Below are 57,671 nucleotides of genomic sequence, written 5' to 3' on the forward strand. Positions count from 1 at the left end.
CAGGTGGCTGGACTTGTTCAGCCTGAACTCAAAATTGAAATTAAGTGCATTGCTCATCTTTAGAACGGGCATCTAACTATATTTACAGTATTTACAGAGACAGCCAATGTAACTTCCATCGACAGCGTAGCTGATCTCTTTGTCGGCAACGCCGATGCTTTTGATTTACCCTCGACTCAAAGCTCGCCAATTATTAGGTGAATTTAGTAGGGCAATTTGCAGGGATGCAAATTGAGTTCGCCATTGCTGGGAGCAAGTGCGAACGACCTACTAAATTTGCCTAATAATTGGATGAAGAGCATTGCCCTCGAGCGGCATTTTTTGCTTACTTTTTGCTGCTGTTGGCAAAAAGTAAGTCGAGCGAAAGGGATTTCGTTTGAAAAAAGGCAAGGATGCCGTGTGCGAAGCACATAAGTGAACGAAGTGAATCATAAAAACAAAAAAGGTGAGCCAAAACTCACCTTCCCAAATTCAATTTAAATACAAACTAACCAATCTTCTCCAACCCACCCATATAGGATTGTAAAACTGTAGGCACAGTCACAGAGCCATCCGCCTGCTGGTTATTCTCCAAAATCGCCACCAAAGTTCGCCCTACCGCCAAACCAGACCCATTAAGCGTATGTAATAACTCAGGCTTATTACCTTGCGCACTTCGATAACGCGCCTGCATTCTACGGGATTGGAAGTCCAACATGTTTGAACATGATGAAATCTCGCGGTAGGTATTCTGCGCTGGTAACCACACTTCAAGATCGTAGGTTTTACATGCACCAAATCCCATATCACCGGTGCATAACAACATTTTTCGATAAGGTAATTCTAATAGCTGTAATACTTTTTCAGCATGGCCAGTTAACTCTTCTAGGGCGTCAAAAGAGGTTGCAGGTTCAACAATCTGCACCATTTCCACTTTTTCAAATTGGTGCTGACGAATGAGGCCACGGGTATCACGGCCATAAGAGCCTGCTTCACTTCTAAAGCACGGAGTAAAAGCGGTCATTTTTATAGGTAAGTCTTTTACGCTATAGATTTCGTCTCTGGCGATATTAGCCAGTGGCACTTCTGAAGTGGGAATAAGTGACAACCCCTGCCCTTCTTCGGTGGCAGGTTTAGTGTGAAACGCATCGCCCATAAACTTAGGAAATTGCCCTGTGCCTGTCATGCTTTCTGCATTAACCAGTAGCGGCACGTTGGTTTCTTCGTAGCCGTGCTCTTGGGTGTGTAAGTCCAACATAAATTGAGCAATAGCACGGTTAAGACGGGCGACTTGGCCGCGCATGACCACAAATCGTGATCCTGCGAGTTTGACACCTGCATCAAAATCCACGCCTTTGCTGAGGCTTTCGCCTAGATCAACGTGATCTTTCACTTCGAAATCGAATTCGCGGGGTGTACCCCAGCGGCTGATTTCAATGTTGCCGTCTTCGTCTTCACCTTGTGGTACTGAGTCGTCGGGTAAATTGGGAATAGATTGGGATTGGATGGTTATTTCGTCAAGTAAAACGCCTAACTCTGTTTTTGCTGCGTCTAATTCTTCACCTAACTTGCCGACCTCTGCCAATAGCGGTTGGATGTCTTCACCCGAGGCTTTGGCTTTACCAATAGATTTAGAGCGCACATTACGCTCGTTTTGTAATTCTTGTGTTTTAATTTGTAATGATTTGCGTTTTTCTTCAAGTGCGACAAAGGCATTTACGTCTAAATCAAACCCTCTTCTTTTTAGTTTTTCTGCGGTTTGCTGAATATCACCACGTAAATATTTTGGATCTAACATTTTGTTTTATCTAACCTTTTACTAGTTGAGTGCCTAACCATGCTGCAAATAAACAGCACACTATATTTAACATCACGTTAAGCGCGGCTTTTAGCCACATGCCTTGTTGAAAAAGCATTAACGTATCGACTGAGAATGTGGAAAATGTGGTGAGTGCACCAAGAAAACCAATTCCGATTGTTGTTCGCCATAAGGTTGCTTCTAATTGACCGTGCTCCAATAACGAGTACAAAAAGCCGAGAAAAAATGAACCAACTACATTGACCAGAAGTGTACCAAAAGGAAAGCCTTTGCCAAACCATTGAAGCATCAGTTGCGAAAGAAAATAGCGTAAACAGGCTCCCGATGCACCGCCAATGGCAATAAAAAGATAAAGAGTGGCGGTGTGCATATTATTTATATCTCTGCTTTGGACTTTGTTTATCCAAACTTTGTAAATAGTGCAGCTTTTCTTGTAGTTTCTTTTCTAGTCCGCGATTGCTTGGTTGATAATATTGCGTATCACGCAACTCTTCTGGAAAATAGTTTTCACCAGCGGCATAGGCGTTATTTTCGTCGTGGGCATAGCGGTATTCTGTGCCATAGCCTAAGTCTTTCATCAGGCTTGTTGGTGCGTTTCTTAAATGTTCTGGTACCGCGCTTTCGGGCGTATCTTTGGCGTGTTTTATTGCGGTCTTAAAGGCAACATACACGGCATTACTTTTCGCGGCGCTAGCACAATACAAAGTAGCTTGAGCTATGGCTCTTTCGCCTTCTGCAGGTCCGACTCGATGAAATATATCCCAAGCGTTTAAGCATATCTGCATGGCCCTTGGGTCGGCATTGCCTATATCTTCGGTCGATATAGCCAATAAGCGCCTAGCCACATAGAGTGGATCGCATCCGGCTACTAACATGCGCGCATACCAATATAACGCCGCATCAGGCGCAGAGCCTCGTACTGATTTATGAAAAGCCGAAATCAAGTCGTAAAACTGATCGCGGTTTTTATCGTATTGGGCGACTTTTTCTCCCACAGCCAGTTTTACCATCTCAACTGTTAGGGTTGGCTGTTGTGATCCTGATGGTAAAAAGTCGGCACTAAGCTCTAGATAATTAAGTAAACGCCTAGCATCACCAGCCGCCATATCAATTAACATCGACTCGGCATTGTCTTCTAATACAATCTGAGATAGCCCTAAACCACGCTCTTGGTCGGTCAGTGCCTGGGTTAGCACTTCACTTAAATCGTTCTCGCTTAGACTTTTAAGTACATAGACTCTAGCACGAGATAACAGAGCATTATTAAGCTCGAAAGAGGGATTTTCAGTAGTGGCTCCAATAAAGGTCACAGTGCCATCTTCAATATAGGGTAAAAACGCATCTTGCTGGCTTTTGTTAAAACGGTGAACCTCATCCACAAATAAAATGGTGCGCTGTTTATGCTGATTTGCATAATGTTTGGCGTTGTCTATGGCTAAGCGAATATCCTTTACGCCACTGCTGACCGCCGATAACCGTTCGATATGGGCATCACAATGTCTAGCAACTAGTTCGGCCAAGGTTGTTTTACCTGTGCCTGGAGGCCCCCATAAAATCATTGAGTGACATTGTCCACGTAATAATGCTGCGCGCAATGGTTTGTCTGGGCCTATGATGTGTTGCTGACCAAAATATTGGTCAATCACTTGAGGGCGCATACGCGCCGCTAAAGGAGCAAACTCGGCAACTGTATGGGGTGAGTCTTGGGTGTCTGCAAAGTCAAATTCTGCGGTCATGGCTATCTTTGGTCGTCCAACTCATAACCTTCAGGCATCTCAAAGACAAAAGTGCCCGCTGCGATAGGATTATTTTGCTGTATTTCAGAGAAGGTCAACAGGCTCTTCTGTTGTTGCCCGTCTTGGCTTTCAAGCTCAACTAAGCGGTCACCTTTAAACGTTAGCCGCAATGACTCTATGCCGCCGTTTGGCGCAATGGCGCTAATAAAAAATTGCTGTTTAGAATGGCTCACTTTAAATTCATCCCACTTTTCGCTATTGGGATCGGTTAACAAAATCAAAGGATTGTTTTTAAGGGTGGTGTCGGCTTTATAGGCAACGACTTGCTCTAAAAAAGGGTCGATACTCCAAATACTCTGACCATCGGCCAACAGTACACTTTCGTTAGGTGCAAATAGCTCCCAATACAGTTTATTGGGTTGTTGCATTACAATACGGCCAGTGGCTTGTTGTAATACGCTATTTTCAATATCCACTACTGTTTGGCTAAAATTGGCTTGGTAAGACACCAACAATGCCAGCTTGGCTTGCAACTGTTGTTTCGCATCCAGCTCTGTGGCTAATGATAATGTACTGCTAATCATTAATATGATAAATAAAAATAGTGGTTTTAAATAAGCTAATTTTTGCATCTAATACAACTTCTTGTGGGGTTAATCTCTAGGGGCGGCGGCAGCTAATACTTCGCGATTGCCATTATGCCCAGGTGAAGTTACGACGCCGCTTTGTTCCATTTGTTCCACTAATCTTGCGGCGCGATTGTAACCAATTCTGAATTTGCGCTGCACACTGGATACCGAGGCGCGTCTGGTTTCGGTAACAAAAGCTACGGCTTCATCGTAAAACACATCAAATTCTTGATCCGCGCCTTCGGGTTGTTCGCCTGGCAATAAAATTTCGGCACTGGCATCGCCGTTAAGAATTTCGTCAATATATTGCGGCGCACCGCGTTTTTTCCAATCGGCAACCACGGCGTGCACTTCGTGATCGTCAACAAAAGCCCCGTGAATTCGGGTAGGTACACCTGTACCTGGTGGTAAATACAACATGTCCCCTGCCCCTAATAATGCTTCTGCGCCGCCTTGATCGAGAATAGTACGAGAGTCAATTTTTGAGGACACTTGAAATGCAATACGAGTAGGAATGTTAGCTTTAATCAAACCGGTAATCACATCAACAGAAGGTCTTTGAGTCGCCAACACTAAATGGATGCCAGCAGCACGAGCTTTTTGTGCAATACGCGCAATTAACTCTTCTACTTTTTTGCCAACTATCATCATCATGTCAGCAAATTCATCGACAACCACCACTATGTTAGGCAGTTTTTCTAGGAAAGGGGCTTCGGTTTCCATGCTTTCTTCCGACTTCCACAATGGGTCGCGAATAGGCTCACCGGCTTCAATCGCTTTGAGCACTTTAGTGTTATAACCTTTAAGGTTTCTGACCCCAAGTGCCGACATCAATTTATAGCGTCGCTCCATCTCCCCTACGCACCAACGCAATGCATTGGCGGCTTCTTTCATATCCGTAACCACTTCAGATAACAAGTGAGGAATACCTTCATATACGGATAATTCCAACATTTTTGGATCGATCATGATCATCCGTACATCTTCAGGCGTGGATTTGTACAACAAACTTAAAATCATCACATTGACGCCCACTGACTTACCCGAGCCAGTAGTACCTGCCACTAATAAGTGGGGCATTTTTGCTAAATCCACCACCACTGGCTTACCCGAAATATCCGCGCCTAACACCATAGTCAAAGGAGAATCTGAGGATTGAAATACATCATTGCTGATCACTTCACTTAAACGCACCATCTCACGATTTTTATTAGGTAACTCTAGGCCAATCACTGACTTGCCTGGAATCACTTCTACTACTCGCACGGAAATAGCCGACATAGAGCGGGCTAAATCTTTAGATAAAGTAGTAATTTTGCTGACTTTAACCCCTGGTGCTAAGTCCATTTCAAAGCGGGTGATCACTGGCCCCGGATACACCCCCACCACTTTGGCCTCGATATTAAAATCGGCAAGCTTGGCTTCAAGCAAACGAGAAACCATGTCTAATTCTTCTGGGGTAATAGGATTTTTGATTTTATCTGCACGCTCAAGCAAATCAAAAGACGGCATGGGCCCCTGTTCAGTGTCTATGCTCAGGTCAGCATTATTATCATTGGCTGGCTCTGGGGCTGAGATTACAGGTTCAACCTTCTTAGCTCCTCTGGAAATACTGATTTTTTTCTTTAATTCACTAAGTGAAACTGGACTTTTCTCCACTGGCTCAGGATCATCTAAAATACTCTGCGGTACTATTGGTTCTACTGGAGATTCGGGGGCAAGATGTGATCCACCCTCATCATATTCTCTGCCCCAAAAAGCATTGTCGGCTGCTGGTATTGCAGCAGGCTCTTGCTCTGCCTTTTTTAAGGCTAATAGTTTAGTTGACGCGCCCTTAATTTTAGCGGGTGAATGGTATATTAGCCGGCTGATGCCTATTGCTAACTCACCAATTTTATCCACAATGGCCACCCAAGAAATACCGCTTAACAGAGTAAAACCTGTACAGAAAAAACATAGCAGTAATAATGTGGTGCCTATCAAACTAAAATACGGAATAAGAGATGAGCTCAATACGTCACCCACCATACCGCCAGAAGTGTAATTATGGATATCTTCCATATTTAAACTTAGTAATCCTGTGGCACCTAGTACAAATAAAATGCCGCCAATGAGCCTAAGACCAATGGTGAGGTAGTCTATTTCTAATAAGGTTTTGGTTTGTTGAAATAAAAACCAACCTAAAAATGCACAACAAAATGGCAAGCTATAAGCAAAAGAACCGAGGATAAAAAATAGGATATCAGCAAACCAAGCCCCAATTGGCCCTACCCAGTTGTTTACGTCGTTTTGTAATCCAGCTTGACTCCAACCGGGATCCGCAGGATGAAAAGACGCCATGGCCAATAATAGGAAGAAGGCAAAGACACAACTGATAATCATGCCTACTTCCATAATTCTTTGAATGCCTGTGAGTCGCGCCATAGTGTTTATTTTCGTTATGAGTAATTAGGATCTAGGTCCTATTAAAATTTAGATGTATAAGATACCAGTGCTGCAAAAGAAATCCTAGTTAGCATAGGGCTTTCGCTCGGTTATTAAACAATACCCGTAAACTAATTTTATTTAAGACTAATTTTAACTTGTGTTGATTCTTTTACCTCTTCCATTACCACGTAGGTTCGAGATTCACTTACTCCAGGCAAGCGTAATAAGGTATCACCTAGCAACTTACGGTAACTGGACATATCGGCAACCCGCGCTTTGAGTAAAAAATCAAAATTGCCAGAAACAAGATGGCACTCTTGGATATCTTCATGCTTACGTACAGCCGCAGAAAATTCTTCAAATATATCTACCGATGTTTTTGTAAGGGTGATTTCCACAAACACCAACATCGCCGCTCCTAACATACTGGGATCAACTCTAGCATGATAACCTGTAATATAGCCTTGTCCTTCTAGCCTTTTAACTCTTTCTAAACAAGGGCTTGCGCTAAGCCCTACTTTATTGGCAAGTTCAGAATTTGTAATTTTTCCATTTTTTTGCAACTCTATAAGAATATTTCTATCGATCCTATCAAGGTGCTTAGGCGTCTTTATTAGCATATTTTATTTTGCATTTTTAAAATTTTACAAAATATTATACTTTTGAAGCACAAATTACCAAATAACTTACTTTAAATATTCACTTATACTTCCGCCGATAAAATCCCCTTATTATTGGAGCGAGTTATGTTAATCGGTGTACCAAAAGAAATTAAAAATCATGAATACAGAGTGGGCCTAACCCCAGCTGCCGTTAAAGAGTTTGTACATCATTCACATCAAGTGTGGGTAGAAACCCTAGCAGGTCACTCCATTGGCTTTACTGATGAGCAATATATTGCCGCAGGTGCTGAAATTATTGCTACCCCTGAAGCCATTTTTGCGAAAGCCGATATGATCGTGAAAGTGAAAGAGCCGCAACCCAATGAATGCAAAATGTTGCGACCTGGGCAAACTCTTTATACTTACTTGCATTTGGCGCCCGATCCTACTCAAACTCAATTGTTGGTGGAATCTGGGGCAACATGTATTGCTTATGAAACTGTTACAGACAACAGAAATACCTTGCCACTGCTTGCGCCCATGAGTGAAGTAGCGGGCAGAATGTCGGTTCAAGCCGGCGCTCATTATTTAGAGAAAGCGCAGGGTGGAAGCGGCACATTATTAGGCGGCGTACCTGGCGTAGCACCCGGTAGAGTATTAGTCATTGGTGGTGGAGTGGTTGGTTTGAATGCGGCCAAAATGGCCCGTGGTTTAGGTGCAGATGTTGCCATACTCGATCGCTCATTAAATCGATTACGTGAACTAGATGATATCTTTGAAGGCAGATTAGCCACAGTATTCTCAACTAACGAAGCCATTGAGTACTATTCGTCAAGAGCTGATCTGGTTATTGGTGCAGTATTAGTGCCGGGAGCGGCAGCGCCTAAATTACTGAACCGAGAACACATCAAAAACATGAAACCTGGTTCAGTATTAGTGGATGTGGCGATTGATCAGGGGGGATGTTTTGAAACGTCTAAGGCTACCACCCATCAAGATCCCGTTTATGTGATTGATGATGTAGTGCATTATTGTGTGGCTAATATGCCAGGTGGCGTTGCTCGTACGGCCACTATGGCACTGAATAACGCAACCTTGCCATTTGGGCTTGCTCTAGCGAACAAAGGTCCTAAACAAGCTATGTTAGAGGATGCTCATTTACTGAATGGTTTAAATGTACATAAAGGTAAGGTCACCTATAAAGCTGTTGTCGATGCCTTAGGCCAAGAGCTTGACCTAGAGTATCTAGATGCTAAAACGGCTCTAGAGACCTTGTGAGACAATTGAGTTATTAATCTCCATCAAAGCGCTAAGTGGGTCGGCTGATTGAGTAATCGGTCGACCAATAACCAAATAATCAGAGCCAGCTTGAATGGCTTGTTTGGGTGTCATAATTCTTAGCTGATCCCCTTGAGCAGCCCCTTCTGGACGAATTCCTGGTGTCACGAGTTGAAAATCTGTAGCAACCTCAGCTTTAAGCAATGAAGATTCTTGGGCAGAGCACACTACCCCGTCTAAACCGCAACTGTGAGTCAATTTAGCCAACTTTAATACTTGTTGTGCGGGCGTGGAGTCAATACCAATTGCGGCTAATTGTTGCTGATCCATACTGGTTAATACAGTTACAGCAATCAAAAATGGCCTGTTGGCTCCATAACTTTCTAAGCTCTCCATTGCATGGGCCATCATTTTTGGACCGCCTGAGGCATGCACATTTACCATCCACACCCCTAAATCAGCCGCTGCTTGGCAAGCTTTGGCGACTGTGTTTGGAATATCGTGAAATTTTAAATCGAGAAAAACATCGAAATTTCTATCCACCAGAGTTTTTACAAAGCTAGGACCAAAGTGGGTAAACATTTCTTTGCCCACTTTTAACTTACACAAAGCAGGATCGAGCTTATCAGCAAAGGATTGGGCGTTATGTACTCGGTCAAAATCTAGGGCCACGACTACTTTTGGATCTGCGTTACTACTTACCACACCACTATTAATCAAACTACTCTCCGTCTAAACCTTTAATTGGCCGCACCACACCCCATTTTTTACAAGATGGACATAACCAATGAATTTTACTACCAGCAAAGCCACAGCTATGACATTTATATTTAGGCCTTTGTTTTATTTGTTCTTCAACTAGTTCTTTCAACAGCAGCAAACTATTAGTCGATTGCTCGTGATCTTGTAAATCAACATATAAACCCATTAAGGTTTTAAACCCCTTCATAGTGGGATGTTTTTTCAATTGCTCTAGTAATACTTCTGCGGCATTGGCTATTTCACCATCTTTTGCCATCAACTTCACTTTGGCTAAATAGGCAGTCGCACACTGCTGCCAGTATTCATCTAATACTTTGTTAAGCTTGGTATGGTCTTGTAGCTGCTCTGCACACTCTTCTATTAACGGCACAGCCTCGCTTAACCAACTGACGTCTCGACTGGGGATCTCCATCAAACAATCAATTGCATGGTTATATTTTTGTTGTCGCATAGCTATTTCGCCGGACAATAACCACGGGCGTACCGCCTTTTCATCGGCAACTATGGCTTTTTGTAGATTCGCTTCAGCCTCGATAAAATGGTTGTCTTTTATTTCAATACTGGCTTGTTCACAGTAAAAGTGGGCGACGCGTAAACATAATTCATCACTGTCACCACCCGCACCTATCATTTGTTCGGCTAATTCAATGGCTCTTGGCCATTCTTTAGTGGTTTGGTAAATATTAAATAACTGTACTTGGGCATTCAGGAAGTGATTCTTGCTATTGAGCAATTGCAAAAAAGCATTTTCAGCACGCTCTAAAAAGCCCGCTAGAATGTAGTCGCGGCCGAGTTCGTATAAAGCAGATTCTCGTTGCAAGGCAGAGATCTGCTCTTTGCTAACTAAATTTTGATGGACCCGAATGGCGCGATCAAGTTCGCCTCTGTGACGAAAGAATTTCCCCATGGCGATGTGAGTCTCGACAGTATCACTATCTAAGTCGATCATTTTAATCAGAGTATCGACCGCTTTATCAGGCTCATCAGATAACAGAAAATTTAAACCGCGGTAATAGTGCTTAGCTAATATACTGGAGTGCTTTTGTTGCGCTTGTCTGGCGCTGTTGCGCCCCATCACCCAGCCATATCCAGCGGCAACTGGTAATAGTAGAAAAAGGAGTTCTAACATTATGGTTTAAGAGTAGGTGCTGAGAGTTTTTTATTTTTTCTCTCTAAACTGCCAATCCGCCATTTTAATCCCAAGATATAACTTATCAGCAATAATAGTGAGAAAACAACGCCTAAAGAAAATGTCACAGCCAATAAGAGTGACATCCGCATTTCAGTTTCGGCTAATATATAGTTAATTAGTACGAGGTGACTATTTTGCGAGCCAATAAAACCCGCCACAATTAGCACTAACAACACCATCAATAATAACAAAAATCCTTTAACTTTCATTTATCCCCCTTTGGGATGCCTAATTTAAAATGGTATTGATAACTAAGGTGATCTTGATTATAGCTTTGATGATCCAATGTGGTCTACAAAATGAAGTGAAACAATATTAAAACAACTCTAACAAAAACGGCACCCTAATTGGAGTGCCGTTTTTAAAAATTTTACTAAAAAATCAACTAACTAGGGTCTCGTTAACCCTTTCTCGTAATTCTTTACCTGGTTTAAAATGTGGAACGTACTTGCCGTCAAGTTTCACAGTTTCACCGGTTTTAGGATTACGACCAACACGTGGAGCGCGATAATGTAATGAGAAACTACCAAAACCTCTGATTTCTATACGCTCACCTTTTTGTAAGGTTTGCGCCATTTGTTCTAGCATTTCTTTTATTGACGTTTCCACTTCCTTGGCAGGAACCTGACGCATTTTATCGGCTAGTCTTTCTATTAATTCTGACTTGGTCATTGTTTAAACTCTCTGTCATTCAAAAAACTGTTATTACCGATAATAAGCGCGTTAAGATATTTGTCAAAATTATTCATCTTAAAAAATATAGTTAACACGCTTACCTAAAACGTCAATTAGTCGTTTTTAGCTGCTTTAAATGCATCAGCAAATGCGTTAGAGAAGCTTACTTCTTCTTGCTGATTCACTTTATCTAGCGCGTCTTTCTCGTCTGCATGGTCTTTCGCCTTAACTGATAAGTTAACAGTGCGGTTCTTACGATCTACACCCATAAACTTCGCTTCGATTTCAGTATCAACACTAACAACAGTAGAAGCGTCTTCGATACGGTCACGTGATAAATCAGCAACACGTACATAACCTTCAACTTCTTCTGCAAGCTTAACAGTTACGCCTTTAGCATCAACAGCCGTTACCATACCAGTTACGATAGCGCCTTTCTTAGTATCAGTGATGTACTGATTGAAAGGGTCTTCTTCGATTTGTTTAACACCAAGAGAGATACGTTCACGCTCTGGATCAACTTGAAGAACAACAGCAGAGATTTCGTCGCCTTTCTTATATTCACGAACCGCTTCTTCGCCAGTTTTGTTCCAAGAGATGTCAGACAAGTGAACTAGACCATCTATGCCGCCATCAAGACCGATGAAGATACCGAAATCAGTGATAGATTTGATCTTACCACTAACTTTGTCGCCTTTGCTCTGTGCTTTAGCGAACTCTTCCCAAGGGTTAGGGATACATTGCTTAAGACCAAGAGAAATACGACGACGCTCTTCGTCAATTTCAAGTACCATAACTTCACATACGTCACCAAGGTTAACTACCTTAGATGGGTGAATGTTTTTGTTAGTCCAATCCATTTCTGAAACGTGAACTAGACCTTCAACACCGTCTTCGATTTCTACGAAACAACCGTAGTCAGTTAGGTTAGTTACTGCACCGCTTAATTTAGCGCCTTCAGGGTAACGGTTAGCAATTTCTTGCCAAGGATCGTTGCCCATTTGCTTCATACCAAGAGAAACACGAGACTTCTCTTTGTCGAATTTCAATACTTTAACGTTAATTTCGTCACCAACGTTTACGATTTCACTTGGGTGCTTAACACGTTTCCAAGCCATATCTGTGATGTGTAGAAGACCATCTACGCCACCTAAGTCAACAAACGCACCGTAATCGGTAAGGTTTTTAACTATACCTTTCACTTCATGACCTTCTTCAAGGTTAGCAAGAAGTGTATCGCGCTCTGCACTGCTTTCTGCTTCGATAACAGCACGACGAGAAACTACTACGTTGTTACGCTTAGCGTCTAATTTGATAACTTTAAATTCTAACTCTTTACCTTCAAGGTGAGTCGTATCGCGTACTGGGCGAACGTCTACTAATGAACCAGGTAAGAATGCACGCACTGTGTTCACTTCAACCGTAAAGCCACCTTTAACTTTACCGTTAATCACACCTATGATGGTTTCTTTTTCAGTGTAAGCTTTTTCTAATTCAACCCACGCTTCGTGACGTTTCGCTTTTTCACGAGATAAAATCGTTTCACCGAATCCATCTTCAATGGCATCTAGAGCAACGTCAATTTGATCACCAACAGCAACATCTAGTCCGCCTTCGGCGTTTCTAAATTGTTCTGCAGGGATAGCGCTTTCAGATTTAAGACCGGCGTCAACAAGTACTATATCTTTATCAATTGATACGATAGTACCTTTAACGATAGAACCAGGGCGGGTTTCAATTACTTTTAAACTTTCTTCGAATAGATCAGCAAAATTTTCAATCATAGTGTTTTAATATATTTCATTTAGACATCCACGTTACAATCCAGTGAGCGCGGGGTTGTTATTCATAACCAATTCATCCGTAATTTGGCAAGTTTTACTTCTTAATCATTTACTGAAGTAGATTGTCTAGTTAATTTCTCTTCAACAAATAATTCAATTTTTTCAAGTACTTGTTCAATATTCAACGCTGTTGAATCAAGTACTAATGCATCTTCGGCTGGCACTAAAGGAGCCACGGTTCGATTCGCATCTCGCTCATCACGGGCCCTTATGTCATCCAAAAGGCGCGGTATGCTAACATCATGGCCCTTATCTTTCAACTGCTTATAGCGTCTATCGGCACGTTCTTCTGCGCTTGCGGTTAGAAATATTTTGACCTGAGCCTCCGGGAAAACCACAGTGCCCATATCTCGGCCATCTGCCACTAAACCTGGGGCTTGTTTAAACCCTCTTTGGCGTCTAAGCAAGGCTTCTCGAATTGTCGGTAATGAAGCAATTTTTGATGCAGTCGCGCCCACTTCTTCAGTGCGAATAGTATCGCTAACATCCTCACCTTCTAAGATCACTCTAACGCCATTGGAACCGGCTTCAAAGTTAACATCTAAACCTGATGCAAGAGGTAATAGGCCGGTTTCGTCATCAGCAGGAATTTGGTGATGCAATGATGCTACAGCTAAAACTCGATAAATGGCGCCACTGTCTAAAAAGTGCCACCCTAATTTTTTTGCCAGTAAAGTACTAGCCGTTCCTTTACCTGCGCCGCTTGGACCGTCTATGGTGATGACAGGTTCTAAATACATGCGCTCTCCTAAGCGTATTAAAATCGGGCGCAATTATACGGATAGATATTAGATAAGCAATGACACTTTGGTTACAATTTATTAACCTCAAAAGCAACTTGGCTTAAGTCATATGATCCAAAGTGTCGGGATGCATTATTGGTGACAAATGGTTGCAAACCGTTCGAAATAATCAGGAAAGGTTTTCGCAGTGCAACGTGGATCGTTAATAGTGACCGCGGTATCGCTTAAGGCCACCAATGAAAAACACATTGCGACTCGATGATCGTTGTACGTATCAATTGCTGCATGCTGCAACTGTTGTGGCGGGGTGATACGAATAAAGTCATGCCCTTCTTCTACTGTTGCCCCCACTTTACGCAGCTCACAACTCATAGCGGCGAGTCGGTCTGTTTCTTTTACGCGCCAATTATAGATATTTCTGATTGACGTAGTGCCTGATGCAAAAAGTGCCGTGGTGGCAATAGTCATGGCGGCGTCGGGTATGTGATTCATATCTAAATCGACGGCCTTTAACGGGGCACTAGTGACTTCAATAAAGTCATCTTGCCAATTTACTTTGGCCCCCATCTTTTCTAACACTTCAGCAAAACGAATATCCCCTTGAATACTATTTTTACCTATGCCAGTGACTTTAACGGTACCGCCTTTTATGGCCCCTGCCGCCAAGAAATAGGAGGCCGACGAGGCATCACCTTCTACCATAAAGTGTCCAGGAGACTGATATTGCTGCGTCCCTTTAACAATAAATTGCTGATAGTTTTGATTGTCAACCTCAATACCAAACTGCGCCATAGTGTGCAGGGTAATATCGATATAAGGTTTAGATACTAGCTCGCCACTAATAACAATAGTGGTATCTTGTTCAAATAACGGCGCACTCATCAGCAATGCGGTAAGAAATTGGCTCGAGACACTACCATCAACAGTTACAGTGCCACCTTGTAAGGCATCCCCTTTAATTGACAAAGGCGGATAATCGGCATTTTTTAGATAAGCAATTGAGGCTCCAGCTTGGTGCAAAGAGTCCACTAAAGCCCCAATAGGACGCTCTTCCATGCGAGGTTCACCCGTTAGTTCAAACTCCCCTTTACTACAAGCTAAAGCGGCACATAACGGGCGCATGGCTGTACCAGCATTGCCTAAAAATAAACTCACAGGCTCAGTGACATTAAATACCCCAGCATTACCTGTTACCCAGCACTGGGTTTTACAGTCAGACAAGCGATAATGCACATTCAACTTAGTGAGTGCATTTAACATATGATGAATATCTTCACTGTCTAGCAAGTTTGTTAAATGGGTTTCCCCCTTCGCTAGTGCCGCCAGTAATAATGCGCGGTTAGACAAACTTTTTGAACCTGGGACATTGACGGTGCCATTAACCTGACGAATGGGCGTAAGATGCAATTGATCCATTATTTGTGTCTCCTCGCGAAATCTCGCATAAATTGGGTAAGTGCCAGCACCCCTTCAATGGGCATAGCATTATAAATGCTGGCTCGCATGCCACCGACATTTCGATGACCTTGCAGTGCGGCTAAGCCTGCACGCTCTGATCCAGCAAGAAAACTAGCGTCTAATTCTGTATTAGGAAGTTGAAAGGTGATGTTCATTTTTGAACGAAAATCTGGGTGTACATTATTTACATAAAAGCCACTTTGATCGATGCATTCATATAAAAGTGTCGCTTTTTCACTATTTTGTTGTGCAATACTTTCAACCCCGCCTTGAGATTTTAACCATTTAAACACTAACCCAGCTAAGTACCATGAGTAAGTGGGCGGTGTATTATACATAGAGCCATGCTTAGCCATGGTTTTGTAGTGCATAAAAGTTGGGGTTTCAGGCATAGCAAAATCTAAAAGATCGTCACGTACTATCACTACCGATAAACCAGAAGGTCCGATGTTTTTTTGGGCTCCCGCATAAATCGCCCCAAACTTGGATACATCTATTGGCTTAGATAAAATATTAGACGACATATCTACCACTATAGGCACATCACCACTTTGTGGAATGTGGTTGATTTCAATTCCATCCACGGTTTCATTGGCGCAGTAATGAAAATAGGCACTGTTTGGCGATATTTGTGCTGCGGTGATGGGCGGCACTGTGCTTAATCCGTCTTGTATCGTCACATCTGCAACAACATTGGTTTTTAAATATTTATTAGCTTCAGCAATGGCACTTTTAGACCAAGAGCCGGTCAGTAAGAAGTCCGCTGAATCGCCTCTTTTTTGAAGATTCATGGGAACGGCTGAAAACTGACCACGACCACCGCCATGGGCAAACAACACTTTGTAGTTATCAGGAACGGCCAATAATTCTCGAAGATCTTGCTCAGCGCTTTCGGCCATCGCAATATACTCTTTGCTGCGATGGCTGATCTCCATCACAGAGCGGCCCATGCCTTGCCAATTTAAAAACTCCTCTTTGGCCTTTACCATCACTTCTTTAGGTAACATGGCGGGACCTGCACAGAAATTAAAAATATTTGTCATTTTTTTTACCAAAAAAAACGAGCGGCATTAGCCACTCGTTATTGTTTCTAATTTATACCTTTCATCCTTGAAACTGCACCTTTGTTGACTGCATTCATTGGCCCCAATCACTTAGTTAACTAAGCTCATGGGGTCTCATTCATTTGCCGCCGCCGTGCAATTCTAATGATTTTGGGTAAACAAGGGGTCGCTGCCCAAATATTAACACCCATAAATCAGTGAGATCCCATATCTTTCAATATAAAAATTTGAACTCTCTTATTCGTCTTGGTTTTCTTCAGCATCATCTGCGGTGTTTTCAGTAACGTCCACTGTGGTTACTTCAGACGTTTCAGCTTCGACCTGTTGCACTTCAAGCTCTTCTATTTCGTCGATACGTTGTAAACCTACAACGTGTTCGCCTTCAATAGTTCGAATTAGGCGCACACCCTGAGTATTACGGCCCACAGTTGAGACTTCTTCAACTCGGGTTCTCACTAAGGTGCCTTGGTCGCTGATAAGCATAATTTCATCGCTATCATTAACCTGTACAGCGCCTACTACTTTACCATTGCGTTCAGACACTTTGATAGACACCACACCTTGAGTAGCACGACTCTTAGCAGGATAATCTACAACAGGCGTTCGTTTTCCAAAGCCGTTCTCGGTAGCGGTTAGGATCGCACCTTCACCTTTAGGCACAATCAAAGACACCACTTTCTGCCCTTCTTGTAAACGTATACCACGTACACCTGTGGCCGTTCTACCCATAGGTCGTAAGGCTAACAACTCTTCACCGGTTTCAGGATCCAGTTTCACATTGCCTGTTTCTGCGTCTCGTTGTTTTTCGTTAAAACGTACCACTTTGCCTGCGTCAGAGAACAACATAATATCATCATCACCGTGAGTGATGTCTACACCTATCAACTCATCGCCTTCATTTAAGTTAACCGCAATAATGCCGTTCGCTCTTGGACGCGAATAAGAGGTAAGTGCCGTTTTCTTCACCGTGCCGTTTGCAGTGGCCATTAATACATATTTACCTTCTTCAAATTCTTGAATTGGTAATATAGCCGTAATTCGTTCACCATCTTCAAGAGGAAGAATATTCACTATAGGTCGGCCACGGGCGTTTCTGCTGGCAAGGGGCAATTGATACACTTTGAGCCAGTACAAACGACCTCGTGTCGAGAAGCACAAAATATGATCATGGGTATTGGCCACCAGTAACTTTTCAATGAAATCTTCGTTCTTCATCTTAGTGGCTGACTTACCACGACCACCACGACGCTGGGATTCATAATCATTGAGTTTTTGATATTTCACGTAGCCTTCACGAGACAAGGTCACTACTACTTCTTCGCGCTCAATCAAGTCTTCAATATCAATATCATGGGAGGCGGCAGTGATCACAGTACGGCGTTCATCACCGTATTCCTCACGAATTTTTTCTAGCTCTTCGCGGATCACTTCCATTAAACGCTCTGGGCTACCTAAGATATGCAATAGTTCCGCAATAACATCTAGTAACTCTTTGTATTCGGCTAAAATTTTGTCGTGCTCTAAACCTGTTAGTTTGTTTAAACGCAGGTCAAGAATAGCTTGAGATTGTTGTTCGGTTAGATAATACAAGCCGTCACGAATACCATACTGCGGCTCTAACCAATCTGGTCGTGCGGCATCGTTACCGGCACGCTCTAACATCTCAGCTACATCACCTAATGCCCAACCTTGAGCGGTTAAGGTCACTTTCGCTTCAGCGGGACTCTTAGACGCCTTGATCATCGCAATGATAGGGTCGATATTAGCCAGCGCGATAGCTAATCCTTCAAGAATATGGGCTCGCTCACGGGCTTTTTTCAGTTCAAACACCGTGCGTCGTGTCACTACTTCGCGGCGATGCAACACAAATGCTTTTAAGATATCCAGTAAATTAAATATCTTAGGCTGGGTTTTATCTAGGGCCACCATATTAATACCAAACACAGTTTGCATTTGGGTTTGGGCGTACAACTGGTTTAACAATACTTCTGCAGATTCGTTGCGTTTTACTTCAACCACAATACGCATGCCGTCCTTATCAGACTCGTCACGTAGTGCAGAAATTCCTTCAATTTTTTTCTCTTTAACCAATTCGGCAATTTTTTCAATCAATCGCGCCTTGTTCACTTGATAAGGTATTTCGTGAACAATAATGGTTTCTTTACCGCTATCTTCGGTTTCTATTTCGGCACGAGCACGCATATAAATTTTGCCACGACCAGTGCGATAAGCTTCTTCGATGCCTTTTCTGCCACTTATAAAGGCGGCAGTTGGGAAATCTGGTCCAGGAATGTGTTCAATCAGCTCTTCAATGGTTAAGTCAGGATTATCCACCAAAGCAATACAACCATTGACTACTTCTGTAAGGTTATGAGGCGGTATATTGGTTGCCATACCTACTGCAATACCTGAAGAGCCATTAACTAACAAATGTGGCACTCGAGTAGGCAATACGTTGGGAATATATTCTGACTCGTCGTAGTTTGGTACAAAATCGACGGTTTCTTTTTCTAAATCAGATAATAATTCGTGGGCAATTTTTGCCATACGAATTTCGGTATAACGCATAGCGGCCGCTGAGTCACCGTCAACCGAACCAAAGTTACCTTGGCCATCAACTAGCATGTACCTAAGTGAAAAAGGTTGGGCCATACGTACTATAGTATAGTATACAGCGGAGTCACCGTGGGGGTGATATTTACCTATTACGTCACCTACTACACGGGCAGATTTCTTATAAGGTTTATTAAAATCATTTTTTAATTCGTTCATGGCAAATAAAACCCGGCGATGCACCGGTTTTAAGCCATCTCGTACATCAGGCAGCGCCCTGCCAACAATAACGCTCATCGCATAGTCGAGATAAGAGTTTTTAAGTTCTTCTTCTATATTAATTGGAAGAATTTCATGGGCGTGATCAGTCATATACAGCCTTGTCCCTAGTCGTTATTATTGGAGTATCAATGTAGTAAAATGCGTATTTCAACAATAGGCTAATACCTATAATTGAGTTCACCTTTTCACCGATATTTATCTTTATTTTGAACCCTGCGATTCTAGCATCTACTAATTCAAATAAATAGCCACTAGTCGCTCATATAGTGTGCAAATGGACCTCAAAACCTCATATAGACGATTTTATTTGTTTAGATACTGGTATAAGCTAACGCCATAATAACAATCACAAACGCCTTACATGACCCAAACCATGACTAAATCCGTGAATCAATCGCAAAATGTTGACCATAATGAAATCCAAAAGTTTTCAGAATTAGCCTCAAGGTGGTGGGATCTTTCTGGAGAATTCAAGCCTTTACATCAGATTAACCCTTTACGAACCGACTTTATTCAGCAACACAGTGGTGGACTTGAAGGTAAAAATGTTCTTGATGTTGGATGTGGCGGCGGCATTCTAGCTGAGAGTATGGCCCGACATGGTGCCCAAGTCACCGGAATAGATATGGGAGAAGCTCCCCTAGAAATAGCCAAGTTACATGGCTTAGAGTCAGGTGTTAGAGTAGATTATCAGCAAACTACAGCAGAGCAATTTGCCGATGCTCATTCAGCCCAGTTTGATGTCGTAACCTGTATGGAGATGTTAGAGCATGTGCCTAACCCAAGTTCAGTGGTTGACGCCTGTTATCGCTTAGTTAAGCCAGGTGGTCATGTGTTTTTTTCTACTTTAAATAGAAATATTAAGTCTTATTTAATGGCCATAGTCGGTGCTGAATATGTACTAGGTTTAGTCCCTAAAGGTACCCATCAACACGATAAATTTATCAAACCTTCTGAATTGATATCTTGGATTGACAATACCCAGTTGTTAGTGAAAAGAATGACAGGCTTACATATGAATCCCATCAGCCAAGAATATTACTTATCGACACAAAATGTTGACGTTAACTATATTATTCATTGTGTTAACAGTGATAGCCCAAATGGCAGTGTGTAGATGTTAACAAATCCTGATGCAATATTGTTTGATCTCGATGGCACTTTATTAGATACCGCCAAAGACTTAGGTAACGCCCTTAACCATATTCTCAGTTCCCTGCAGCGTCCTACTGTGGCTTACGATACCTATCGCAATATAGCCTCTGATGGGGCGAAAGGGTTACTCGAATTAGGTTTTGGGGAAGATCTCGAATCCTTTGATTTTGCAATGTTGCGTCAGCAGTTCTTGGATTATTACGAAAACAATATCTGTGTGGATACTGAATATTTTACTGGGATTGAAACTGTGTTATTAACGCTCAATCAACAAAATATTCCTTGGGGCATAGTGACCAACAAACCTGAATTTTTGACCTTACAACTGCTAGAGTCGTTTCCCCTATTAAAAAATTGCTCGGTGATCGTCAGTGGCGATTCATTAAACAAACGTAAACCTCATCCTTTACCTTTATTACATGCCGAACAAGCACTTGGCCTGTCATCACCAACGACTTGGTATATAGGTGATGCTCAAAGAGATATTCAAGCAGCTAATGCGGCCAATATGGTCAGTGTTATTGCCGAATATGGATACATCTCAGAAAGTCAACAAACGGACATATGGCATGCCGACCTGAGCATTGCTAAGCCTGACGATTTATTAGCCTATCTTTAGTTCAACATATCCACAGTGATTTTAAATAACCACGACATATAGTATCTATTGTCTATTTTTACCCCTATATATCGATAAATGATAACCAAGTTTTTTTTACATTAAAAAAGTTTAATAGAAAAAATAAACTGATTTTCTGCTTGCATTCCCTTTAAACGAAACTCAAAAGGCGATTTTAGGTGAGTCACTACTAACCTATAAAAAACTCTATGCTAAACGCCCACAAAACCACCATATATTGGGTTGCATTACTTCAAAAACCTCACTATCTTGTGTTCCGTTGATTGTGACAACACTATTTATACTAAAATAAAAAAAAACGAAAAGTGTGTTGCATTTAGCAAACTAATTGGGGCTTAGGGGAAAGCAGCGCTAACGATGCATTTCACGCTAAATAAACGTCATCTATACGACTTAAAATAATAAAATTACGGCAAAAAATATGAATAATAATTTATACGTCACTAAACGTACTGGCGAGCGTGAGAATATTGACTTGGAAAAAATCCATAAAGTCATTGAATGGGCGGCCAAAGGGCTCAATAACGTTTCAGTTTCTCAAGTAGAAATAAAGGCTCACATTCAATTCTACGATGGCATTAAAACCGCCGATATTCACGAAACCCTAATACGCTCGGCCGCCGATCTTATCTCTACCGACTGCCCAGATTATCAATATTTAGCCGCACGATTAGCCATATTTCATTTACGTAAAAAAGCCTATGGCCGTTTTGAGCCACCGGTATTGAAAGATCATGTTAAAAGCATGGTGAACAAAGGCAAATACGACCAACATATATTGCAAGATTATACTGAAGCCGAATTTGACGAAATGAATGACTATATCGACCATTGGCGAGATATGGACTTTAGTTATGCGGCGGTTAAACAATTAGAAGGTAAATACCTAGTTCAAAACCGTGTCACCGGCGAAATTTACGAAAGTGCGCAATTTTTATATATTTTGGTAGCCGCTTGTTTGTTTGCTAACTATGAAAAAGACGTGCGCATGGACTACATCAAACGTTTTTATGATGCTACGTCTAAGTTTAAAATTTCCTTACCCACACCTATTATGGCGGGTGTTCGAACCCCTACCCGTCAATTTAGCTCTTGTGTATTAATTGAAGCAGGTGACAGTCTAGACTCGATTAACGCCACAACCAGCGCCATAGTAAAATATGTAAGCCAACGTGCCGGTATTGGTATTAACGCAGGGCGGATTCGTGCATTAGGTAGCCCTATTAGAGGTGGCGAAGCCTTCCACACTGGCTGTATTCCTTTTTATAAACACTTTCAAACGGCAGTGAAAAGCTGCTCCCAAGGTGGTGTGCGTGGTGGTGCAGCTACTTTGTTTTACCCACTTTGGCATTTAGAAGTTGAGTCACTACTGGTACTAAAAAATAACCGTGGTGTAGAGGAAAATCGGGTGCGCCACTTAGACTACGGTGTGCAATTTAATAAATTGATGTACACCCGCTTGATCAAAGATCAACACATTACCTTATTTAGTCCATCAGACACCCCAGGGCTGTACGACGCATTTTTTGCCGATCAAGATGAATTTGAGCGTTTGTATGTGCAATACGAGCAAGATGAAAGCATCCGTAAAAAACAAATCAAAGCGATCGAATTGTTTAGTTTGTTTATGCAAGAGCGCGCCAGTACCGGGCGTATTTATTTACAGAACGTCGATCACTGTAATACTCACAGCCCATTTAACCCAAAACTTGCGCCGGTTCGCCAAAGTAATCTGTGTTTAGAAATCGCCTTACCCACTAAACCACTAGACAATGTCAATGATGAGAGCGGCGAAATTGCCTTATGTACCTTGTCTGCGTTTAACTTAGGTGCCATTGAGAGTGTCGATGAATTTGCAGAGTTATCTGATTTGGCGGTACGGGCTCTCGATAGCTTACTCGATTACCAAGATTACCCCGTTCCAGCTGCACTAAATGCCACTATGGGCCGCCGCACGTTAGGCATAGGCGTGATCAACTTCGCCTATTACCTTGCCAAAAACGGCGTGAAATATTCTGACGGCAGCGCCAACGGTCTAGTACATAAAACCTTTGAAGCCATGCAATACCACTTGATGCAAGCCTCCTGTAATTTGGCCAAAGAAAAAGGCGCCTGTCCTAAATTTGATGAAACCACCTATTTCCAAGGTTTAATGCCAATCGATACCTATAAAAAGGATCTCGATAAAATTTGTGACGAGCCGCTGCACTGCGACTGGGATGCACTAAGAGCAGACATTAAACAATACGGCTTACGTAACTCTACCCTGTCGGCGTTAATGCCTTCAGAAACATCGTCGCAAATTTCTAATGCTACCAATGGCATTGAACCACCTCGTGGACATATCAGTATTAAGTCCAGTAAAGATGGTGTCTTAAAACAAGTGGTACCTGAATACGAAAGACTTAAAGACAAATACGAATTGTTATGGGATTTACCATCAAACGACGGGTATCTGCAATTAGCAGGCATTATGCAGAAATTTGTGGATCAAACCATTTCTGCTAACACCAGTTACGATCCCAATAAGTATGAGGGCGGAAAAGTCCCAATGAAGCTGCTTATTCAAGACCTATTAACCAGCTACAAACTCGGCGTAAAAACCTTGTACTACCACAACACTCGTGATGGCGCAGACGATGCCACCCAGCAAGAGCTCACCAGTCAAAAATTTGTTCCACAAGAAGTCATAGTGGAAGAAGACGACGATTGCGCCGGTGGCGCGTGTAAAATTTAAATTCATTCAGCTGCCTTGGCAGCTGTTTTTTTGCATAACTTGAATTATTAATGGCAACCACAGTTAATGAAATATACAACTTTTAATCAAATAAGTAACAACCCTATGACCGAACCGATGTTCTTCGGTAACCCTGTCAATGTGGCCCGTTACGACCAACAAAAACACCCGATTTTTGAAAAATTGATTGAAAAACAAATCAGTTTTTTCTGGCGTCCCGAGGAAGTGGACGTCAGTAAAGACCGAGTGGATTTTCAAAAACTAAGTGACCCAGAAAAACACATTTTTACGTCTAACTTAAAATATCAAACTCTACTGGATTCGATTCAAGGTAGAAGTCCCAACATCGCGTTTTTACCGATAATTTCAACCCCAGAACTCGAAACTTGGGTTGAAACATGGTCCTTTTTCGAAACCATTCATTCGCGCTCATACACCCATATTTTGCGTAATCTTTTCGGCGATCCCAGTAGCATTTTTGAAGACATTGTTGAAAATGAAGAAATCAAAAAGCGCGCAGCCGATATATCCAAATATTATGATGAACTCATTTTTGCCACACAGTTATGGCAAACCTTAGGCGAAGGCACTCATGTGATAAAAGGTGAAACTCACGTTATCACTATGCGTGAACTTAAAAAGAAACTTTACCTGTGTATGAACTCGGTTAACGCCTTAGAAGCCATTCGATTTTATGTGTCTTTTGCTTGTACTTTTGCTTTTGCAGAGCGCGAGTTGATGGAGGGTAACTCTAAGATTATTCGCCTTATCGCCCGGGATGAAAACTTACACCTAACCTCGACTCAGCATGTACTCAATCTTTGGGCTAAAGGCAAAGACGATCCAGAAATGGCCGAAATTGCCGAAGAATGTAAAGAGCAAGCCACACAGATATTTTTGCATGCCGTTGAGCAAGAAAAACAATGGGCAGGATTTTTATTTCAGCAAGGCTCTATGATAGGTCTGAATGAAGAAATTTTATGCCAATATGTGGAGTTTATTGCCAATCATCGCATGTCGGCTATAGGGTTAGGCCAACCCTTTGACGTTAAAAGCAACCCACTACCTTGGATGAATAACTATTTAAGCTCTGACAACGTACAAGTGGCGCCTCAAGAGTCTGAAATCAGCTCTTATTTAGTGGGTCAAATTGATTCAGAAGTGAGCTCTGATGATTTTGGTGACTTTGATTTATAAACACTGATCTATCAAACAAATGAACAAAAACAACGACAGTTTTATGGTAACCATAAAAGATCATAAAACTGTCCAACACTCCCCCCCAAACAGCCTATTAGAAAGCATTGAGCAACATAACATTGAAGTGCAATTTCATTGCCGTGAAGGATACTGCGGCGCCTGTAGAAGCAAACTAATTTGCGGTGAAGTTGAATACACCACCGATCCTTTAGCGTTTATCGACGATGATGAAATATTACCTTGTTGCTGTGTACCTATTGGTGATATTGAAATAGCGCTTGGCTAGCATTGAACTTCAACCTGACTTTAAGTCACAAATCCTCCACTTTAATTGTACGGTCTAATAACACTATGTCGACTTAGTCGACGCTCTTTAACCTTTTGTTGTACCCTCGACTGAATACCTACCTATGACGTAGAAAAACAGTAACTAGATTTTCATTACACAGCAAAAAACATGCTTAAATTTAAACACAATAATTCAAGTTTGGTAAAAATTGTCAACTTTATTTACACCATGAATAATTTGAAATAATTAACGTTATGATATTAATCAATAATTTACAATGGCTTGATTTATGCACTTTAAATGGATTATGCAAATACTATTCGATCTTGTTAGCCCCTGCTGTTCGCATAATGATTGAGGTATAACGCACTAGGACGATTAATAATTAATTAACTATTAGGAAAAATAATGAATAATTTAGTTAAACAATATTTTCGCACTAAACTTGTCCCTTTGATTTCGGTACTGCTGTTTAGTCTGTCATTGGCGGCGCCAGCGTCGGCCACCTTAATTCAATTCGATTTCGGTGGCACGATGAATAATAGCTCTCCTATTATCAATGATTACATTCCGGTTGGAACCATGGTAAATGGTAGCGCCATTGTGGATATTAGTGGCTCGGGTTTTACTCCAATGTTATCTTTGGTCAGCGCCTCGTTTGACTGGAACGATGGCACCCCTTATTCAGTCGATCTTATGGATGTTAGTATTGGTGGTTGGACTTCTGTAGGAACCACTTATTTAGAGTATCGATTAAGATTTTCTACAGGGGCTTTTCCTACTATTAATGGGATTACAGGTAACTTTTTTGAATTTAGTGTTTCAATAAATCAAGAAGACGGTGATCTATGGAGTGACAGTTTCCTAAATGGCGCTATTGCTAGCAGCGGTTTTAGTGCTGGGTCGGGCAATATTGGGGTTCAATGCGGGCCTTGCATAAGCACAACGTCACAATCCATTTCCTTAGTGCCAACCAACATACCGGAACCGAGTAGCCTCGCACTGTTGGCAATTGCTGTGTTGGGAATGATTAGACTACGAAAAGCCTAATCAAACATAATTTATATTGGAGCCGGCCATCGCCGGCTTTTTAATGCCTAAATGTTGAACTTTTCCCAATATTTCCCATGAAAATATAGATGTTGTGTAATTTAATTGCAAAATGGGTTCATCTTATTCTGCACAGATGATTTGTCTAAACTACGTGAGCCGGATGGCGTTATGTTGTCTTCTTTTTGCTCGCCTTGCGACTAAAATCAGCAAACCCAAACTGGCTAAGCTAAGCATATTGGGCTCAGAAACATCGGTTGGATCTGTGGTTTCTGTTACTGTGGCAAAACTGCCCACAATATTCCTACCCACGTCGAAACTATTGGGGTCAAACACATTCAACCGATTGGTATCGTTGAACATATCTAATAGCGAATCGTACAAGACATATTGCGCCGTTTGTGAAGATTCCTCTTCGATATTAAACAGGCTCCAGTAGCTTGAACCATCTGAGCCACTGCCCACAATATTTCTACCCACGTCGAAACTATTGGGGTCATAAACATTCAGTCGATTAGTGTCATTGAGTAAATCATTAAGTGTGTTGTAAGTGACATATTGCGCCGTTTGTGAAGATTCGCCTTCAATATTAAACAGGTTCCAGTAGTTGGAACCATCTGAACCACCGCCAACAACATTGTTACCCACGCTAAAGTTATTGGGATCATAGACATCTAAGCGATTGGTGTCATTCAACATATCTATTTGGGTAGCGTAAGTAACATATTGCGCAGTTTGTGAGGATTCATCTTCGATATTGAACAGGCTAATATACTCTGCTGCTGCACTAAAGCAGAAAATGGATGCAAAGCACAGACTTTTAATACCATTAAGCATGTAGGTTGTGGCTGATTGCACAAAAGGTTGCATATTTTGCTGTTGCATAATTTTATCCCCCATTAAGTGTTGATTTGAAACTCACAAAATAAATGGGCGAACAACAAACATCATAAATATTGGATTAAATATTTAACACCCTTTAAAGGCGAAGCATAAATCACACCACAAACTAACCAGTTGATTAGTATGCATTTTGCTAAAGGTAAATATTCTAAGTGTAAAATAAGCCGACAATAAAGGAATACTAGACAACTATACTCTTTAGCCCCTCAAATTCTGGATTTTTTGTGGTGCCGCCTAAGCCCATGTAAATCAATTTGACTTAGCCATATTGATAAGTTTAGTGACTTTGATTTATATCAAAGTACACCCCTCCCATTTAAGGCCATGGGCTAGTTAACCCTACTTTTTAATCACTGGCAATTCTACAAGTCGCCAATAGTGATCAAGTAACTGGACCAAATCATGAAATCCAGTGTCCAGTGTCGACTTTAAAATATAGCCCGCTATATGCTCTTGATATGCTTTCATCCTATCCTCATCATCTTTTGATGTGGTTAATACAAAAATGACACTCTGTGTTAGTAACGGGTCTTTACGCACTTCCTTCAACATCTCATACCCGCCCATACGCGGCATATTTAAATCGAGTAAGACGAGAAAAGGCTTGTTGAGTAGTTGACTACGCATCATTTCCAATCCTTCTATACCATCTCTGGCGCGAAGAAATGGGTTTGCGACTTTTATTTTTCTTAACGCTCTTTGTATACCTTCTGCATCTATATCGTCATCTTCAACGATCAAGATAGATACTTCTTTATAAGTTGGATTATCCATTAATGTGTTTCCTTAAATTTCGTTCATTTGGCCAAGTAAAAGTGATACAGGTTCCAGAATGGCCATCTGACTCAATAACTATATCGGTGTAATAAAAGTCGATTAATTTTTTAATAATGGCCAATCCCATGCCACTTCCTTCTACTTCATCTCTGGGTTTTAAGGTTTGAAATATGCCAAACACTTTTTGATGATATTCAGGCGCAATACCTGGTCCATCATCACAAACACTAAACCTATATCCAGCAGATACAGAACGACATGAGATACTTATGGTGCCTTGATCTTTATGATGATGCTTAATGGCATTATTGATCAAATTTCTCATGATTAATTCAAAAGGGGTTTTTAAGGTCACTATAGTGGGTAAATTATTTTCACACTTTAAGCTAAACCCAGGTGGTGGATTTAATAATGTAAATACATCTTTAGCAAACGCTGTCACATCTACGTCGGCAAAATCACCATGTTGACGACCGACTCTAGAGTAGGCTAATAAATCATCCAACAGCTTTTCTAAGCGCGAAATTCGGTTTTGTAATAAATCTAGGTAACCATTTACCTTCCCTTCAAAATGATGTTCCTCTAAGTCTTCTTTTATCCATGTTGATAATTGCATTATACCGCGCAAAGGTGCCTTTAAATCATGGGACGCCACGTAAGCAAAATCGGTTAACTCTTGGTTGCTGCGTTCGAGTTCTCGGGTGTATTGGGCAAGGGCTAATTCAGTGGCCTTTTGCTGGCTAATATCGCGAATTACAGCAGAGTAATAGACTTCATTTTCAAGCATCATCTCAGCCACAGAAAGCTGGATCGGGAAGTGTTTTCCTATTTTGGTAATCCCACTTGCTTCTAGGCGCTTGCTCTCTAGTTTGACAAATTGCAGCATAAAATGATCTTGCTTATGTTCTTGGGAGTCGACAAATAGCATATCTATACAGCGCTCTAAGATTTCGTTCTCTGCATAACCAAAGATACTGGTCGCCGATTGATTAAAACTTAGTATTTCCCCTTTTGAGTTGGTGAGTATCACCGCATCTGCCATGGTTTTTAACGTAGTTTTAAGTCTAGAGCCTTCAAATAGAAGTTTATTTTTGGTGACTTTGTGCAAAGCCACTTCCCGCTCTAATTTATTGGTTTTTTGCTGATCGGCGCGCCATAGTCTTAATATCACTAAGGTAACCAATATAAATAAGATCCCCAAAAAAAGTATTGCTTCGGGCCAATATGAGTTAAATTCTGTCACTTTTTGGGTGGTAAAGTGAACCTTTAAGCGCCAGTTGACGGGGTCTAAATTAACATCCTTTGTGGACTCAAACTCAGAACTAATCTGGAAATCCTGATTATTAACCGCCAGTAAATGACCATCTTCGTATAGTTCGAGGCCAAAATCGTTAATGGGAGATGACTGGGTTAATAATTGCAGTAGCGCGTCATATTTTATGACACCAAGAATGAATCCACGATTTTCTTTATTGATAATAATAGGAACAGAAATAATAAAACCTTCACCACCTTGTATCAGGTTTATATGCTCAGAAATGGCCACATGCTTGGAGTCCCGTGCTTTGATTAACGTCTCCTTGCGCTTTGGGTCTTTGGATAAATCAAAATTGAGTACGGCTTCATTGCCCGTTAAAGGCACGATCCATTTAACCAATAATTCATTATTGGCCCAAGCTAAGGCTGTAAATTCTGTAAAGTCGGATAAATAGTTCAGACTATCGGTTTCCCACTTTTGTCTCTCGAGACCTTGTTCATACTGCCAACGTTTAGCCATCCGCTCTAAGGCCGATGTACGTGAATCAATCAATAAATTTAGGGAGCTTGCAAGACCTATTGCGCGGTTATCTAATTTTCCCTGAGTCTGTTGATTTTGCCACCCACTCAATGCTTGTGATAATACAATGACAAAAATGATTAAGGTAATGCTAAATGTGCTTTCCTTCCAATGTTGCCCAAAATGTAATACCTCATTTTGTGCCTCGGATTTCAATAATATTAGCCCAAGCCCTAGCAGTATAAAACACAAAGCCGTATGCAGCGCCATACCAGAAAGATTACCTAGGCTGTATGCCGTTTCAATGTTAAACAGATAGCCGACAACGGCCACCAGCCCCATGGCCATGATGATGGCACCGAGTAACTTAGTAAATGAAAAGACCTGCAATAAGCGGTGGCTAACAAGTGCAGCCCCGCTAAGTAAGAAACACACTGCGCTACTTACCGACATCCGCCCCGGGTGAGTCGTTTTGGCCGTCATAAAGGGCTCGAACAATATTTGGTCGATATATAAGTCAATATCTGCCATATATTCTAGCAAGGTCATTGAGCTGATCAGCAAAACTAGAAAACCCAAAAAAGCCGATAACCGTTGTGTATTGAACAGAGCAAAAAACAGGCTTATACCACTGAGCCCAAAACATAGTGCTGTGTTGAATTGCATAACAAAAAAGCTGGGGTGGATTTGCACTAACGTTTGAGCTTGAGCATACCAGCCCCATAACACCATAGCGCTAACAAAACTGATGGCGAGGACTATGGCTAAGGCTAATTTTTCTGTGGGAGTACGCAACATAAGTCGTTTCCTGCTTAATTTATCAATCCATTTGATGAGTTATGATGAGAATGCCCTATAAGTAAATTGGGCAATAACATCGGCAAATCCCTTTTTCATCCGTTTGTTTGCAAAAACAAGTTGGTCTTCTTGTGGATGATTGTGTAATTAATACTGCGCTGGATAAGTGCAGGTGTGACTTCGTCTTTACTTAGCACATCATACACCCCTAATTTAAACGCCTTTTGGCGTAACTCTTGGGTCAACACCCCAGATAAAAGAATAAATGCATGATTTTTATCGCTGCTATTGGCTTGCTCTATTAGCGTCAGCCCGTCTTGATCGGCTAAAACATAATCAATAATGCACACATCGAAATCATTTTTTGCTAACTGTGCAAGACCCTCTTTATATGTGGCTGCCGTAGTAATATTAAATTGATAATTATCAGCACTTTTTCCTTGGATATGGCGGGTAATCGCCTCAAGATCGACTTTATCGTCATCTACCACTAGCACATTAATGTCACTTTCTTTTTGCAAAAATAACGCAGCGCTTTGGGTTTCTTCAAGGGCTTCCCATGATTGAACTAATTGTTTTTTTAATCCGGCTATTTCGGTGATATCTGTAATGCTGATGACGCAACCTAATGAGACACTGTGTTGGTCATGATAAGGAAATATTTTGATCAAGCGCTGGCTTGTGCCATTGCTATGCCTAATCTGTCGTCTGCATTCTTTATCGGTGCGGATTACATCGGCAATATCGTTCAACAGCTCATTGTAGTCGAGGGAGTGCGATATATGATGGAAGGGACGCCCAATATCAGTGTCCAATAAATTAATGTCACTCACCACTGAGGGAGAAAACTTCCTAATTAATAAGGCTTCGTCTAAAAATATAAAACCAATATCGGCCGAACGAATTATATTTTCGGTATCCATGATACTTTGTGCAGTGGCTTCCATCTTTTCTTGATACTCAAAGTTAACCGTATAAAGCTCTTCGTTGACCGACTGTAATTCCTCATTGGTGCTTTGTAACTCTTCATTAGCAGCCATAAGCTCTTCATTGGAGCTTTGTAATTCTTCATTAGTAGTTTGTAGCTCTTCTACTGTTACTTGTAAGTGTTCTTGTTTGGTTCTTAGGGCATCTTCTAAATCAGCAATTAGCTGGCGGCTATGCTCCCCACCAACAGTTTGTTCTTTTACTACTTCACCTGTGGAAGGACTCACTTCATCCTGTTCAAACAAAACCACAAAATAGTTACTGTTTAGTTTTGTATAATCTAAGTACAACACCCTTAAATTAACGCTGCTTGAACTGCCATCTTCATTTTGAGTCAGGATCTTTTCATAATGAATATTGGTATTGAGAGATTGCGCGCGATATAAGGCGGTAGATACCGCCACACTAAGGCTTTCTATAATGTAGTCGGAGATTAAAGAGCTAAACTGACCTTGCCCCAGCTTTTTAGTATAAGGACTGACATCACCAAACACATGTATCACATTTTGATCTTCTGACAATATAATGGCTGGTGGAGAATATTCTTCAATTATTCGCTCTAATACTGGGGTGTAATTATTGTTTTTGGCCGATTGTTGGAAGCTGGATAACAATTGCCCAATAGAAGGACTCTTGCTTTCTTTATTGGTTTTGTTGCCTTGCTGTGGGATGGACTCGATCATCATCTTGGTATTATCGAACTTCCGGTAGATCCTATGGCGTTCATCTTCAGTATGAAAATGCTGCTTCATATCCCCCAATGACTCAGAAGATCCTAAAAACAAAAAGCCGTCTTTATTCAATGAAAAGTGCAATAAGGAAAGCACGCGTTTTTGGGCTTTAGGCTGAAAATAAATAAGTGCATTTCGACACACAGCTAACTGACAATTAGAGAAAGGCGGATCGGTTAAAACATTGTGAGTGGCAAAGATTACCATCTTACGAATATAAGGTTTTACTTGATAATAGTCATCGTGCAGATCAAAGTATTTTTGTAATAAATCGATACTAAGATCATCTTCGATATTACGTGAATAACGGCCTAATCCAGCATCGGCAATGGCATCGGCATCTACATCAGTAGCAAATACCCGCACATTTCGGCGAAGGTTGTTTTCTACTAAATATTCTTCAATCAATATGGCTAAGGTATAGGCTTCTTCACCCGTAGAGCAACAGGCACTCCACACACGAACCATATCATCTGGCCCCGTTTTTTCGACTATTTTCGGTATAACAATTTTCTTCAGGCTTTCAAAGGCGTCTTCATCCCTTACAAAGCGGGTCACACCTATCAGCATATCTTTGGCTAAAGTTTGTAGTTCTTTAGGATTTTTAAGCAACAGCGCGTAATACTCAGTGATGGTTTCTAAACTATTAATGCCCATCCTACGTTCAATACGCCTTACTATGGTCTTGCCTTTGTAATGACTAAAGTCGATATCGCTTTTAGCCCTAAGTAATCCATAGATATCTGACAAGGACTGATCTATTTCAGTTTCTGAATCGAAAACCGGTTTAACCCCTGAGACAACCGTATGATTAGTATACTGAATAATTTTAGTCATCATGCCTTCGGCCGTTTCGACGATATCGGCAAAACCTGTCTTTACGGCGTTAAACGGCATGCCATCGAAAGAGGCATCTGAAGGGTCTTGCACAACCACTAGGCCACCGACTTCTTTGATTGCCTGTATTCCGCGCGACCCGTCGCTGCCTGTACCTGATAATACAATGGCAATGGCATGGTTATGCTGGTCTTCAGCCAGCGAGCGGAAAAAGGCATCAATAGGAAAACTGCCACCTGGGCTTTGCATTTGATCGACCAATAATGTATTGCCCTCGGCTAACATCACATTTTTTCGAGGCGGCGTTAAATAGATATGATCGGCCTGGATCACCATGCCATCTTCAAGGGTTTCTATTGGCAATTCAGTATGACGAGAAAGCAGTTCTGACATCATACTCTTAAAGTCGGGGGATAAATGTTGCACTATGATGTAAGCATGACCTGTGTCTTTGGCAATTCCCTGCACAAAAGATTGCAGTGCTTCTAATCCTCCGGCAGAGGCGCCAATTCCAATATAAAAGTTGGGAGAATTATCATTATTTTTCGCGCTATCCATGTTTGCTTCCTAATTATTTACTTTGTGCTATTTCTTTTATATTCAACCAGCAAGGTCGATAGCTCTGCTGCGGGTAAGGGACGATTGAATAAGTACCCTTGTCCACTTATACAGTTGAGGCGTTTTAATTCATCACGTATCTCATTAGTCTCTATACCTTCTGCCACCACATTTATTTTCAATGAGTGGGCTAAGGCAATAATTGCTTTCGCTATTTCGTGATCGTACGTGTCGGTTAACAGGTTACTAATAAAACTGCGATCAATTTTGATTTCTGATATGGGATATTTTTTAATATGACTTAGCGAAGAGTATCCCGTACCAAAATCATCGAGTGAAATTTTAATGCCATTATTAGAAAACTTCTCTAATATTTCATTCACTTCCTTACTGTCTTGCAGCAACATTGTTTCTGTAATTTCCAAAGTTAAATTTTCGCCATTCAGGTCATTATCTTTGAGACATTGCATTATATGTTTTAATAAAACCGGATCCCGAAATTGTTTAGGGCTTAAATTAATAGCCATGACTACTTTGCTATCAAGTACACCTTCATCTATCCAATACCGTAATTGTTTTAAAGCCTTCTTAATTACACGCCGACTAACCGGAATAATTAGCCCGTTTTCTTCTAAAAATGGAATAAAATGGTCAGGTGTGACTAGGGTATTATCTGCTTTGCGCCAGCGCATTAGGGCCTCAAGACCCAAAATTTGATTGTTATGTATATTCAATTGCAGCTGATAAAATACTTCAAATTCATCTTGGCCGATAGCTTTGTGTAAATTATTACCCATAATCAGCTTTTCCCTAGACGATTTATCTAAGCTAGGGGAATAGTATTCAATGGTATTGCGCCCCATTTCTTTTGCATGATACATGGCAAGATCGGCTTGCTTCATTAATAACGTACTTGAGCATTTATGCCCCGCCACGGCAAAACAAACACCGATACTGGAAGATATAAATATTTCTTCATTCTCAATTTTAAAAGGCCTATTTAATTCCGCTAAGACTTTATGAGCCACTGAGGAGGCAATTTGAGCATCTGAGATTTGCTCGAGTAAAATAATAAATTCATCGCCCCCTAAACGGGCGAAAAAGTCTTCTTCACGCAACACCTTAGTAATACGCGTTGCCACCAATATCAATAATTGGTCTCCGGCCCCGTGTCCTAAGGTGTCATTTACATTTTTAAAGCCATCAAGGTCTAAGCTTAACATCGCCATTGCGCCGCGGCGCTCCACTCGTTTGAGAGAGGTTTCAAGTCTAGACATCAATGCAAGGCGGTTAGGCAATTTTGTAAGCGGGTCTGTCTCTGCAATATTACGCAATTTAGCAGCGGTATTATGATGGTCGGTATTATCTGAAATAGTCGCAATAAAACCAGAGAGATTACCTTGCACATCAAACAAAGGCTGGGCTTCAAATTGGATCCACAGCTTTTCTTCGGATTGGGTATAAATATGCCCGATATACTTAAAACTTTGATGAGCATGTAATGAAGCATATAAATCCGATAAAATTTGCTCCGCTTCTTCGGGGTTAAACAAGTGAGTCCAAAATAAATTATCGACTTCTTTTTTTTCTACTCCCAAGATTTTAAGCCATTGACTATTAACGTAACAGGTATGCCACTTTTCATCGGTTTGCAAGATGCCTATGGGTGCCAACTCAGACAATGCTTTAAACCTAGCCAACTCTAATTCATATCTATTTTGAATTAACTCATTGGCTGAATGATCAAATACAAATATCAGAATATGCTGTTGGCCATTTTCGCGGATATTAAAGGTAATAGTTGACAGCGTCACTTCTAACCCTTCACGGGTTATCGCTAGTAAGTTCTTTTTACAGTCTCGGGCGCTATCTTTTTTATTTTCATAAAAGAATAAATTATTAAACTTATTGATTTTGTCTGGAATGATGTTAACAACGTCTTGGTCGCACAGTTCACCTATTTCATAGCCTAGTAGCAAGTGAAGCGCAGGGTTTGCTCGGATAATTTTAAATTTACTATCTAAAATAAGCATGGGGCTAGGCGATATCGTCTCGAGCGTAGCGATATTATGTTTATAATCCAACACATCTTCGAGTGATACATCTTCACATTCTTGCTTATTTTTTAACACTCTGCAGGTATGGCTCAGCGCATTAAATAAGGGCGCAAATCTTCTAGTTTGTTGAATATGGTAAGGTGTTGGCGCGCCGTACAATGCAAATATTGCCACGGTTTTTTGGTTAGCCTGAACAGGCATTATTAAGATGGGACTACTGGCGTTGTCATCGGCCACGAACAATTCTATGATTTTCTTATCGTTAAAAACCGCCGGGGAATTGGCAATACAATTTTTATAGAGCGTTTTTATCTCATTGTCGATTGGAATGTCTGCTACATCCTGCCTTACATGAGTTTCATTATTGTTTTTTTCAATTTTATGGATGTTTTTGAAGTAGGGCCTTCTATTTTCATTAAACTCAAGACTAAAAGACACCACTGTTGATGAATCAGTGAGATCACACAGTAATTCTGTTGCCAGTTCGATAAGTTCATTGGCAGATTCAGCGTTTCTAAATTTGTTGTAAATCCTATCAACGGCAATACGCAGAGAAGTATCTTTTCTTCTGGAACTATTACTTATTAAGTCTGACATTGATTATTGCCAACCTTATCATTCGATAGGATAAAATGTCCTAAGTGTAGTGAGCTAAAAAACGCCAGCAAAATGCCCTTTAATATTGCAATAAATTTTACCGCCAAAAAAATAATTAGAAAAAAATGCATGTTGAGTAGACATTAAATACCATAGACTTTCAAGTGTTAAATAGCCTCTTATGGCTTTAGTTATCAGTTGATTGTCTAATGGATTGTGATACCCCCTAGTACACTAGGAACAAGCCATTTTAACTTGTTGCTGTGTACCCGATAGCGATTTAGAAATAGAGATTCGGCGAGTTTCGAGTTTCGAGTTTCGAGTTTCGAGTTTCGAGTTTCGAGTTTCGAGTTTCGAGTAAAAACACCCTAGTGTATTAGAAGCAATTTAATCAATTAATTGATATTGCTCTGTTAATATCTGAATGATTTCTGCTTTTGGGCTTTCACTCAACACTAGAGGTTTACCTGTAATTTTTTCTGCTATATCGATATAAGTCTTAGACACCTGCATCAATACGTCACTCGGTAAGGCGTTGTCTTTGGCTAATGCTTGGCGCTCTTCCATGCGTTCTTTGTTCAGCAAAATATCGGGATCAGGGAAATGTTTTAACAATAATTGCCTAAATCCTTCTTTGGAATTTTCGACTACCCTACCCTCGGCATATTCTTTAGCATCCCAAATTCTGGATGAATCTGGGGTGCCGACTTCGTCCATGTAAATCAATTTGTTTTGGCCATTTAAGTCTTTGACGTAACCAAATTCAAACTTAGTGTCCACAAACACTTGGCCATTGTGTTGCAATGCATGGCTTATCAATGCAAAGCCTTCAGTGAGCAGTTTTTCATACAAGGCCACATCGTCTTGTTTTTCAAAGTTAAAGGCTGAAAAGCTATTCAGAATATCCTGACGGCTGATATTCACATCATCCGCTTCTGGCACATTGGGAATGCCTTTTAAAATACCTTTGGTAGAGGGAGTCATAAGTAAATGAGTTAACTTACCGTCTTGTTGTAGCCCTTCTTCAAGCTCAATGCCACAAAAGTTTCGCTCGCCCTTTTTGTAAGCACGCCACATTGAGCCGGTAATATATTGGCGACAAATCGCTTCAATCATCACAGGTTTGGCTTTTTGCACTATCCACACAAAAGGATGGGGAATATCGAGGATATGGCTGTCGGCTAACCCTTGTTGTTTAAATAAATCAAACCAGTGATTAGAAATGGCATTTAATGCCGCGCCTTTTCCCGGCACACCTAACATGCCGTCTTCGCCGTGCCAAATACAGTCGAAGGCGGATATACGGTCGCTTATCACCATAATGGCTAAAGGCGTATCAGCGGGAACAGCATAGGATTTTTCGGCAATTAGACGACGGCTATCTTGTTCAGTTAACCAATACACAGAGCGTACTTTTCCACTATGCACCGGTAATTCAGTGCGAATAGGCAAGTCATTGTTAACCGACAAAATTGAATCTGCAATCGACATAATATGCCAACTCCTTAATGGCAAGAGAGTGAAAGTCTCGCGTAATGGTTATTGTAATCGGATTCGCCTCTATTCTTGCAATAAACAGAGGCTAAAAGATCTATATATCTAAGTTGTCATCGGACATGGTTTTTGAAAATGTAGGAAATAAGTCGGTAAGTTTATCCATTGGGAAAGGTGTATTTTCTTCATCTAACAATGTGATAGAGGTTTTATTACCAAGACTTGCTACTTTGAGGCGATATTCTTCAAATTCTAAGTCGAACTCATTCTTGTCATTTGACCAAATGTTACTCCACCAGCTATCGCTTGCACCATTGTACTTAACAAACAATAAACCGTTTGATTTATCGTAGTCTTTAACATCAAAACCTAACTGCCTTAATACTAATAATAGCCTAGGCCAAGTTACATCGTAGTCTGCATTTACCACAAAAGCCGGCACTTGGTCATTATCAACATCCAATTCCATATCTAATCCTTCGCGAATTTTTCGATAGCGTTTAACATTGGCCAGTGTTGTTTCAAACTCGTAGTACTTTACAACACTATTGAGAATTTCAACTTCGTTGCGCCTTTTATCTTTAGATTCCGTAATTTCTGTACTTTGGGTATCTACTTTTTCCTTATAATCAACCAAAGCAACACTCAAACCAGCCGTTCTACCATGGGGCTTTTTATCTAAAGAAAACTCGAACCTTTGAGCTATCGTACGTTCAGATGAAGACCAGCTATACCATTTACTTTCTTCACTTTCATCCTTAACTAGCCAGCTTGTCACTAAGCGTTGTTTATCTTTGTCAAAAGATTCAATCGCCACACCTTCACTTTCCAAAAAGCCCTTGAGGGTATTCCACACAGCGGTTTCTAAAGGCAAGCTATCATCTACTTGATCAAACCATACCGTAGCATTTTTTGATCCCTCTTCAATGTGAGATCCGGCCACAACGGGCAATACCAATGAAGGTGACAACACACTTAAATCTTTACCCAATGATTCAGTTTGGGCGTTAGCCCCTAGTTCAGGAAGTTTGTAGGCATCACTAAATTTAGGTGAGTCAACGCCAGTAGGTAATTGTATTTTTTGGCCCGGTTGCTGTTTGATATAATCAAATGAACCACTGGCTAATTCTCTTTCTTCTAATGAACTACAAGCGCTTAACAACGAAGCCGTTATCACGCTAATGAGTTGAAATTTATAGGTCATGCTATCTCCTTAAGATAATACGCCTGAACTGCGCATGACTTGTTCGATATGTTTTTGACTCGCTAGTTCAGATTCGACTAAAGGTAATCGTAAAAAAGCTGAAGTAGTCAGTCCCATTTTGAGTAACGCCCACTTAGGCAGTACAGGATTAGGTTCAACAAATAACGCACTATGTAAACCCGCTATTTGCTTATCTATTTGTTTCGCCAATTGGAAGTCTTTGACTAAAGCGGCATTACACATCTCAGCCATTTGTTTAGGAGCAACATTAGCCGTCACCGAAATAACACCATGACCACCGTTTTCTAGAAACGCACATCCACTGAGATCATCACCACTTAGCAATACAAAATCATCTGGCACAAGTTTTTGGGTTGCTGCTAAACGTGTTAAATCACCGGTCGCGTCTTTTAAACCTACAATTTTCGGATGATTGGCTAACTCAGCTACAGTCTCTGGTAACATATCCGCAACTGTTCGGCTAGGTACATTGTATAACAACACTGGTAAATCGGTGGCATCTGCTACCGCCTTGAAGTGCGCTATCATGCCTTTTTGTTGGGGCTTATTGTAATAAGGCACCACGCTTAAAAAGCCTGCAATACCAAGACCAGACATTTGTTCGCTTAGAAATATTGCTTCAGAAGTTGAATTTGCGCCGCTTCCTGCAATGACGGGGATCTTTCCTTGCGCATATTCTACTGTATGTTTGACTACTTCGATATGTTCCTGAAAAGGTAAAGTCGCAGACTCACCAGTAGTACCAACAGACACAATGCCATGGGTGCCATTTTGAACGTGATATTCAACTAAGACCTTTAATGACGGATAATCGATTTGCCCGTTATCGTGCATTGGCGTAACTAACGCCACATAACTACCAGTAAACATGTTTTCTCCCAAAAAATTAGCGGCTAATGGTAAAGATCTGGTCTGGTAAAAACAAGCACTGAATAACCTATTAGCTTGGATTAGAATCAAAATGCGATCAACCTTGCTAAGTTAAAATATTTCAAAATCAATTTGGCGACAAAAAACGCTTAAAATGACTACATACAGCTAGCAATTACATTGAGTAAACGCCTATTGGGCTGATTGCTTGGCACTTTTTCTATTAGGTAATGTGGTATATTGCATATCGCTACATTTACTTAATATATTAAGGATACCCATTATGCAAACCCTCAAGGCGGGTGATCTTGCACCGCAATTTTGTTTACCTGATCAAGATAATAAAACTGTTTCACTAAGTGACTTATCAGGTAAAAAAGTATTAGTTTATTTTTATCCAAAGGCTATGACGCCCGGCTGTACTATACAGGCGCAAGGTTTGCGCGACAGCCAAACATCATTGACTGCATTAAATGTAGTAGTTTTAGGTATCAGCCCAGATGCGGTAAAAAGATTGCCGAAGTTCATAGAAAAAGAACATCTTAATTTTACGCTGTTATCAGATGAAGATCATGGGGTAGCCGAGGCCTTTGGTGTGTGGGGATTAAAGAAGTTTATGGGCAGAGAGTACGATGGGATCCACCGCATCACCTTTTTAATTGATGAACAAGGTAAGATAGAGCAGGTATTTGATAAGTTTAAAACTAAGAACCACCACCAAGTGGTTTTAGACTATTTACAAAATTAGTATGGGATGCCGAACCTAGTTCGGCGTCACGTTAAGCCTCTGGCTCTAACTCTTTAGGACTAGACCAAGCATTAGCAACAGCCTTAACTAAGGTAGCCAAAGGGATCGCAAAGAACACGCCCCAAAAACCCCATAATCCACCAAAGAACAACACCGCAATAATAATATACACAGGATGTAAACTCACCGCCTCCGAGAACAATATCGGCACTAATGCATTGCCATCCAATGCTTGGATGATCCCGTAAGCCACCATCAGATACCAAAACGCTGGTGAAATGCCCCATTGAAACAAAGCAACAATAGCGATGGGGATAGTGACAACCGCTGCACCTATGTAGGGTATAAGCACCGAAAAGCCAACCAAAACACCAAGTAGCACTGAATAACGTAAATCCATAAATGCAAAGGTGAGTGCCGACACTGTACCAACAATAATGATTTCAATCACCTTACCCCGAATATAGTTAGCAATTTGCGAATTCATTTCTCTGCCTACCTGCTTAATTAAGCGGCGCTCGCTGGGTAAAAGTGCGGAAAGGTGTGACACTAGAAGCTCTTTATCTTTCACCATAAAAAACACCATCAATGGCACTAAAATCATATAAATGAGTAACGCCCCAAGGCCGCCTAAGGAACTAAAAGACGCCGATAATAACTGTTCAGCCAAACCGACAACTCTATCGTTTATCCCATCTAATACATCTTGAATTTGGTTTAATTGCACTAATTCAGGGTAGGTTTCGGGTAGCCTTAATAGCCACCCTTGCCCCTCTTCCCATATCTGGGGCATTTCTTTAATCAAATTAATACTTTGCTGCGTTACAACAGGCACCAGCCCCACTAAGGTTAATATCGAGACACTAATAAAGCCTAACACCACCAACATAGTAGTATAGCCTCGAGATAATCCTAACTTGGCCAACTGTGCGACCGGCCAATCTAATAAATAGGCGATAACGGCTGCAACAATAACGGGCATCAAAATTCCCCCCCAAATTGCCAACAGTAATGAACTGAAAACTAACATCAGCAGCAGCATCATTGAATCGGGATCTGAAAATTTTCGCTTATACCAACGTTCAAAAACGTTTAACATCTAATGTCCTTGCTTAACTTATGAGAGTCACCAGCTATTGGGTAAGTGGTGATCCTAGAAACTCTTATATATGATGGTGCCAATATTACACAACCCCCACATGATTAAATAGGGGGTAACACTGATCCCAAAAAATAAAGGGAGGCTATTTTTGCAATTAGATTGGACATGCCGTTTTGGCAACGCAAAGGCGATTTTGCAATTGAAAAAATCGCTTAATTTGGGCGAAGTTCCGCACCATTTTCAGATAATCGCGAATAAACTATTAGAACTAGAAGGCACCTTCAGCGACGGTTTTGATAGTAACATTACGTATTTACTCAATAAGAAAAACTGGAACCTTACTAATTGCACAGATGGGAAACCGCCGGTAATACTAAAAAAGCACTGCCATCAATATGCTTTCGATTTGCATTGTTTCCCTGTCATTAACGACGAACCTCAAGCCCAAATCAAACCTTTTGCGGCAAATTCACCATTTAAAGAATACAACCCCGCAAGTCTTGGCCCCGTACTAAGTATCCCAAAGCTTCAGGATTTTATTGCTATAACCATTCGTTGCGGTGATGAAGCAGACATAGAGCTCCTTAAATATGCGCATATGTTGATAGAGCAGTTGTTACAATTACTTCAAGCATCATTGCAGGTTATTGAAAGTAGTGGTCAATCGATTCAGGGGCTGTTTTTGTCAGTTGAACAAGAAATAAAAGATATGAAAACTATGGGAGCTTAAGTGTAGTATTGAACTAATGTCCGCTAATCAACCCATATAATATACGCAAGTCCTGAATAATCACTTTGTATTAAAGCTAAGAGACACTTAAATTAGACCTAATCTATGATAAAAACTATTGCTAAGATTGTTGTTTTTACCTTTTTTTTACTAGGTAAATTATCCGTTAGCGCGGCAAATAAGAAAAATGATTTACCCGAAATAGGCGTTGTTGCCTCTAGTGCTATTACCTTAGATAAAGAGGTGCTGATTGGCGATGCGCTAATGCGGCAACTAAGGGGGCAAGCTCCAATCATTAATGACCCTTTATTAGACGAGTATATTCAGGACATAGGTAATCGCTTGGTCGCACAAGCAGACAATGTAAAATTTCCTTATAAATTTTTTATCCTAAACAGCCCAGATATAAACGCTTTTGCGTTTTTCGGTGGACATATAGGTATTCATACTGGGCTTATATTTAACGCCAGAAACGAGTCTGAATTAGCATCGGTATTAGCCCATGAAGTCAGTCACGTGACGCAAAGACATATAGCTAGAGGGATTGAAGCCAGACAAAAATCATCACCTTTACAAATCGCCAGTCTGTTGGGAAGCATACTATTAGCCGCAGCTAATCCAGAAGCGGGTATGGCAGCTATATCAGTGAGCAACGCCGCTTCTGCCCAATCTTCCATTAATTACACTAGGCAGAATGAAAAAGAAGCCGACCGCGTGGGGATCAATATTTTAGCCGAGGCCGGTTTTGACCCAAACGGCGCGAGTAGTTTTTTCGGCATACTAGCGGAAAAAACCCGACATAAATCAAAAATGTCAGCATTTTTACAGACTCACCCATTGCCTGAATCGAGGATTTCTGACGCCCGCACTCGCGCCGCGACCTATAGGTCACGAAATGTTCCACCTAGTCTCAATTTTCATTTAGCAAAATCAAGGGTACTGGCACGTTACTACGCTAGTCCCAAGCGAAACATTGAATATTTTTCAAATATATTACAGAAACAACAATACGTATTTAAACAAGCCGCAGAATACGGTTTAGCATTATCTTTACTAGCTAATGAAGATCCTAGCGCCGCACTTTCATTAATAGAAGGGTTATTGCAACAAGATCCCGATAACCTATTTTACTTGGATACCTACACTGACGTTGCTATAGAAATGAAACAATATCAAAGGGCCAAGGAGATGTTATCGGCGCAATTGGTACATACACCTTACAATCGTGTATTAACGTTAAACTTAGCCAACTTATTAATTAAAATGGAAGAATTTGAAACTGCAACAACGCTATTAAAAGATTACTTATTAATCAACCCCAACAACATGTTGGCTTATGAGTTGCTTTCTAATGGTTATCAAGCAAGCGAACAAAAGCTCGAAATGCATCAAATAAAAGCCGAAATATTTGCGTTAGTGGCCGCCTACCCGAGAGCTATAGATGAGTTACATACGGCCTACAATTATGCAAGCGAACGCAATATTGAAAAAAAACGCATCCGAGCTAGGATAGACCAATTCAGAACCGCACAAGAACGCTTACAAGCTCTTTAATACTGCAATTGTGCGTTTTAATTTTTCGGCACTTTGTTCACCTTTCAATTGCTTTTGTACTTTGCCAACTTCATTGAGAATATAGGTAGTGGGTAAACTACTGGGTGGTTGAGTCCAAGGCAGGTTATGTATTTTTTCGACTATTGGAAACTGAATATCGTAGGTTTGTTGCAACGTCAAAAGTTGTTCATTGCTAAGAGGATCAAAACTAACAGCGATAATATCTATATCGCCCTTATTTTGCTGATAAAATTTATTTAACTCGGGTATTTCCCGCAAGCAAGGGGCACACCACTGGGCAAAATAATTAACTACAGTCCATTTTTCCTGAGTATTACTCCAACGATGTGTCTGTCCATCTATAGTGCTAAAATCAACTTTTAGCTGTTGCTGAGTCCACAGTCCAACAAACAAAGCTAGGATTGCAATCAAAATAAGTGTGGCATTTTTCAAAATATCTGTGTCCTAATGACTGGTTACGCTCGTAACAAAAAGAATAAAATGTAGAATACTAGGTATCAATACCCTATTTTATCTAAAGTGAAAATTTATGTCTGAATTAAAAATATTCCACAATCCTAGATGTTCAAAAAGTCGCCAAACATTACAGTTACTACAAGAGCGTGGCTATAAACCGACTATTGTAGAATATCTAAAAACACCGGTAAGCGCTCGCGAACTAACCGCCATTATTGAACAGTTAGGGTTTACGTCAGCAAGGCAACTAATGCGAAAAGGAGAAGATTCGTACAAAGAACAAAACTTAGCCGATCCAGACTTAGACGAAAATACTTTAATACAGGCAATGGTTAACACTCCTAAACTTATTGAACGTCCTATAGTTCTCAACCAAGGTAACGCCGCTATAGGTCGCCCGCCTGAAGCGGTATTGGACATTCTATGAGCCAAGTAGTACTGATTTTATATTACAGTCGCCACGGGGCAACACAGGCGATGGCAAATGCGATTGCCTTAGGCGTCGAAAAATCTGGACTTGAAGCCCGTTTGCGTTGTGTACCTGAAGTCAGTAATAATTTAGATCACCAACAAAGTACGGTTCCCAGTGTTGGCGACCCTTATGTTAGCAAACACGACTTGGACGATTGCTGTGCTTTAGCGCTGGGTAGTCCTACCCGCTTTGGCAATATGGCCGCACCATTAAAATATTTTTTAGACGACACCAGTGCCCAATGGTTAGCAGGCACCCTAGAAAATAAACCCGCTTGTGTATTTACTTCTACATCCAGTATGCATGGCGGCCAAGAATCGACCTTGCTTACTATGATGATCCCTTTATTGCATCACGGCATGGTGTTATGTGGTTTGCCCTACTCTACCCCAGAGCTTCATACAACAACGTCTGGCGGTGGGCCTTATGGTGTTTCCCATCTTGCTCAAGGTGAAAACAAAAACAAACTCACTAGCGATGAGCAAACATTGTGTATCGAACAAGGCAGAAGACTCGCAAAGTTTGCGGCGAAACTGCTTGATTAATCAAAATACGGACTTAATAACATGACATTCAACAGTACATTTTTTCGAAGATTAACCCTAAGCAGCTATCTGTTATTGATTGTTTGGTTAATCCTTTGGCATTTTGTGTTAACACTCGACAAAACCACATCAACCTTGTTCACCATTCTATTTTGGATTATGCCTATTTTGTTACCCGCCAAAGGGCTGTTACAGGGTAAGCCATATACCCATGCATGGACTAATTTTATCGTGATGTATTATTTATTACACGGGTTAACGGCTGTTTATGCCGTTGCAGGAGAACGAGTCTATGCGCTGATCGAAATTATTTTGTGTAGCACGTTATTTATCGGTTGTAGTTTTTATGCTCGGATAAGAGGACGGGAATTGGGTTTGGGAATTCGTAAACTCAAAGATGAACTATTAGAAGAAAAACAAGCCTTTGAAGGCCAGCAAAACCACAAATAAGCGGGTCTAAAGCGCTAAGATAGCTTTCACAAAAGGTATGCTGAGCTTGCGTTGCTGTTGTAAGGATTGTTCATCAAGAATATCCAAAGACGCAATTAGCGCCGGCATATCTCGTTGCCAATGATTTACCAGAAACTTGGCGACCTCTTTAGACATGTTCAATCCACGATGTTGGGCCTTTACAATTAACGCTTGTTGCCGCTGCTCGTCTGTTAACGAAAAAAGTTGGAAATTAGTTCCCCAAGATAATCTAGAAATCAGATCGGGTAATTCTAAGGACAACTGTTTTGGGGGTTGATTACCGGTGATCACCAAACTGCACTTAGCCTGTTCTTTCACTCTATTAATTAAATCAAATACCGCAACTTGCCATTCCCGTTCACCTTGAAGTTTTTCAATATCGTCGAGACAAATTAATCGATAATCTTCAAGCCCAAGTAACATATCGGGAGACATATAAGGTTTTTCATTAAAACTAAAATAGATGCAGGACGCATCCATAAGCTCAGCTTGTTGGCATGTTGCATACAATAAATGGCTCTTACCCAAACCTGAATCAGAAAACAAATAAGTCAGCCAATTATTAGTTTGTTCACCTTCATTTTGTGAAAATAGTGCGTTCAAGTGGCTACATGCTTGAACATTTTGCCCCGCAATAAAACTAGCAAATGATTCAGTATCTTTTAAGCCAACGGGCAGCGTGAGTTGGTTATTTACTTGACCCAAAAGAACTCCAAATCAGAAATTCGTTGCCCAAAGTCATCAACAACGGGTCTAATTTTGTTATCTAACCTAAAAGCGTTATTCAAATCTTCAACATCACCTAATAAATCTAACTCAAATGTTGCACGAGGGCCCTGTTGTTTAACTAAAGTCGCATCGTTTACAATGCTCATATTCGCCAAAAAGCTCGATGCTTGGGTGTAATAATTAAGTGAGTCCATATTATTTATTACAATCTGAATCTTAGAGTTTGCTCTATCAACTTTAGACAAATCAATAGCATATTTAGAAGATAACTGATCTGCCAAGCCATCTACCAAGGCTTTTGCAATCAAGGTAGGATTGTCCCCTTGCACCTGCCCCGTTAAAATATCGCCGCCTTCCATCAGAAGCCAATCGGCAAGCCATATTTGAGAAGTGGCTGTATTCTCTGGCGTCGCGACATCAGTTATAAGCGCATTCTTCTGATAAATTCTCGCAGATAGAACCGATGAAGCAGCGTAACGCTCACTTGCCTGTAGTATTTGGTTGTTAAACTCACCCCAGATATCATACACACCAAGGGATTCTACATCCCCCAGGTCCCACAATGGCAAAGTCAAACTTAGTCCTCTATGAGCCGCGCTTGAACGCATTTGTTGGTATATCTCTGGATATTGTGAGGCCGTAACTATCTGCCTTGATAACGCATCTGTTGTTTGAATGGCTAACCACAGAATAGAATCAGGACGCCTTTTATCCCATACAGGAAAACCTGCACTACGAATCAAATTTTGTACGGGATTGGGATCAAAACTAATCACCAAATACAACTGTGATCCTTGCCTGTCATAACTATAAGCTCGCACAAAACGGGTGGCTTTAGGCAAAGTGCTTGTTATTTTTTGATCGTTTAAGAGGTCACTATTACCTCTTACTTTAAGTAGCACTTGCTTAAATGCAAGACTAAAAGCCTTAACTTGCGCTTGCTTTGATTGATTATCTACGGCAATTCTCGCCTCGTATAAATCCTCAATAACCGCCGCTTTAACGCTCTGCCAGCCATTTAGCCACACAAGTAAAAGCATCAGTACTACAGGCTTTAAATTTATTGGCATTGGGGCCAATTCTCCTCAACACATATTTTCGAAATACTTCTGGACGGGTATTGTCATTTATTTGTCAGCAAAATTCATCATTTGTTTACCAAACAAATCTAATCTGGAATTAAAATAGCGCCATTACAAGTGTTTCTTATCCACGGTTTAGGTTATTTAAATAAGATGAATTGGTATTACTTGTTCAAGCTGCTAAAATCTGCGCTCTTTTTTGCGGCCATATTGAGGAAAGTACGTGAGCGATAAAAATTCATCACTAAGTTACAAAGACGCTGGGGTTGATATAGATGCAGGTAACCAGTTAGTCGAAAGAATTAAATCGGTCACAAAAAAAACCCATAGACCTGAAGTCAAAGGTGGTTTAGGTGGATTTGGTGCATTGTGTTCATTACCAGAAAAATACCAAAAGCCTTTGTTAGTCTCTGGAACAGATGGTGTCGGTACCAAACTTAGACTAGCCATGGACCTAAAACAACATGCTGGGATAGGTATAGATTTAGTGGCAATGTGTGTCAATGACTTAATCGTGCAAGGCGCAGAGCCTTTATTTTTCCTCGATTACTACGCCACAGGTAAATTAAATGTCGATACAGCCACAGAAGTCGTCACTGGCATTGGTAAAGGCTGCGAGTTATCTGGTTGTGCCCTAATTGGCGGTGAAACCGCAGAAATGCCAGGCATGTATCACGGTGAAGATTACGACGTTGCTGGCTTTTGTGTAGGGGTAGTTGAGGCAGATGATGTAATTGATGGGTCACGCGTAACCCATGGTGATGCCTTAATTGCACTGGCTTCTTCAGGTCCTCACTCTAATGGTTATTCATTAATACGTAAAATAATCGAAGTATCCGAAAGTGATACCAGTGATACCCTTGAAGGCAAGACGTTATCTGAGCATTTACTCGAGCCTACGCGTATTTATGTCAAAAATGTACTGTCGCTATTAGAGCAAGTTCAAGTGAATGCGATATCTCATATTACCGGTGGCGGGTTTTGGGAAAATATTCCAAGAGTACTGCCACAAGATACTAAAGCTGTTATCGATGGCAATTCTTGGCAATGGCCGGCTATTTTTAATTGGTTACAACAACAAGGTAATGTAACGACCCATGAAATGTACCGTACCTTTAATTGTGGTGTAGGTTTAATTATTGCCTTACCCAATGATAAGGTGGCACAAGCACTAGAGATCCTAAATGGTTTAGGCGAAAACGCTTGGCAGATTGGGCACGTTGAGAACACAGATTCACCAGAACAGGTCGAGATTAAATAAGTGACTAAGCAATCAGCAACAAAGTCTATAGTGGTCTTGGTGTCCGGAAATGGTTCTAACTTACAGGCGATTATTGATAATATCTCTGAAAATAGAATTAACGCTAAAATTGCAGCTGTTGTCGCTAATCAAGCTGACGCTTATGCTTTAGTACGAGCGGAGAATGCGGCTATTCCCGCCATTTTCATTGATCACACAAGCTTTGCAACTCGTGAAGAATATGATGCCAAAATGATAAGTTGTATTGACGAGTTTGCACCGGATTTGATTGTATTAGCCGGTTTTATGCGTATTCTTACTCCTGCTTTTGTTGAACATTATAAAGGTAGAATGTTGAACATTCATCCATCGTTGTTGCCAAAGTACAAAGGATTAGACACCCACCAACGAGCAATTGACGCTGGAGACACGGTGCACGGCGCGTCGGTGCATTTTGTTACACCAGAGTTAGATGGCGGTCCTGTGGTGTTACAATCAAAAGTACCGATATTTGAACAACAAGATCCACAAGAGCTAGCGCAACGGGTTCAGCAACAAGAACGTCAAATGTATCCATTGGTTATAAAATGGTTTTGTGAAGATAGGCTTAAAATGTTTGATAATAAAGCGACATTAGACAGCGAAATATTAACTGAAGAGGGTTATGCAATTGGGTAAATCACTAGCGTTTTTATCAGTATGTTTACTATTTTTAACGTTAAGTGCACAGCCCACTGCTTTTGCTCAAACCGATGCAACATCCGAAGAATTAACAGGATTTGAAGCAGAATACATAGTTTATCGATTTGGTCGAAGTCTAGGCAGAGCAAGGCTAAGTTTAAAAACCGACCAAAACGATCTCTATCGATTAGACTACTACTCAAAGGTTTCCGCGTTCTTTTTATCTGACGTACGCTCTGAAACCAGTTTTTTCACCTTTGAAAATTCACAATTACAGCCCAAAACTTATGCTTACAGTCGCAGTGGCACAGGTTCAAATAAGAGCACTAAAATATTATTTGACGCAGAAAAATCAACCTTCACTGTTAATCAAGCAAAGCCCAAAGCATGGATGGGGCAATTAGATAGCCAACTTTATCGTTTAGATGTGCAGTTAAAATTAGCCTCAGGACAACGTGAATTTGTATATGACGTTATTAATAATAGAGGTGAAATTCGCCACTATGAATTAAAAGTTGTGGGGACAGAACAACTCGACTTACCTTTCGGAATGATTGAGGGGATCAAAATCAAAATACAAAGAACCAATTCATCACGTGAGACCCTAGCTTGGTTTTCACCGCAACTTAACTATCAATTAGTCAAGTTGAAACAATTTAAAAATGGCGATGAACAAGGTGAGATCCGTTTAAAACGTTTCCAATCAACAATATCTAAACTCGCGGCACAACCTTAGTTTTCTTTATCCCGTTAAGCCCTTTATCCTCACTATTGTTTTACTGCAACTGTATATTGGCAAGATGCAATGCTTAGCTATAATACTAAGCCACATAAATAAGTGACCTTGATTTTTCAGTTTCGAAAATATAAGGTTGAATTTCTGGTCTGACCTCTATTAATTGGAGTTATTATGCAAACCCTATTTTGGTTGTTATATGTGCTAGCCGCGTTAGGCATCGTAAGCTATTTTCGAATGAAATTGTTTAACGGGACAGTCGCCGTTTTTGTTTTGTTTGTATTAGGAAGTATATTGGGCTTGATAGGTGAACTCACTTGGTTAGCCTTTTTAATTGTCGCTTTGCCCCTGAATATCGACTCAATACGTAAACAATATATCAGCGAACCTATTCTAAGCATGTACAAAAAAATCATGCCTGAAATGTCGAGCACCGAAAAAGACGCCATTGATGCTGGCACAGTATGGTGGGATGGAGAAATTTTTAGTGGAAACCCCAACTGGCAAACCTTGCATAATATTCCCCAAGCTCGCCTGACGTCAGATGAACAAGCTTTTTTAGATGGACCGGTAGAAGTAGTATGTAGTATGTGCAATGACTGGGAAGTTACCCACAAAAATGCCGATTTATCTGCTGAAATCTGGCAGTACTTAAAAGATCATAAATTCTTCGCAATGATCATCAAAAAGGAATATGGAGGCTTAGATTTTTCTGCCTATTGTCAATCAAGGGTGCTTCAAAAATTATCTAGTGTCAGCGCAGTGTTATCTACTACAGTCGGTGTACCTAATTCGTTAGGACCTGGTGAACTATTACAACACTACGGAACAGAAGACCAAAAAAATAACTATTTACCTAGATTAGCCGTGGGCGACGAAATACCATGCTTTGCCCTAACGGGCCCTGAAGCGGGTTCAGATGCCGGCTCTTTACCCGATAGCGGCATAGTATGCAAAGGGCAATGGCAAGGTGAAGAAGTAATAGGTATGCGCCTAACGTTTAATAAGCGATACATTACCCTAGCGCCTGTTGCCACTGTAATTGGTTTAGCATTTAAAATGTATGATCCTGATGGTTTATTAGGAAATGAAAAAGAATTGGGTATAACCTGTGCTTTATTGCCAAGAGACACGGCTGGAATGGAAATTGGTCATCGCCATTTACCATTGAATATTCCTTTCCAAAATGGACCTATTGTAGGCCAAGATATTTTCGTACCTCTAGACTTCATTATTGGTGGTACCGATATGATCGGTCAAGGCTGGCGCATGCTAGTAGAGTGTCTATCTGTGGGTCGAGTGATCACCTTACCTTCAAACTCCGCAGGAGGAGCAAAAAGCATCGCTTTGGCAACGGGTGCATATGCGCGTATTCGTCGACAATTCAAAATGCCGGTAGGACATATGGAAGGCATAGAAGAAATGTTAGGCAGAATTGGGGGAAACGCTTATTTGATGGATGCGGTCACTTCGTTTTCGACCAAAGGGGTAGATCTAGGTGAAAAACCCTCTGTTATTTCAGCTATCTGTAAATACCATTTAACTGAAAAGATGCGGCAACTTATCAATGACGCTATGGACGTACATGGTGGAAAAGGCATTATGTTAGGCCCAAACAATTATTTAGGCCGTGCTTATCAAGGTGCGCCTATTGCGATCACTGTAGAAGGAGCCAACATTCTTACCCGTAATATGATGATATATGGTCAAGGTGCTATGCGTAGTCATCCTTATGTTTTAACTGAGTTACTCGCTGCTAACAATCCAGATACAGATCAGGGTCTAGAGCAGTTTGATCAAGCAGTATTTGCCCATATTGGTTTTGCCATCAGTAACTTTTTCCGTAGTGCATGGTTTTCATTTACGCGCACACGTTTTACCCACGCACCTTTTAAGGATGAAACTGCTGGCTACTATCGCGCCATGCAAGGTTATAGCACCAATATGGCTTTTCTTTCAGATGTTGCCATGGCGGCTTTAGGTGGTGAATTAAAACGCCGCGAGCGGATTTCAGCCCGTTTAGGTGACATATTGAGTTATCTATACCTTGGCTCTTGTGTATTAAAGCGTTTCGATGATGAGGGACGAAAAGCTGAAGATCTGCCCTTAATGCACTGGGCCATGCAAGACAGCCTACACAAGCTAGAAACAGCCTTAGAGGAACTGCTCGACAACTTCCCTTCTATGCTAATGGGCAAAACACTAAAGTGTATCATTATGCCATTTGGGAAAAAGTATAAACGCCCTAGCGACCAATTAGAGCATGAGGTTGCGACTTTACTACAAACCCCCAGTGAAGCTCGTAATAGACTCGGTGCAGGCCAGTATTTGTCTCGAATAGAAGGCAGTTTAATGGGCGATTTAGAGCAAACTCTTGAGAACGTCATTGCTGCCGAGCCTATTTATCGCACTGTATGTAAAGCGGCAAATCAGCATTTGCCTTTTACCGAGCTAGATAAAATCGCCGATATGGGACTTAAATTAGCGGTAATATCTGAAGAGCAAGCCACATTACTTAGAGAAACCGAACAGGGGCGCCTACGTACCATAAATGTAGATGAATTCGACCATAGTGAGCTTGTACAAAGCACCGCAAAAGCCAAAGCTAAAAGAAAGCCGAGGGCGAAAAAACCAGCTTAAAAAATCATGTGGTTTGGTATAAAGCCCTGATCCCAGGGCTTTTTATTAACTTTTTTAACTGACGCCAGTATAACAATCTAACAGCATTTTCTTAAAAGAGCCTGTCGCAAAGGAGGCATTCACGCCATTTAATTGTATGCCCAACAATTGTTTAGGCGTTAACCCAACGCTGTCTTTGGCTAGTTGATATTCATCCGCTATTTCGATTCCCGAAACCCCAGGATCATCTGTATTTAAAGTAACCAACATACCTCTTTCTAAAAACATTTTAACTGGATGTTCGTCAATATTGGTACAGGCGCCAGTTTGGAAGTTTGAGGTTAAGCAGCATTCAACTGCAATTTCATTCCTAGCCATAAAGTCCATCAGCTTTTCATCTTGCGCAGCAGTCACCCCATGACCAATTCGTGTTGCACCCAGTAAATCAATGGCTTGATGAATACTATCGGGGCCGTCTGCTTCACCGGCATGAACCGTAATTTGCCAACCAGCATCTCTAGCAAGGGTAAAATGCTCGACAAAACGTTTGGCTGGAAATGCTTTTTCATCTCCCGCAAGATCTAGTCCGCAGATGTGATCCTTCGTCGTTAACAAGGCCTGTAACTCTTGCATACAACTTTGTTCGCCGTAAGTACGACTTAAAACACCGATGAGATTCATTGGAATAGCAAAAGCCTGGCTACCCGCTTTACACCCAGCCACCACCGCTTCTACCACCTGTTGTATATCTAAGCCGAAAGCCTTGGCCATAAACACCGGTGAAAAGCGTAGTTCAACATAACTAAGTCCCGCACGTTTAGCATCTTCCACATTTTCATATGCCACCCTATAACAGGCCTGCTCAGAAGCCAATACCGAAACCCCTAATTCCATTTTCTGCAAAAAGGCTAGTAAGTCTGTGGTTTTCTGCTGGATCTGTACTTTAGATTTGAGTGACGCTAAGTTTTCTGCAGGCAAGGCAATTGAATATTGCTCTGCCAATTGCCAAATAGTAGACAAACGAATATTACCATCAAGATGCCGATGTAAATCAGTAAGGGGGTAACTAGGGTTTATCACAGGTGCTTACTCAACAATATCCAATTTCTTTAATAACACTACGGCTTGAGTACGTGTATTTACGTCAAGCTTTCTAAACACCGCACTGATATGAGCTTTAACCGTTGCTTCGGTAATATTTAGATCAAACGCAATTTGCTTATTCAGTAAACCATCTTGCAGTAATTTCAATACTTGGAACTGTTTAGGTGTTAACTCACCTACCCGCTTGGCAACATCGCTGACAGGCTCTTGATGTAAAGTTTCGGCTTTAATACCCTCGGGTAACCAAGTATTGCCTTTCATTATATATTTTAATGCGTCAGCCAAAGTCGCAGTAGTGGTTGCTTTTGGGATAAATGCTTTGGCACCAAGGCTCATCACTTTAGAAATAACCTCAACTGAGTCACTTGCAGAAACGACCGCTATGGGTATTTGAGGAAAATCTTGGGAGACTCTAATGACACCATAAAACTTATCACAATCTGGCATATTTAAATCTAACAACACCAAATCAATATCTTTATTATTAGTCAATGCCTCAAGGGTTGAATCTAAGTCATCGGATTGAATAATTTTAACTTTGTCAAACAATGGCTGCAGCGCCGACACCAAGGCCTCTCTGTAAAGAGGATGATCATCTGCAATTAGAAACTTCGGCACTGAATTAGCCCTTTTTTACTTTGAATAATTTACAGAAGATTAATACTTTAGTAGCAACTAATGAAGGCATTATTGATTTTAATGCCTTTTTTCATAAGAAATGTCTACTTTATTACCTAAGATCTATTTGTTTAGTCTATTTTCAATGAGTAAATCCACCACACTAGGATCGGTCAGGGTCGAAGTATCTCCTAGTTGCTGATGTTCATTTGCGGCAATTTTTCGCAATATTCTACGCATTATTTTTCCCGAACGTGTCTTAGGTAAACCGCCTGTCCATTGAATGAGATCGGGGCTGGCAATAGGGCTTAGATCGTCTCTTACCCATTTTCGTACTTCCTGACTTAATTCGTCCGTTATTTCCACACCATCGGTGGGTAACAAATACACATAGATACCCTGCCCTTTAATATCGTGAGGATAACCCACCACAGCAGCCTCAGCTACAGACGGGTGCGCCACTAAGGCACTCTCAATTTCTGCTGTGCCCAAACGATGTCCCGATACGTTTAGTACATCGTCAACCCGGCCGGTGATCCAATAATACCCGTCTTCATCGCGTTTGGCGCCATCGCCGGTAAAATAGAGATTTTTGTAAGTGCTGAAATAAGTTTGAATAAAGCGAGGATGATCACCCCATATGGTTCGCGCTTGCCCTGGCCAAGACTGAGTAATAACCAAGTTGCCTTCGTTCGCTCCTTCTATGATCTCTCCTTGATTAGACACTAATGCAGGTTTAACACCAAAAAACGGCAAACTGGCCGAACCGGGTTTTAGATCAATGGCACCAGGAAGAGGTGTTATCATTGCAGCCCCTGTTTCGGTTTGCCACCAAGTATCCACAATTGGACATTGGGCATTGCCAATTTGTTGGTAATACCAATGCCAGGCTTCAGGATTAATAGGTTCACCTACACTGCCCAACAACCGTAAGCTGTCTCGTGTTGAGCCCTTTGATGGCTCGTCACCTTTTGCCATCAGGGCCCGAATAGCGGTGGGCGCGGTATACAAAATAGACACCTGATGTTTGTCAACAATTTGCCCTATACGCCGAACATCGGGATAGGTGGGCACACCTTCAAACATCAAAGTAGTTGCTCCGTTGGCCAATGGTCCATACACGATATAAGTATGCCCAGTGACCCAGCCCACATCTGCGGCGCACCAATATATATCGGATGGTTTGTGATCAAATATATAATGATGGGTTAACGAGGCAAAAAGCAAATAGCCCCCCGTAGTATGTACTACACCTTTGGGTTTGCCTGTAGAGCCTGATGTATACAAGATAAATAGCGGATCTTCTGCATTCATGACTTCTGGTTCAAAGCTATTGGCACAATTAGCCACTAAATCATGCCACCAGATATCTCGCGAATTATCCCAACCACATGGGCTTGCTGTAAGTTGAAAGGTAATCACTTTTGAGATGCAAGCTGTCGACTCTTTTAGCAAAGCTTTATCGACATTGTCCTTCAATGAGATGCGCCCGCCACCTCTTCTACCTTGATCGGCTGTAATAACAATTTTAGCCTGACAATCTTCTATTCTATCGGCAATTGCATTAGGAGAAAATCCAGCAAAAATCACCGAATGTACCGCCCCTACTCTCGCGCAAGCCAACATAGCGTAAGCGGCTTCTGGGATCATCGGCATATAGATAATCACCCTATCGCCTTTTTCCACCCCTAACTTCTTTAAACCATTGGATAATCGGCACACTTCATCATGTAACTCTTGATAACTGATATATTTTTGAGTATCCGGCTCATCCCCCTCCCAAATAATGGCTGTCCGTTGTGGATCTTGCTTAACATGTCTATCGATGCAGCTATAGGTAGCATTAAGTTGCCCATCTGCAAACCACTTAATATCAATATTATCTGAAGAAAAATCGCTATTACAAACCTGAGTATAGGGCTTTATCCATTCAATGGTTTTGCCTTGCTCTGCCCAAAATCCCTCGGGATCCTCCACCGACCATTGATAAAGCCGCTGGTACTCAGCTTTATCTGCATGAGTATTGGTTTTAATAGCTTCAGTTACAGGATATACATTTACAGGCATGATGGTCATTCCTTGTCAAAAAACGAGTCTTCTAGTTATACGTTATAAGAGCCGTCTCCAGTTAGCAAGAAAGGAAATTGCTTGCTTGAGATTGCGCAGGTAGAATTGCCCGATATTTTGATTAAAAAACTTGGCAATATGCAAGACGTAAAAGACACTATTTATTCCAAACCACAACAAGTTGCTGAATTTCGGTTTGACCAATCGGTGGCAGAAGTATTCCCCGATATGATACAGCGCTCAGTGCCAGGATATAGCACTATAGTGGATACTATTGGGCAGATTTGTGGCCGATATGCACAGCCTAACACCCATATTTACGACTTAGGGTGTTCCTTAGGTGCCGCCAGTCTAGCAGCAAGTAAATATATTGATAAAGACGACTGTCACATCATCGCTATTGATAATTCTGCCGCCATGGCACAGCGCTGTGAGTTACATGTACAAGCGTACAAAGCGGCTACACCAATTAAAGTTATATGTGATGATATCCAAAATATTAATATTGAAAATGCATCCTGCGTGGTGATGAATTTCACCTTACAATTTATACCACCCGCGCAACGTATAGAAATTATCAAAAAAATACATGCCGGACTCAATTCTGGTGGCGTGTTACTGTTGTCTGAGAAATTGAGCCACGATACCGAACAAGGCAATGAATTACTGATTGATTTGCATCACGAGTTTAAACGCAGAAATGGCTATAGTGAGCTCGAAATCAGTCAAAAACGCAGCGCTTTAGAAGACGTAATGCGCACTGAAACTTTCGAACAACATAAAAATCGTTTGCTACAAGTAGGTTTCTCGGACGTTGTACGCTGGTTTACCTGCTTTAACTTCGCATCTATTGTGGCGATAAAGGGCTGAGGCTACAAACTACAAGCTACAAGCTAAGAAAATGATTATTGATAAGCTTTTTCTGTCTAATAAAAATGCCTTTTTTTAATTTTTGTTTCACACTATTTTGC

Annotated in this window: 48 protein-coding genes; 18 read left to right on the plus strand and 30 right to left on the minus strand. The window is 41.1% G+C overall.

Annotated elements, in window-relative coordinates; genetic code table 11:
* Nucleotides 1-487: 487 nt before the first annotated feature.
* From serS to lrp, 6 genes are all read right to left on the minus strand, one after another.
* Nucleotides 488-1,777, minus strand: coding sequence for a serine--tRNA ligase (gene serS, locus Q0688_RS12270; RefSeq protein WP_299076811.1), 1,290 nt, complete (start codon nt 1,775-1,777; stop codon nt 488-490).
* A gap of 10 nt (nt 1,778-1,787) precedes the next feature.
* Nucleotides 1,788-2,168 (minus strand): fluoride efflux transporter CrcB, encoded by a 381-nt coding sequence (gene crcB, locus Q0688_RS12275; protein WP_299076814.1) that lies wholly within the window; start codon nt 2,166-2,168, stop codon nt 1,788-1,790.
* Between the two features lies 1 nt (nt 2,169).
* A complete protein-coding gene (locus Q0688_RS12280; RefSeq protein ID WP_299076817.1) occupies nt 2,170-3,534 on the minus strand; it encodes a replication-associated recombination protein A in 1,365 nt (454 codons plus the stop codon).
* 2 nt (nt 3,535-3,536) lie between these two features.
* Nucleotides 3,537-4,166, minus strand: coding sequence for an outer membrane lipoprotein chaperone LolA (gene lolA, locus Q0688_RS12285; protein WP_299076820.1), 630 nt, complete (start codon nt 4,164-4,166; stop codon nt 3,537-3,539).
* A 21-nt stretch (nt 4,167-4,187) separates the two neighbouring features.
* Entirely contained in the window at nt 4,188-6,587 is a 2,400-nt protein-coding gene (locus Q0688_RS12290) for a DNA translocase FtsK (RefSeq protein WP_299076823.1), read from the minus strand.
* Nucleotides 6,588-6,724: 137 nt separating this feature from the next.
* Nucleotides 6,725-7,210 carry a leucine-responsive transcriptional regulator Lrp gene (gene lrp / locus Q0688_RS12295; RefSeq protein WP_299076826.1) on the minus strand — a complete coding sequence of 162 codons (486 nt, stop codon included), beginning with the start codon at nt 7,208-7,210 and terminating at the stop codon, nt 6,725-6,727.
* Between the two features lie 126 nt (nt 7,211-7,336).
* Here lrp and ald point away from each other — a divergent pair, with 126 nt between their 5' ends.
* Nucleotides 7,337-8,470, plus strand: a complete 1,134-nt coding sequence (gene ald, locus Q0688_RS12300) for an alanine dehydrogenase (RefSeq protein WP_299076829.1) — start codon at nt 7,337-7,339, stop codon at nt 8,468-8,470.
* Here the strand turns inward: ald and pyrF are convergent.
* From pyrF to gyrA, 9 genes are all read right to left on the minus strand, one after another.
* On the minus strand, nt 8,456-9,190 hold the full coding sequence (gene pyrF / locus Q0688_RS12305; protein WP_299076833.1) for an orotidine-5'-phosphate decarboxylase: 735 nt from the start codon (nt 9,188-9,190) through the stop codon (nt 8,456-8,458). The two genes, ald and pyrF, sit on opposite strands and share 15 nt — an antisense overlap.
* A gap of 1 nt (nt 9,191) precedes the next feature.
* On the minus strand, nt 9,192-10,361 hold the full coding sequence (gene lapB / locus Q0688_RS12310; RefSeq protein ID WP_299076836.1) for a lipopolysaccharide assembly protein LapB: 1,170 nt from the start codon (nt 10,359-10,361) through the stop codon (nt 9,192-9,194).
* The gene (locus Q0688_RS12315) at nt 10,361-10,633 is read right to left on the minus strand and encodes a LapA family protein (protein ID WP_299076839.1); all 273 of its coding nucleotides are present in this window, start codon (nt 10,631-10,633) and stop codon (nt 10,361-10,363) included. The genes lapB and Q0688_RS12315 overlap by 1 nt, the downstream gene beginning before the upstream one ends.
* Before the next feature lie 172 nt (nt 10,634-10,805).
* A complete protein-coding gene (ihfB, locus tag Q0688_RS12320; RefSeq protein ID WP_299076842.1) occupies nt 10,806-11,096 on the minus strand; it encodes an integration host factor subunit beta in 291 nt (96 codons plus the stop codon).
* Between the two features lie 116 nt (nt 11,097-11,212).
* Nucleotides 11,213-12,883: a 30S ribosomal protein S1 gene (rpsA, locus tag Q0688_RS12325; protein ID WP_299076846.1), complete on the minus strand. Its 1,671-nt coding sequence runs from the start codon at nt 12,881-12,883 to the stop codon at nt 11,213-11,215.
* A 101-nt stretch (nt 12,884-12,984) separates the two neighbouring features.
* Complete coding sequence (gene cmk, locus Q0688_RS12330; protein ID WP_299076849.1) at nt 12,985-13,683, minus strand: (d)CMP kinase; 699 nt, start codon at nt 13,681-13,683, stop codon at nt 12,985-12,987.
* 135 nt (nt 13,684-13,818) lie between these two features.
* Nucleotides 13,819-15,102: a 3-phosphoshikimate 1-carboxyvinyltransferase gene (gene aroA, locus Q0688_RS12335; RefSeq protein WP_299076852.1), complete on the minus strand. Its 1,284-nt coding sequence runs from the start codon at nt 15,100-15,102 to the stop codon at nt 13,819-13,821.
* On the minus strand, nt 15,102-16,187 hold the full coding sequence (gene serC, locus Q0688_RS12340; RefSeq protein WP_299076855.1) for a 3-phosphoserine/phosphohydroxythreonine transaminase: 1,086 nt from the start codon (nt 16,185-16,187) through the stop codon (nt 15,102-15,104). The genes aroA and serC overlap by 1 nt, the downstream gene beginning before the upstream one ends.
* Before the next feature lie 258 nt (nt 16,188-16,445).
* Entirely contained in the window at nt 16,446-19,133 is a 2,688-nt protein-coding gene (gyrA, locus tag Q0688_RS12345; protein ID WP_299076858.1) for a DNA topoisomerase (ATP-hydrolyzing) subunit A, read from the minus strand.
* Nucleotides 19,134-19,416: 283 nt separating this feature from the next.
* On the opposite strand from gyrA, the gene ubiG reads away from it, so the two are divergent.
* From ubiG to Q0688_RS12375, 6 genes are all read left to right on the plus strand, one after another.
* The gene (ubiG, locus tag Q0688_RS12350) at nt 19,417-20,160 is read left to right on the plus strand and encodes a bifunctional 2-polyprenyl-6-hydroxyphenol methylase/3-demethylubiquinol 3-O-methyltransferase UbiG (protein ID WP_299076861.1); all 744 of its coding nucleotides are present in this window, start codon (nt 19,417-19,419) and stop codon (nt 20,158-20,160) included.
* The gene (locus Q0688_RS12355; RefSeq protein ID WP_299076864.1) at nt 20,161-20,817 is read left to right on the plus strand and encodes an HAD family hydrolase; all 657 of its coding nucleotides are present in this window, start codon (nt 20,161-20,163) and stop codon (nt 20,815-20,817) included. It abuts the gene before it with no gap.
* A gap of 442 nt (nt 20,818-21,259) precedes the next feature.
* Complete coding sequence (gene nrdA, locus Q0688_RS12360) at nt 21,260-23,575, plus strand: class 1a ribonucleoside-diphosphate reductase subunit alpha (RefSeq protein ID WP_299076867.1); 2,316 nt, start codon at nt 21,260-21,262, stop codon at nt 23,573-23,575.
* A 66-nt stretch (nt 23,576-23,641) separates the two neighbouring features.
* Nucleotides 23,642-24,772: a class Ia ribonucleoside-diphosphate reductase subunit beta gene (gene nrdB, locus Q0688_RS12365; RefSeq protein ID WP_299076870.1), complete on the plus strand. Its 1,131-nt coding sequence runs from the start codon at nt 23,642-23,644 to the stop codon at nt 24,770-24,772.
* 43 nt (nt 24,773-24,815) lie between these two features.
* A complete protein-coding gene (gene yfaE, locus Q0688_RS12370) occupies nt 24,816-25,061 on the plus strand; it encodes a class I ribonucleotide reductase maintenance protein YfaE (protein ID WP_299076873.1) in 246 nt (81 codons plus the stop codon).
* Between the two features lie 411 nt (nt 25,062-25,472).
* On the plus strand, nt 25,473-26,114 hold the full coding sequence (locus Q0688_RS12375) for a PEP-CTERM sorting domain-containing protein (protein WP_299076876.1): 642 nt from the start codon (nt 25,473-25,475) through the stop codon (nt 26,112-26,114).
* A 150-nt stretch (nt 26,115-26,264) separates the two neighbouring features.
* Here the strand turns inward: Q0688_RS12375 and Q0688_RS12380 are convergent, their stop codons facing one another.
* From Q0688_RS12380 to dapA, 8 genes are all read right to left on the minus strand, one after another.
* Entirely contained in the window at nt 26,265-26,999 is a 735-nt protein-coding gene (locus Q0688_RS12380) for a hypothetical protein (protein WP_299076879.1), read from the minus strand.
* Nucleotides 27,000-27,356: 357 nt separating this feature from the next.
* Nucleotides 27,357-27,791 (minus strand): response regulator, encoded by a 435-nt coding sequence (locus Q0688_RS12385; protein WP_299076882.1) that lies wholly within the window; start codon nt 27,789-27,791, stop codon nt 27,357-27,359.
* On the minus strand, nt 27,784-30,369 hold the full coding sequence (locus tag Q0688_RS12390) for an ATP-binding protein (RefSeq protein WP_299076885.1): 2,586 nt from the start codon (nt 30,367-30,369) through the stop codon (nt 27,784-27,786). The genes Q0688_RS12385 and Q0688_RS12390 overlap by 8 nt, the downstream gene beginning before the upstream one ends.
* A 95-nt stretch (nt 30,370-30,464) precedes the next feature.
* The gene (locus Q0688_RS12395) at nt 30,465-33,482 is read right to left on the minus strand and encodes a chemotaxis protein CheB (protein ID WP_299076888.1); all 3,018 of its coding nucleotides are present in this window, start codon (nt 33,480-33,482) and stop codon (nt 30,465-30,467) included.
* 17 nt (nt 33,483-33,499) lie between these two features.
* Nucleotides 33,500-36,136 carry a bifunctional diguanylate cyclase/phosphodiesterase gene (locus Q0688_RS12400; protein WP_299076891.1) on the minus strand — a complete coding sequence of 879 codons (2,637 nt, stop codon included), beginning with the start codon at nt 36,134-36,136 and terminating at the stop codon, nt 33,500-33,502.
* Between the two features lie 387 nt (nt 36,137-36,523).
* The gene (locus Q0688_RS12405) at nt 36,524-37,627 is read right to left on the minus strand and encodes a phosphoribosylaminoimidazolesuccinocarboxamide synthase (RefSeq protein WP_299076894.1); all 1,104 of its coding nucleotides are present in this window, start codon (nt 37,625-37,627) and stop codon (nt 36,524-36,526) included.
* Nucleotides 37,628-37,727: 100 nt separating this feature from the next.
* On the minus strand, nt 37,728-38,834 hold the full coding sequence (gene bamC / locus Q0688_RS12410; protein ID WP_299076897.1) for an outer membrane protein assembly factor BamC: 1,107 nt from the start codon (nt 38,832-38,834) through the stop codon (nt 37,728-37,730).
* 9 nt (nt 38,835-38,843) lie between these two features.
* The gene (gene dapA, locus Q0688_RS12415; RefSeq protein WP_299076900.1) at nt 38,844-39,725 is read right to left on the minus strand and encodes a 4-hydroxy-tetrahydrodipicolinate synthase; all 882 of its coding nucleotides are present in this window, start codon (nt 39,723-39,725) and stop codon (nt 38,844-38,846) included.
* 283 nt (nt 39,726-40,008) lie between these two features.
* Between dapA and bcp the strand changes: the two genes are divergently transcribed.
* Nucleotides 40,009-40,473, plus strand: a complete 465-nt coding sequence (gene bcp / locus Q0688_RS12420; protein ID WP_299076904.1) for a thioredoxin-dependent thiol peroxidase — start codon at nt 40,009-40,011, stop codon at nt 40,471-40,473.
* 31 nt (nt 40,474-40,504) lie between these two features.
* On the opposite strand, the gene Q0688_RS12425 is transcribed toward bcp, so the two are convergent.
* The gene (locus Q0688_RS12425; RefSeq protein WP_299076906.1) at nt 40,505-41,572 is read right to left on the minus strand and encodes an AI-2E family transporter; all 1,068 of its coding nucleotides are present in this window, start codon (nt 41,570-41,572) and stop codon (nt 40,505-40,507) included.
* Between the two features lie 202 nt (nt 41,573-41,774).
* Between Q0688_RS12425 and Q0688_RS12430 the strand changes: the two genes are divergently transcribed.
* Together Q0688_RS12430 and Q0688_RS12435 are read left to right on the plus strand one after the other, a co-directional pair.
* Entirely contained in the window at nt 41,775-42,305 is a 531-nt protein-coding gene (locus tag Q0688_RS12430; RefSeq protein ID WP_299076909.1) for a hypothetical protein, read from the plus strand.
* Between the two features lie 105 nt (nt 42,306-42,410).
* Nucleotides 42,411-43,859, plus strand: coding sequence for a M48 family metalloprotease (locus Q0688_RS12435; protein WP_299076912.1), 1,449 nt, complete (start codon nt 42,411-42,413; stop codon nt 43,857-43,859).
* Here Q0688_RS12435 and Q0688_RS12440 read toward each other — a convergent pair.
* Complete coding sequence (locus tag Q0688_RS12440; protein ID WP_299076915.1) at nt 43,845-44,312, minus strand: TlpA disulfide reductase family protein; 468 nt, start codon at nt 44,310-44,312, stop codon at nt 43,845-43,847. The two genes, Q0688_RS12435 and Q0688_RS12440, sit on opposite strands and share 15 nt — an antisense overlap.
* Before the next feature lie 97 nt (nt 44,313-44,409).
* Here Q0688_RS12440 and arsC point away from each other — a divergent pair, with 97 nt between their 5' ends.
* The 3 genes from arsC to Q0688_RS12455 are packed head-to-tail and all read left to right on the plus strand — an operon-like array spanning nt 44,410 to nt 45,803.
* Nucleotides 44,410-44,763 carry an arsenate reductase (glutaredoxin) gene (arsC, locus tag Q0688_RS12445; RefSeq protein ID WP_299076919.1) on the plus strand — a complete coding sequence of 118 codons (354 nt, stop codon included), beginning with the start codon at nt 44,410-44,412 and terminating at the stop codon, nt 44,761-44,763.
* Complete coding sequence (gene wrbA, locus Q0688_RS12450; RefSeq protein WP_299076922.1) at nt 44,760-45,353, plus strand: NAD(P)H:quinone oxidoreductase; 594 nt, start codon at nt 44,760-44,762, stop codon at nt 45,351-45,353. The genes arsC and wrbA overlap by 4 nt, the downstream gene beginning before the upstream one ends.
* A gap of 21 nt (nt 45,354-45,374) precedes the next feature.
* Entirely contained in the window at nt 45,375-45,803 is a 429-nt protein-coding gene (locus tag Q0688_RS12455; protein WP_299076925.1) for a DUF2069 domain-containing protein, read from the plus strand.
* Nucleotides 45,804-45,809: 6 nt separating this feature from the next.
* Here Q0688_RS12455 and hda read toward each other — a convergent pair whose 3' ends face one another.
* Entirely contained in the window at nt 45,810-46,529 is a 720-nt protein-coding gene (gene hda / locus Q0688_RS12460; protein ID WP_299076928.1) for a DnaA regulatory inactivator Hda, read from the minus strand.
* Entirely contained in the window at nt 46,517-47,623 is a 1,107-nt protein-coding gene (locus Q0688_RS12465) for a DUF2066 domain-containing protein (protein WP_299076931.1), read from the minus strand. Before Q0688_RS12465 ends, hda begins: the two co-directional genes overlap by 13 nt.
* A gap of 235 nt (nt 47,624-47,858) precedes the next feature.
* Here Q0688_RS12465 and purM point away from each other — a divergent pair, with 235 nt between their 5' ends.
* From purM to fadE, 4 genes are all read left to right on the plus strand, one after another.
* On the plus strand, nt 47,859-48,896 hold the full coding sequence (gene purM / locus Q0688_RS12470) for a phosphoribosylformylglycinamidine cyclo-ligase (RefSeq protein WP_299076935.1): 1,038 nt from the start codon (nt 47,859-47,861) through the stop codon (nt 48,894-48,896).
* Complete coding sequence (purN, locus tag Q0688_RS12475) at nt 48,897-49,553, plus strand: phosphoribosylglycinamide formyltransferase (protein WP_299076937.1); 657 nt, start codon at nt 48,897-48,899, stop codon at nt 49,551-49,553.
* Entirely contained in the window at nt 49,540-50,292 is a 753-nt protein-coding gene (locus tag Q0688_RS12480) for a DUF3108 domain-containing protein (RefSeq protein WP_299076940.1), read from the plus strand. The genes purN and Q0688_RS12480 overlap by 14 nt, the downstream gene beginning before the upstream one ends.
* Nucleotides 50,293-50,466: 174 nt before the next feature.
* Nucleotides 50,467-52,932 (plus strand): acyl-CoA dehydrogenase FadE, encoded by a 2,466-nt coding sequence (fadE, locus tag Q0688_RS12485; RefSeq protein ID WP_299076943.1) that lies wholly within the window; start codon nt 50,467-50,469, stop codon nt 52,930-52,932.
* Nucleotides 52,933-52,986: 54 nt separating this feature from the next.
* On the opposite strand, the gene add is transcribed toward fadE, so the two are convergent.
* From add to acs, 3 genes are all read right to left on the minus strand, one after another.
* Complete coding sequence (gene add / locus Q0688_RS12490; protein ID WP_299076946.1) at nt 52,987-53,991, minus strand: adenosine deaminase; 1,005 nt, start codon at nt 53,989-53,991, stop codon at nt 52,987-52,989.
* 6 nt (nt 53,992-53,997) lie between these two features.
* Nucleotides 53,998-54,633 (minus strand): response regulator, encoded by a 636-nt coding sequence (locus Q0688_RS12495; RefSeq protein WP_299076949.1) that lies wholly within the window; start codon nt 54,631-54,633, stop codon nt 53,998-54,000.
* A 123-nt stretch (nt 54,634-54,756) separates the two neighbouring features.
* Nucleotides 54,757-56,700, minus strand: a complete 1,944-nt coding sequence (acs, locus tag Q0688_RS12500; RefSeq protein WP_299076952.1) for an acetate--CoA ligase — start codon at nt 56,698-56,700, stop codon at nt 54,757-54,759.
* Nucleotides 56,701-56,838: 138 nt separating this feature from the next.
* Between acs and cmoA the strand changes: the two genes are divergently transcribed.
* Nucleotides 56,839-57,570, plus strand: a complete 732-nt coding sequence (gene cmoA / locus Q0688_RS12505; protein ID WP_299077024.1) for a carboxy-S-adenosyl-L-methionine synthase CmoA — start codon at nt 56,839-56,841, stop codon at nt 57,568-57,570.
* The last annotated feature ends 101 nt before the right edge of the window (nt 57,571-57,671 follow it).

The organism is uncultured Paraglaciecola sp., assembly GCF_937123705.1.
In the GTDB taxonomy this organism is placed as follows: Bacteria; Pseudomonadota; Gammaproteobacteria; order Enterobacterales; family Alteromonadaceae; genus Paraglaciecola.

What these genes read in the sequence shown, in the direction of transcription:
- serS (WP_299076811.1), bottom strand. Translation starts at nt 1,777, where the DNA reads ATGTTAGATCCAAAATATTTACGTGGTGATATTCAGCAAACCGCAGAA.
- crcB (WP_299076814.1), bottom strand. Translation starts at nt 2,168, where the DNA reads ATGCACACCGCCACTCTTTATCTTTTTATTGCCATTGGCGGTGCATCG.
- Q0688_RS12280 (WP_299076817.1), bottom strand. Translation starts at nt 3,534, where the DNA reads ATGACCGCAGAATTTGACTTTGCAGACACCCAAGACTCACCCCATACA.
- lolA (WP_299076820.1), bottom strand. Translation starts at nt 4,166, where the DNA reads ATGCAAAAATTAGCTTATTTAAAACCACTATTTTTATTTATCATATTA.
- Q0688_RS12290 (WP_299076823.1), bottom strand. Translation starts at nt 6,587, where the DNA reads ATGGCGCGACTCACAGGCATTCAAAGAATTATGGAAGTAGGCATGATT.
- lrp (WP_299076826.1), bottom strand. Translation starts at nt 7,210, where the DNA reads ATGCTAATAAAGACGCCTAAGCACCTTGATAGGATCGATAGAAATATT.
- ald (WP_299076829.1), top strand. Translation starts at nt 7,337, where the DNA reads ATGTTAATCGGTGTACCAAAAGAAATTAAAAATCATGAATACAGAGTG.
- lapB (WP_299076836.1), bottom strand. Translation starts at nt 10,361, where the DNA reads ATGTTAGAACTCCTTTTTCTACTATTACCAGTTGCCGCTGGATATGGC.
- Q0688_RS12315 (WP_299076839.1), bottom strand. Translation starts at nt 10,633, where the DNA reads ATGAAAGTTAAAGGATTTTTGTTATTATTGATGGTGTTGTTAGTGCTA.
- ihfB (WP_299076842.1), bottom strand. Translation starts at nt 11,096, where the DNA reads ATGACCAAGTCAGAATTAATAGAAAGACTAGCCGATAAAATGCGTCAG.
- rpsA (WP_299076846.1), bottom strand. Translation starts at nt 12,883, where the DNA reads ATGATTGAAAATTTTGCTGATCTATTCGAAGAAAGTTTAAAAGTAATT.
- cmk (WP_299076849.1), bottom strand. Translation starts at nt 13,683, where the DNA reads ATGTATTTAGAACCTGTCATCACCATAGACGGTCCAAGCGGCGCAGGT.
- aroA (WP_299076852.1), bottom strand. Translation starts at nt 15,102, where the DNA reads ATGGATCAATTGCATCTTACGCCCATTCGTCAGGTTAATGGCACCGTC.
- serC (WP_299076855.1), bottom strand. Translation starts at nt 16,187, where the DNA reads ATGACAAATATTTTTAATTTCTGTGCAGGTCCCGCCATGTTACCTAAA.
- gyrA (WP_299076858.1), bottom strand. Translation starts at nt 19,133, where the DNA reads ATGACTGATCACGCCCATGAAATTCTTCCAATTAATATAGAAGAAGAA.
- ubiG (WP_299076861.1), top strand. Translation starts at nt 19,417, where the DNA reads ATGACTAAATCCGTGAATCAATCGCAAAATGTTGACCATAATGAAATC.
- Q0688_RS12355 (WP_299076864.1), top strand. Translation starts at nt 20,161, where the DNA reads ATGTTAACAAATCCTGATGCAATATTGTTTGATCTCGATGGCACTTTA.
- nrdA (WP_299076867.1), top strand. Translation starts at nt 21,260, where the DNA reads ATGAATAATAATTTATACGTCACTAAACGTACTGGCGAGCGTGAGAAT.
- nrdB (WP_299076870.1), top strand. Translation starts at nt 23,642, where the DNA reads ATGAAATATACAACTTTTAATCAAATAAGTAACAACCCTATGACCGAA.
- yfaE (WP_299076873.1), top strand. Translation starts at nt 24,816, where the DNA reads ATGGTAACCATAAAAGATCATAAAACTGTCCAACACTCCCCCCCAAAC.
- Q0688_RS12375 (WP_299076876.1), top strand. Translation starts at nt 25,473, where the DNA reads ATGAATAATTTAGTTAAACAATATTTTCGCACTAAACTTGTCCCTTTG.
- Q0688_RS12380 (WP_299076879.1), bottom strand. Translation starts at nt 26,999, where the DNA reads ATGCAACAGCAAAATATGCAACCTTTTGTGCAATCAGCCACAACCTAC.
- Q0688_RS12385 (WP_299076882.1), bottom strand. Translation starts at nt 27,791, where the DNA reads ATGGATAATCCAACTTATAAAGAAGTATCTATCTTGATCGTTGAAGAT.
- Q0688_RS12390 (WP_299076885.1), bottom strand. Translation starts at nt 30,369, where the DNA reads ATGTTGCGTACTCCCACAGAAAAATTAGCCTTAGCCATAGTCCTCGCC.
- Q0688_RS12395 (WP_299076888.1), bottom strand. Translation starts at nt 33,482, where the DNA reads ATGGATAGCGCGAAAAATAATGATAATTCTCCCAACTTTTATATTGGA.
- Q0688_RS12400 (WP_299076891.1), bottom strand. Translation starts at nt 36,136, where the DNA reads ATGTCAGACTTAATAAGTAATAGTTCCAGAAGAAAAGATACTTCTCTG.
- Q0688_RS12405 (WP_299076894.1), bottom strand. Translation starts at nt 37,627, where the DNA reads ATGTCGATTGCAGATTCAATTTTGTCGGTTAACAATGACTTGCCTATT.
- bamC (WP_299076897.1), bottom strand. Translation starts at nt 38,834, where the DNA reads ATGACCTATAAATTTCAACTCATTAGCGTGATAACGGCTTCGTTGTTA.
- dapA (WP_299076900.1), bottom strand. Translation starts at nt 39,725, where the DNA reads ATGTTTACTGGTAGTTATGTGGCGTTAGTTACGCCAATGCACGATAAC.
- bcp (WP_299076904.1), top strand. Translation starts at nt 40,009, where the DNA reads ATGCAAACCCTCAAGGCGGGTGATCTTGCACCGCAATTTTGTTTACCT.
- Q0688_RS12425 (WP_299076906.1), bottom strand. Translation starts at nt 41,572, where the DNA reads ATGTTAAACGTTTTTGAACGTTGGTATAAGCGAAAATTTTCAGATCCC.
- Q0688_RS12435 (WP_299076912.1), top strand. Translation starts at nt 42,411, where the DNA reads ATGATAAAAACTATTGCTAAGATTGTTGTTTTTACCTTTTTTTTACTA.
- arsC (WP_299076919.1), top strand. Translation starts at nt 44,410, where the DNA reads ATGTCTGAATTAAAAATATTCCACAATCCTAGATGTTCAAAAAGTCGC.
- wrbA (WP_299076922.1), top strand. Translation starts at nt 44,760, where the DNA reads ATGAGCCAAGTAGTACTGATTTTATATTACAGTCGCCACGGGGCAACA.
- Q0688_RS12455 (WP_299076925.1), top strand. Translation starts at nt 45,375, where the DNA reads ATGACATTCAACAGTACATTTTTTCGAAGATTAACCCTAAGCAGCTAT.
- Q0688_RS12465 (WP_299076931.1), bottom strand. Translation starts at nt 47,623, where the DNA reads ATGCCAATAAATTTAAAGCCTGTAGTACTGATGCTTTTACTTGTGTGG.
- Q0688_RS12480 (WP_299076940.1), top strand. Translation starts at nt 49,540, where the DNA reads ATGCAATTGGGTAAATCACTAGCGTTTTTATCAGTATGTTTACTATTT.
- fadE (WP_299076943.1), top strand. Translation starts at nt 50,467, where the DNA reads ATGCAAACCCTATTTTGGTTGTTATATGTGCTAGCCGCGTTAGGCATC.
- acs (WP_299076952.1), bottom strand. Translation starts at nt 56,700, where the DNA reads ATGCCTGTAAATGTATATCCTGTAACTGAAGCTATTAAAACCAATACT.
- cmoA (WP_299077024.1), top strand. Translation starts at nt 56,839, where the DNA reads ATGCAAGACGTAAAAGACACTATTTATTCCAAACCACAACAAGTTGCT.